Consider the following 57671-nt stretch of genomic DNA (forward strand, 5'->3'; position numbering starts at 1 on the left):
AGGATGCTGCAAGGCTGAAGCTGGCAAAATGGTTTAACGAGGTAGAGAAGTTGGGGGTGGACAACTTCTATACGGTGATAGACACCTTTAAGAACCATTATGATACCATACTCAATTTCTTTGTCAACAGAGCCACAAATGCCAATGCTGAATCCTTCAACGCAAAAGTCAAAGCCTTCAGGGCACAGTTTAGGGGAGTAACGGACATTCCTTTCTTCCTTTACAGGCTTATGAAATTATGTGCCTGAGAGGAGAAGGCTTGCAACTGGGTTTTACGACTGACCCAAAGAAAGCCACATATAAAAGGGCTGAAACCTAAAGAAATGGTCTCAGCCCTTACCTTATTATGGTTAAAAGCTATAATCGTCTTAGCTGAGAGCTATATACCCTCACCATTAAAAGAGAACAGCCTTACTTTAGCAGCTCCACAGCCTTATCTACTGCGGCATCGATGTTAGAGGCATCTTTACCTCCTGCCTGAGCATAATGAGCCTGACCTCCGCCACCGCCCTTAATGAGCTGAGCTGCCTCACGTATAACCTTGCCAGCATTCTTTTTGCCCTCTTTCACCATGTCGTCGCTAAGCATAACGCTAATCTGGGGACGGTTACCACTAACCGAGCCTAACACGCAAATGAGCTTACTATCAAATGCCTCACGCACCTTAAACACTATGTCCTTAGCCGAAGAGCTATCTACCTCAAGCACTGCCTTTACTATATGAACGCCATCTACCTCTTTTGCCGATTCTATCAACGTCTTAGCATGGCGGGCAACACCCTGCTTGCGAAGGCTCTCCATGTCCTTCTTCATAGCTTCATGCTCTTCTATATATTTCTTTAAAGCTACCTTTAAGTCCTTAGGGTTATTAAGCATCTGCTTAAGATCGCGCAAAGTATCTTCCTGAGTGTATATAGCCTCCTCGCTATTAGCACCTGTAAGAGCCTCTATACGACGAACACCTGCAGCTACACTGCTCTCGCCTACTATCTTAAAAAAGCCTATACTACCTGTCGATTTGGCATGAATACCACCACAAAACTCACAGCTTGGACCAAAGCGCACCACTCTTACCTTGTCGCCATACTTCTCGCCAAACAAAGCCACAGCACCCATCTTCTTAGCTTCTTCTATAGGTGTATCACGATGCTCATCACAGCTATAATCTGCACGGATAAGCCCGTTTACTATCCTTTCCACCTTACGTAGCTCCTCTTCGGTAATCTTTTGGAAATGAGACACATCAAAGCGTAGCGTGGTCGGACTCACATACGAACCCTTCTGCTCTGCATGCTCGCCCAAAACCTCCTTTAACGCATAATCGAGCAAATGGGTTGCAGTATGGTTAGCAGCACTTGCCTCACGCTTGTCAGTATCTACACAAGCCATAAAACTTGCCTCTACGTTCTTAGGAAGCTCCTCTATGATATGTATGCTCTGATTGTTCTCGCGCTTGGTATCTAACACATTTACCGTTTCCTGCTCACTTACCAGCACACCCTGATCGCCTACCTGACCTCCCATCTCTCCATAGAAAGGAGTGTTGTCAAGCACCACCTCATAAAAGGAATGCTTCTTCTGGGTTACCTTACGATAACGTAGTATCCTACATTCATACTCTGTATAATCGTAGCCTACAAAGGTCTGCTCGCCTTGCCTAACTATCATCCAGTCGCCATTTTCAGTTACAGCCGCATTTCTGGCACGTGCCTTTTGCTGAGACATCTCCATGTCAAACTGCTTCTCATCTACAGTGTAACCATTCTCACGACAGATAAGCTCAGTTAAATCGAGTGGAAAACCATAGGTATCAAACAGGCGGAAAGCCTCTTTACCATCAAGACAGCTCTGCCCATGAGCCTTTAGCTCGTCCATAGCTCCGTTTAAAAGAGTAATACCCTTTTCCAATGTGCGTAAGAAAGAGTCTTCCTCCTCCTTTATAACACGCCCTATAAGCTCCTCTTGAGCCGATAGCTCGGGGTACGCAGCACCCATCTCGCTCACTAAGGTAGGTAAGAGCTTGTACATAAAAGCCTCGCGCTGATTAAGGAAAGTATAAGCGTAGCGCACACCACGACGCAGAATACGACGAATAACATAACCTGCCTTTGCATTGCTTGGCAGCTGACCATCGGCTATAGAAAAGGCTACTGCACGCAAATGATCGGCTATGACGCGCATAGCAACGTCTATCTTTTCCTGATCTGTTAAGCACTCGCCGTCCTTTCCCGTAGGCGATGTAAAACCATACTTATAATTGCTTAAAGCCTCTATCCTCTTTATGATGGGCTGGAAAATATCTGTATCATAGTTAGAATGCTTGCCTTGCAGCATGCGCACTAAACGCTCAAAACCCATTCCAGTATCTATAACATTCATGGCTAAAGGCTCTAAGCTGCCGTCCGACTTGCGGTTAAACTGCATAAAGACAATGTTCCATATCTCGATAACCTGTGGGTCGTCCTTGTTCACTAAGTCGCGACCTAACACCCCATTACGCTTATCCAAGGGGCGAGAGTCGATATGTATTTCCGTACATGGTCCACAGGGTCCAGTATCGCCCATTTCCCAAAAATTGTCGTGCTTGTTGCCGTCTATGATGTGATCCTTTGGCAAGTGTTTCGACCAATATTTCGCTGCCTCATCATCGCGAGGGATATTCTCGTCCTTGCTGCCTTCAAACACAGTAACATAAATATCCTTCTCTGAAAGGTGAAGAACATCTACCAAATACTCCCAGGCATAGTCTATAGCACCTTCCTTAAAATAATCGCCAAAACTCCAGTTGCCTAACATCTCAAACATGGTGTGGTGATAGGTATCATGGCCTACCTCCTCTAAATCGTTATGCTTACCACTTACACGAAGACACTTCTGCGAATCGGTACGACGGCGAGGCTCGGGCGATTTCGTACCTAAAATAATATCTTTCCACTGGTTCATACCCGCATTGGTAAACATCAGTGTAGGATCGTCCTTAATTACCATCGGTGCTGATGGTACGATAACATGTCCTTTCGACTCAAAAAACTTCTTATACGAGTCGCGGATTTCATTTGCTGTCATCATCTTTTTTATGTTTTAAATCTATATTTTCACTCAAAATAATTGCAAAGATACTGACTTTTGAGTATTTTTGCAAACAAAAAAGAAGCAGAACATATAAAAACATCTACCCTTTATCTATTTTACCTAATGGGTTATATTTATATATATGTTCCACACTTCTATTATAAAATATTCTTAATTAACACTGTCTCATCATGCAAGAAAGCCCTCAAAAGCTATACTATTCCATTAAGGAAGTGGCATCGGAGCTTAACGTTTCAGAAAGTATGCTACGCTATTGGGAGACCGAATTTCCACATCTACGCCCTAAAAAGAAAGGAAACGGAACACGCCAATATAGCTTAAAAGATATAGAACAGATAAAGATAATCTATAACCTTGTAAAGGTACGCGGATTTAAGATAGCTGCTGCACGTAAAATGATAAACGAAAACCGTAGCGGAGCAGAAAAAAGCCAGCAAGTATTAGGCACCCTTATCTCTGTACGCGACCAGCTTAAAGACCTTAAAAAAAGGTTAGACCTCCTTACATAGCCCACACCTCTTTTATCTATCTGAAAAGAGAAAAGTTTACACTGCCATAACTTCTATGCTCTATGAAGCGAGCATGCCCTGAGAAGTCATTACCCTTACCATGCTCAAAGACTAACAAGCCCCCACTTTTAAGCAGATTATTAGACAGGATAAGTTCAGGCACAGCCTCTATATCAGGTAAAGCATAAGGAGGGTCGGCAAAAATAAAGTCGAACTCCCGCTTACAGGTCTTTATAAAACGCAGAGCATCACCCTTTACCAATATGTCGTTATCTGCCTTTACCTTTTCTATACACTGCCCTATAAAGCGAGCATGATCCCTATCTTTCTCTACAGTAACTACCGCCTTACAGCCTCGTGAGAGCAGCTCTAAGGATATGCTACCCGTACCTGCAAAAAGGTCGAGAGCCTCCATATCCTCAAGGTCTATATACCCCCTTATAACGTTAAAGATGTTCTCTTTAGCAAAATCGGTAGTAGGACGTGCCTTAAAGCTATGAGGCACATCAAAGTGTCTTCCTTTATATAAGCCTGTTATTATTCGCATTCTTTCGCTCTTTTTATACGCTATCTCCGGTCTAAATATAACACCTTCTCGTCGTAATGCATAGCTTCCGGCATAGTGCCTCCACGCTTTTCTATCTCTTTTTCAAGCGTGTCTACATAAACACGAGAAAGAAACTTTTCCAGTTCCTCCACTATCCACTTCTCATAAGATACTTTCCCCATTATGTGAAGCTCGTCTTTTTCCACACTCATACCAAGCTCTCGCCACACAAAAAGCAAATAGTAAAGCGCATCATGACCATGACTGCCATCGAAGGTGTTATTATACCTGAAACGAGTCTGCTGAAAGCTCACCACCTCCATGGTATGATCATGAAAATAAGCAAAGAGCTTACGCCTTTTGTTCTGATATGACAGCTTTTGCAAATAAGCCCATACAGGCTGCATAAGAGGCTGTATGCTTACCATGGGGAAGTGGTCGTCTATAACCATCTTCAAGTCTTTATTAATAGCCATGACAGCTTTCACACTAAGGCTCGGTAGCTCTACCTGCACTATCTCCTCATTTCCCTTTAACGAAAATGCCGACTTATATAACACCTCACCATCGTTTTCCTCTGCCTCTTCCATAGGTATAAGCATGGCAGGAACGTCTAAAAGCACCAAAGCACACTTATAACCGCTCTGTAATAATTCCGATACTGAGAAAGCCTCACGCAGATTAGCTGCCACCGAAATGCCCTTATTAGTGTTATAAGGCTCATAAACAGCATACCCCTTCTCTATAGTTGTACACACCGAGAAGCTCAAATCGCTCCGCCCTATACGTATGGTAAGGCGAAGACGTATATCTTTTACATCTGTGTCTGCTGCCATTTTAAAGTTGTTACATTTAATAAGATGCAAACTTACAATATTTTTTCCAATTACCTTTTACCTACTTTGACAAATATCACAAAACTGCGTCTTACATGCAAAATCTTACGCAAAAGTGGCTTTTTATCGATTTTTAGCAGTACCTTTGCCACACAGGATATACAAAACAAACAAATGGCAAGAGCATTTTTTATTATCTTCGGGTGCTTAGGGCTCGGAGAGTTTATCGTATGGGCTACTGGCATAAAGTTGCCCTCAAGTATTATTGGCATGCTGATGCTTACCCTTTTTCTGAAAATAGGCTTGGTAAAGCTCGACTGGATAGAGCGCATGTCAAAGTTTTTAATAGCAAATCTTGGCTTCTTTTTCGTACCGCCCGGAGTAGCTATAATGCTTTATCTCGACATCATAAAAGCACAATGGCTACCCATAACAGTTGCTACCATAGTTAGCACCGTTTTAGTATTGATAGTAACAGGACACATGCACCAGTTTGTCATTAAGTGCGAACGCAAGATAGGGGGTATGGACTTGCTACATCGCCACATAGACGACGATGCCTTTTATGCCAACAGGCACCACCCTAACAAGCCGCAAGAGCTTCAGGAACAAGACTTAGATGAGGCTTCAGAAGAAGAAGACTTACCAAACATTGACGACAAATAAAAACATACAAAAACAATTATGATAGAGATTTTTTCTAATCAATATCTTATCTTAGCACTTACCTTTGGCATTTACTTCTTATGCAGATACATACAAGTGCGCATGGGGTGGCTACTGCTCAACCCTATCTTAATATCTATAGTAACACTTATAATATACCTAAAGTTTACAAATGTGCCTTTCGAGGTATATAAGCACAACTCCGAGCTGATAGACTTTTGGTTAAAACCTGCCGTTGTTGCCCTCGGCGTACCTCTATACCTACAGCTTGATGCTATAAAAAAACTATGGTTCCCCATTGTTATGTCGCAGCTCGTGGGCTGCCTTGTAGGTATAGTAAGCGCAGTGGTAGTAGCTAAAGTGTTAGGCGCACCAGACGCCATTATACTGTCGCTGGCAAGCAAGTCGGTAACAACACCTATAGCAATGGAGGTAACACAGAGCGTGGGAGGTATACCCTCTCTTACTGCTGCCGTAGTAGTAATAACAGGTATCATAGGAGCCTTAATAGGATTTAAAACCCTTACCGTGGGAAGGATAAACAGCCCAATAGCACAAGGCCTGTCTATGGGTACGGCATCACACGCCGTAGGAGCATCTACAGCTATGGGATATGGCACCAAATACGGAGCTTTCGCCTCACTGGGCATAACCCTTAACGGCATCTTTACTGCCTTGCTAACACCCACCATACTACACCTTATAGCTTCAATACTTTAAAAAAATATTTTAAAAAAGATGAAAACGAAAAAGCTGATTTACCTTATTGCACTTTGCATAGCCTTTATAACATGCAAGGCTATAAAAGACCCACAAAAAAGCACTGCTGCCACACCAATACAACAGTATGCTAACATAAAGGAAAAGCCCATATCCGGAAAAGCAAACACTGCCTCTTCTAACACATACGGCTCTTCTTTTAACACATCAGCAACATTCAATTTCTTACCTCGAAACCCTCGCAACCTACCCTCTAAAACATTAAACAGAATGGGGTACACCGTGTCTTATAACCCTGTTACTAAACAACCTAACTGGGTGGCATGGCACCTTACATCATGGCGCACATACGGCGAGGCTACACGCAAGGGTATAGAGTTTCAGGCGGACTATGATGTAGCCAACCCTGTAGACACATACGACTACGTAAGGTCTGGCTTCGACCGTGGGCACATGTGTCCTGCTGCAGATAACAAATGGAGCCAAAAGGCTATGATACAGAGCTTTCTCATGACTAACGTCTGCCCACAGACCCACGCCCTGAACGCTGGGCTATGGAACAGCCTTGAGACACAATGCCGCAACTGGGCACGCAAATACGGCTCGGTGTACGTCGTTTCAGGCCCCATCTTCACACGCGGCTCACACCAATACATAGGTAGCCACCATGTTATGGTGCCAGAGGCATTTTTTAAAGTGGTGCTATGCCTCGAAGGAAAGCCACGGGCTATAGGCTGGATAGTTAGAAACACTGACGAGAAAGGACGCAAAAAGACACACTTCATTAACACCATAGACCAAGTGGAACGCATCACTGGCTTCGACTTCTTCCCCGCCCTACCCGATAAGATAGAAAACAAAATAGAGGCAGAAGCTAACTTTACACAGTTCTGACAAAACACATATAATGCTAAAAGATCAGCTCCTTTATCTTCTTAAAAGCAACTTTCCACTACCGCCTACAAAAGACCAGGAACAGGCATTAGACACCTTTGCCGAGTTTGTCTTCTCACACAACGAGCTGTCTATAATGCTCCTTAGAGGAAGTGCCGGGACAGGAAAAACACTTACGGCATCTATCATTGTAAAAACAATGCTACAGATGCACTATAACATCACCCTGCTTGCACCCACAGGAAGGGCATCTAAAGTGCTTTCAACATACGCCAATTACCCCGCATCTACCATTCATCGCTTCATATACAGAGAACGTGCCTTCACAGGCACTGACGGCGAATTTAATCTTAACAACAATCTATACCACGACCGCTTCTTCCTTGTAGACGAAGCATCTATGATAAACTATACCTCATACAACAGCTCCTTCGGTAGTGGAAGCCTATTACAAGACCTTATACAGTATGTTTATAATGGCAACAACTGCAGGCTCATTCTCGTAGGAGACAATGCACAGCTACCACCAGTAGGAGAAGAAAGTAGTGCTGCTTTAAGAAGTGACGTCCTACAGAGCATGAACCTCCAAGTGTTCCATACCGATATAGAAGAAGTGCTAAGGCAAAGCCTCAACTCCGGAATACTATACAATGCCAACAGCATACGCTACATGATAGACAGTGGCACACAAGGCACACTACCACAAATAGCCACAAAAGGATTCCCTGACATCACCATAGTGCCACAAGACGAGATTATAGACACCATAGCCTCATCATACTCGCTCCAAGGCATAGACGAAACCATCATCATAACACGATCTAACAAAAGAGCTAACGTCTTTAACCAAGGCATTCGCAACATGATACTCGATAGAGAAGAAGAGCTATCTACAGGCGACATGCTCATGATAGTACGAAACAAATATCTATCACAAGAGAAAAAACAACAACAAAACAGCTCTGGACGAAAACTAAACTTCATTGCAAACGGCGACAGAGCCATAGTAAGACGTGTTAGAAACTATAGAGAGCTATACGGATTTAGATTTGCTGATGTTACACTACGCTTCCCAGACTTTGACGACACCGAACTTAACACCACCGTACTGCTCGATGTTCTAAACTCCGAAGCACCAAGCCTTACAAGCCAACAAAGCAAAGACCTCTTCAATAACATCATGGAAGATTATGCCGATATACCACAAAAAGCCGAACGCATGAAGCTGCTTAAGCAAGACACCTACCTTAACGCACTACAGGTAAAGTTTGGATATGCCATAACCTGCCACAAAGCACAGGGAGGACAATGGCAACACGTCTTCATAGACCAAGGCTACATCACTGAGCAAACACTATCTCCACAATACTACCACTGGCTATACACTGCCTTTACAAGAGCCACCAAACACCTGTATCTCATCAACTGGCCTAAGCAGCAAGTAAAGCAAACCTAACACCTCACACTGACTCCATAACCACCTTTTCCTATAAATAATCTTACACCAATCTGCCCTAAACACCACTTCTTAGAAAAGAAAACAACAACTGTTAGAAGAAAAAATAAATTATTTTTCCTACATTTTTAATTTATTTTTGTTATAAAAATAACCTAAAAATGCTTTCCGCCCTTATCTTCTTGCTCTTTCATCAGATGTTTTTTGCTTTAAGCAATCTAATGATTTTCCTTCTAAATTATAGTGTGTAGTATCATGTATGGAAAACTTATTCTGAAAGAATAATTTTGCGCTCTAAAGGGTTTTCATTATATTTGCATTACCAAAGTAAATATATATAAGTGAGGTTATTTTTTTTATATGATAGATAGGCAGACAGTAGACAAGATTACCGATGCTGTAAACATTGTCGATGTTGTAAGCGATTTTATTTCCTTACGTAAGGCAGGCACCAGCTATAAGGGCTTGTGTCCTTTCCACGACGATACTACCCCCTCCTTTTCGGTTAGTCCGGTAAAGGGGGTATATAAGTGTTTTGCCTGTGGTGCAGCAGGCAATGCTGTAAAATTTGTTATGCAATATGAGCAGATGACTTATTGGGAGGCTCTCAGATGGCTTGCCAAGAAGTATAACATCGAGGTAAAAGAGCGTCAGATGACAAGTCAGGAAAAGCAGCAAGCCAGCATGCGCGAATCGATGTTTATCATAAACGAATGGGCAAGCAGGTATTTTCAGGACGTCCTCCATTCTTCTACCGATGGTAAAGCCATAGGGTTACAGTATTTTCGCAGTCGTGGTTTTCGCGATGACATCATAAAAAAGTTTATGTTAGGCTATAGTCTTCCCCGCCGTGATAGCCTTGCTTTGTCAGCCTTAGAGGCAGGTTATAAAAAGGAGTTTTTGCTAAATACGGGTCTATGCTTTGAGCGTCAGACAGGCGAGCTTACAGACAGGTTTAGCGGCAGGGTGATATTTCCGTGGCTAAGCCTCAGCGGTAAGGTAACGGGCTTTGGTGGCAGGCTCTTAGACTCACGCACAAAGGGTGTGATGCAGAAGTACGTCAATTCTCCCGACAGCGAGATATTCCACAAAGAGCGTGAGCTATATGGTATCTTCTGGGCTAAGAAAGCCATAGCCAAACACGACCTTGTGTACATGGTAGAGGGCTATACCGATGTCCTTTCCCTGCACCAATGTGGCATAGAAAACGTTGTGGCTAACAGCGGCACTGCCCTTTCTATATTTCAGATAAGAATGCTCCACCGCTTCACCTCTAACATCGTCTTGCTGTACGATGGCGATGCTGCTGGGCAGCATGCTGCCCTTAGAGGTACTGATATGCTGCTCTCTGAGGGCATGAACGTAAAAGTTTTGCTCCTGCCCGATGGTAAAGACCCTGACGAGTTTGCAAAGATGTATAGCTCGGAAGAGCTTGTGAGGTATATAGAAGAGCACCAGACCGACTTTATAGTGTTTAAGATATCTCTACTCCTAAAGGGCGTTACTGACCCTATAAAGCGTTCGGAGGCTATCAACTCCATCGTAGAGAGCATATCCGTAATAAAAGATCCTGTCCTCCGCGATACCTACCTACACGAATGTATGGCACGCACAGGGGTGGCAGAGCAAACTCTCATCTCGCAGATGAACCGCTTTATATATAATAACAAGGAGCGCGAGCGCAAAGACTCCACACCAAGGGCTGAGATAAAAGCAGAGCCGGCTGCAACCTCAAAGAGCTTTCCCACAGCTATAACTGCCCAAGCCGAAGATGTAGAGACATGGCTCATACAGCAGGTGATAAGATACGGAGAGCAGATAATTATAAAAGACGTAAAAGACGAGTCGTCAGGCAACCTTATATCGCTCAACGTGGCGCAATATATATCTTACGACTTAGGATTAGACAGCCTCAGCTTTACCTTTCCTCTATACAACAAGATACTCCAAGAGGCTATAGAACACTCCTCAGACGAAGGCTTTGTGGCAGAAAACTATTTCATACAACACCCCGACATTAACATTTCTGAAATAGCCACAGAGCTTAGTGTAGAGAAATTTAAGCTATCTGAAAGCCTACAACCTAAACAAGACGAGGCTGCACTGCTTGAGAACGTAAAACATCTCATATTAGACTTTCGTCGCAACTATGTAGAACGCCGTTACAACGAGCTAAAAGAGCAGATAAAGCAAACCCACACCAACGAGGGTAAGATAAAGGCTTTGGCAGAGCTACAGAAGATGCAACAGTTAAGAAACATAATAGCCAAAAAGTTAGGCAACAACATTATAATATAAAAAAAGCTAAACTTATGCAATACGCCTACTGGATAATCCTCACCATTTACACCCTTATAACCCTTGCCACCATCGTTCGCATTCTCTTAGAACACAGGCAGCCGGCTATAACGATGGCATGGGTTATGGTGCTGGCGTTCCTGCCTGTAATGGGTATAATACTCTTTTTCTTCTTCGGACAGAAAACACGCAAAGAACGAAAGATATGGCAGCGCACACTTAACAAGCTCACCAAGCGGTCTATGTTAGAGTTTGTAGAGCAGAAAAATCTTTTCATAGAAGAGCGTTATCGCACTATAATAAACCTCTTCATGAATCAAAACCTTTCCCTACCCTTTAAAAACAACAACGTAGAAATATATACCCATGGCAGCAACTTCTTCCTTGCTCTGCTTAAAGAGATAGGTAAGGCTACTAAACACATACACATAGATGCCTTCATCTTCAGCGACGACGCCTTAGGTAGGCTCATTGCCGACGCCTTGATAGATAAGGCTAAGGAGGGTGTAGAGGTGCGCATAGTGTACGATGACGTAGGCTCGTGGCGAGCAAAGAACTCCTTTTTCCTCCGTATGAAGAAGGCTGGCATAGAGATATATCCCTTTATGCCCGTGCGTTATCCCTTCTTAACAAGTAAGGTAAACTATCGTAACCATCGCAAGATGTACATCTTCGACGGCAAGGTGGGCTTCATAGGCGGAATGAACATAGCTTTGCGTTACATCAAAGGCACACGCAAGCAAGCCTGGCGCGATACCCAAGTGCGCATAGAAGGTGCCTCAGTGTATGGGTTACAACGTGCTTTCTTTGTAGACTGGTTTTTTGTTTGCCACACCCTGATGACCAATCACAAATATTACCCCACTATATCTATACCCGAAAACGACACCTTAGTGCAGATAGTTACAAGCAATCCTACCAGTCAGTGGCCAGAGATAGAGCAGGGCTATGTGCGCATTCTTCTCGATGCAGAGCAATATGTTTACATGGAAACCCCCTACTTTCTTCCTACCGAGCCTATACTCTTTGCCATGCGCACAGCAGCCGTTTCAGGGGTGGACGTGCGGCTTATGATACCCTTCGACACTGAAACAAAGATAGTGGAATGGGCTTCACGGTCGTATGTAGTAGATACGATAAGGGCAGGGGTGAAGGTGTTTTTCTATAAAGCAGGCTTTAACCACTCCAAGCTGCTTGTTACCGACGACTGTCTTGCCACGATAGGTTCTACAAATATCGACTTTAGGAGTTTTGAAAACAATTTCGAATCGAATGCTTTCTTCTACAATAAAGCCATAGCACGACAAATAAAAGACATCTTTTTACAAGATCAGGCTCAAAGCTCAAGCATCGACGACCTTCGTAACCGCTTCCGTCTTCCCTTCGTACAACGGTTGTGGGAGTCGGTGGTAAGGCTACTTAGTCCGCTCATGTAACTAAAAAAAAAAGAATAAGCCCCATGCTTTTTACTTGCTTTTCTGAATTATATTCCCTACTTTTGCATAAAAATTAAGTCTATGACGAGCGATAGTATAGTAATCATTCCTACTTATAACGAAAAGGAAAACATTGAGAAAATCATAAGAGCAGTGTTTGCCCTTGAAAAGTCCTTTAACATTCTTATTATAGATGATGGTAGTCCTGACGGTACAGCACAGATCGTTCATGGCTTAATGGATAAAGAGTTTTCTTCTAAGCTCTTCATCATAGAACGCTCAGGGAAGTTAGGTTTAGGCACGGCTTATATCACAGGTTTTAAATGGGCCATAGAGAAAGGTTACGAATATATCTTCGAGATGGACGCCGACTTTAGCCACGACCCAAAGGATCTTCCCCGCCTTTATCACGCAACAAGCTCTCAGGGCTACGACATGGCTGTGGGTTCGCGTTATGTTAGTGGTGTGAATGTGGTAAACTGGCCTATAGGTAGGGTGCTGATGAGCTTCTTTGCCAGTAAGTATGTGCAAGCCGTTACAGGCGTTAAAATCCACGATTTTACTGCAGGCTTTGTATGCTATCGCCGTAAGACACTATCTACCATACCCTTAGAGAAGATACGTTTTAAGGGATATGCTTTCCAAATAGAGATGAAATATACTGCTCATCGCATAGGATTTAAGATTAAAGAAGTGCCAGTAGTGTTTGTTAATCGTCGTGAAGGGGTTAGCAAGATGAGCGGAGGTATCTTCTCGGAAGCATTCTTTGGTGTGATGCGCCTACGCTGGGACGGCTGGTTTAGAAAATATCCAAAGATAAAAGGCTAATGGTTTTAACAACTAAAACGCACTGACACTACCCTTGCTGCAAGACATATAATGACAATACAAGAAGCAACACATATATATTCCTCTCTGCCGCAGGTAAAGGCTTTAGAGCTCTTCATAAAGGAGGAAAGACACAAAAACATTCTTTTAAAAGGCTTAACAGCGTCGGCTCCTGCCATGCTCTTTGCCGCATTAGCCCATAAAGTGGCATCTACATTCCTTTTCGTAATGAACGATAACGACGAGGCAGGCTACTTTTATAACGACCTAAAGACCATGCTCTCCCATAGCAGCCAGTATGATTCTGCTTACGAAGTGCTATTCTTTCCCTCATCTTTTCGCCGTGCTATAAAGTTTGGACAGCGCGATGCAGCAAACCAGATACTACGCACAGAAGTGCTTACAAGGCTCTCGGCAGCTAAAAGCAGTAACGACACAAGCCACCCAAAACCACCACTTCTTATCGTTACAGAGCCTTCTGCCATTAGCGAGCTTGTCATTTCACAACAACAGTTAGACTCTAAACGCCTCACCCTAAGCGTAGGAAAGCATATAAACATTACTAAAGTGGGTAAGACCTTACGAGAGTTTGGCTTTAAAGAAGTACTCTATGTATACGAGCCGGGAGAGTTTGCCATACGAGGAAGCATAATAGATGTATATTCTTTCTCGGGAGAAACTCCTTACCGCATCGACTTTTTTGGCGACGACATAGATACCATTCGCACCTTTGAGATAGAGAGCCAACTCTCTATAGAGAAGAAAACGAGTATAGACATAGTACCAGAGCTTGCCAAAGTGGCTCACGAAAAGGTATCTTTTCTTAAGTTTTTACCACAAGAGACAACCATAGTATTTAAAAATTTCCTTTTTGTACGCGACTCTATCGACAAGATATATAAAGACGGATTTAGCCACCAAGCTCTTACAGAGCAGCTCGAAGGAAAGACCGAAATGGAGCAAGACGAGATAAAACAACGCTATATAAAAGAGACGCAGCTGCTTTCTCCAGCTGCTTTCACCACTGACGCCACAGCCTTTAAGCGTATAGAGATAATAAGCACAGACCACTCTCTATCGCCCCTAAGCTCCACATATAAACAGCAAGAAATCATATCCTTTAACACTACACCACAGCCCCTGTTCCATAAAAATTTCGATCTGCTCATCACCTCCCTAAGAGATTATATGCTCAAAGGCTACCATATATACATCTTTGCAGATAGCAAAAAGCAAACAGAACGCCTCAAAGACATCTTCGATAGCAAAGCAGAACAAGCCTTACAGGAGAAACCCTCTTACAGCGATAAGGCTCAAAGCAATGGCAGACACATAGCTTTCACACCTGTAGAAAACACCTTACATGAGGGCTTCGTGGACGATGACAAGAAGATATGCTTCTTTACCGATCATCAGATATTCGACCGTTTTCATAAATATAGCCTCTCTTCGGACAAAGCACGACGAGGAAAAGCGGCTCTTACCATGAAGGAACTACAGGAAATGGAGCCCGGCGATTACCTTGTACACATAGACCTCGGTATAGGAAAATTTGCCGGATTAGTGCGTGTACCTGTAAAAAACTCCTATCAAGAGATGATACGCCTTGTGTTCCAAAACAATGTTATAGTGGATATTTCCATACACTCGCTATATAAAATAAGCAAATATAAACGTGCCGATACTGACGAGCCTCCACGCCTTTCGGTATTAGGGTCAGGAGCATGGGAACGCTTAAAAGAAAAAGCTAAGAAGCGTATTAAGGACATTGCACGAGACCTCATAAAGCTATATGCCAAACGCCGGCACGAGAAAGGATTTGCCTTTTCTCCAGACTCCTTTATGCAGCACGAGCTCGAAGCATCGTTCCTATACGAAGACACACCCGATCAGCTTAAAGCTACACAAGACCTAAAGCAAGACATGGAAAGCTCTCAGCCTATGGACAGACTCATTTGCGGAGACGTAGGCTTTGGAAAAACTGAAGTAGCCATAAGGGCTGCATTTAAAGCAGCTGCAGATAACAAGCAGGTGGCAGTACTCGTACCTACTACGGTGCTGGCCCTTCAGCATTATAAATCGTTCCAAAACCGACTAAAAGATATGCCCGTAACAATAGACTACCTATCACGGGCACGCACAACAAAGCAAACAAAACAAATACTTTCTAACCTTGCTACAGGCAAAATAGACATTCTCATAGGTACACACAAGCTGCTTGGCAAGACCGTAAAATGGCACGATCTTGGACTGCTCATCATAGACGAAGAACAAAAATTTGGTGTATCTACCAAAGAAAAGCTAAGACAGATAAAAACAAATGTAGATACACTTACCATGACCGCTACACCTATACCACGCACACTACAGTTCTCCTTAATGGGAGCAAGAGACATGAGCATAATGAAAACACCACCTCCTAACCGCTATCCTATACAGACGGAGATAATAGAATTCGACCCTGAGACAATAGCAGAAGCAATAAACTTTGAGATGAGCCGCAACGGTCAGGTGTTTTTCGTAAACGATCGCATAGGAAAACTACAAGACCTCGCTGCCATAATACGCAAGAATGTGCCCGACTGCAGAATAGCTATAGGACACGGACAGATGAAGCCCGAAGAGCTGGAAGAGATTATTATCGGATTTATGAATTACGATTACGACCTTCTGCTATCCACTACCATAGTAGAAAACGGTATAGACATATCTAACGCCAATACCATTATAATAAATGATGCACACCACTTCGGACTGAGCGACCTACACCAAATGCGCGGAAGAGTGGGCAGATCGAACAAAAAAGCCTTCTGCTATCTCATAACACCGCCTATGGCTCTACTTAACACTGAAGCCCGACGACGCATAGAAGCCTTAGAAACCTTCTCCGACTTAGGGAGCGGATTTAACCTCGCCATGCAAGATCTCGACATAAGAGGAGCAGGAAACCTCTTAGGAGCTGAACAGAGCGGATTCATGGAAGACCTTGGATACGAAACCTATCAGAAGATTCTCTCACAAGCAGTAACAGAACTTAGAAACGATGAGTTTCATGATCTTTACACACAACAACAACAAAACGGCATACCTGTCGCTAACAGCGACTTTGTAGACGACTGCACCATAGAAAGCGACTTGGAGATGTATTTCCCTGACAACTACATACCGGGAGCCTCTGAACGCATGCTTCTATATCGCGAGCTCGACAACATTAATGAGGAAAAAAATCTCGATGAGTATCGTAAACGCCTCGAAGACAGATTCGGACCAGTACCACAACAGGGCGAAGAACTTATGCACGTGGTGGCTCTAAGACGCATAGGGAAACGCTTAGGGTGTGAAAAGATAATACTAAAACAGGGCAATATGCACCTGCAGTTTGTATCTAATCCTAAAAGCTACTTCTACCAAAGCGATGCCTTTAACAGCATACTCTCATACATAGCCACATACCCCAAACGGTGCAACCTTAAAGAGAAAAAAGGCAAAAGACTAATGGTTATAAGCAACGTAACATCGAGCAAAGACGCCATAGAGATATTACGAAAAATAGAAAGTAAGCATACCACTACGCTTAAAACCACTTAAAGACCTTTCCGTTATACACAAAAAACCTCCCCGTATAAATATATAACGAGGAGGAAAATATTACTTTTTGACTTATTCTATCTAATATCACTTAGCAAGCAATCGCGCTCCTAACTTCTCAAGCATATCTTTTGTCATACGCTCCAAGTCGTATTCAGGCTTCCAGCCCCACTCCTTACGAGCACAACTGTCATCGAGCGAGTCTGGCCAGCTGCTTGCTATGCTCTGCTTTAATGGGTCTACAGCATACACCATCTCAAAGCCTGGCTTATGTTTAAGGATAGCTTTATAAATAGCATCTGGGTCGAAACTCATCGAAGCTATATTAAAACCATTACGATGCACCAAGAGCGAAGGGTCTGCCTCCATAAGATTAATAGCACCATTAAGAGCATCTGGCATATACATCATGTCCATACGAGTGCCCTTAGCTATAGGACACACAAACTTTTCGCCACGCACAGCACTGTAATATATGTCTACAGCATAGTCCGTAGTGCCACCTCCGGGAGGAGTAACATACGATATCAAGCCCGGAAAACGTACCGAACGAGTATCTACACCATACTTATTAAAATAATAATCGCTCAAAAGCTCTGTAGTAACCTTAGAGATACCATAAATGGTCTTAGGCCGCTGAATAGTATCCTGTGGGGTATTCTCCTTAGGAGTGCCAGTACCGAAAGAGCCTATAGAGCTTGGTGTAAACACTGCACATTTGTTTTCACGTGCTACCTCTAAAATGTTCCACAAGCCCTCTATACCTATCTTCCATGCCAAACGTGGCTTACCCTCAGCTACTATAGAAAGAAGAGCTGCAAGGTTATAGATGGCATCGATACGATACTGCCTCACTACAGCAGCTATCTGCTCAGGATTAGTAACATCGGCAATGGCACATGGACCTCCCTGACGTAGCTCTTCCGTAGGCTCTGCCCCAACGATATAGCCTGCCACTACATTGCTACTTCCATAATGTGCCCTTAGTTTGCAAGTTAGCTCTGAACCTATTTGTCCAGTAGAACCAATAACTAATATTCGTTTCATTACTTATATTTAGATTTTATGCAACAAAGTAAATCTTTTTTTATGAGGTATCAAATAAAGAAATGCTAATTATTTTTAAAATACCAAATATAAAGAATACTACAACCACTCATACATGAAAAAACTAACCATAAAATATCCTTTAAAAGAAAATAGTAGTGGAAAAGGACTTAATTTATCAAAAAAACTTTGTATTTTTGCTATTATTATTGTCGTATATGCTATATTTCTTTATCAACGCTGAGATAAACGATTCTTTAAAAGAAGTTATATCCTTATTTAAGAAGAAGCTAAAACATAAAAACAAATAACAACATAATATGAAAACAGAAGACATCAAAATAGCCGTAATAGGTTTAGGCTATGTAGGACTTCCTTTAGCACGGCTCTTTTCTACAAAATACAAAACTATAGGCTTTGATATGAATCATAGTCGTGTGGAAGATTTGATGAAAGGACATGATAGTACCTTAGAAGTATCTGATGATTTGCTACAAGAGGCTATAAAGAAAAACGGCTTCGTCTGTACTACCGACCTTAATAAAATAAAAGACTGCACATTATATATTGTTGCTGTTCCTACACCTGTAGACTATAACAATCGCCCCGACTTAAAACCTTTAATAGGAGCAAGTACCACCGTGGGAAAGGTTATCTCTAAAGGTAACATCGTAGTATATGAATCTACCGTCTACCCCGGAGTAACAGAAGAAGAGTGTTTACCTATAGTGGAAAAAGTGTCTGGCTTAACATTTAATCGCGATTTTTATGCAGGATATTCACCAGAACGTATTAACCCCGGAGATAAAGAGCATACAGTAGAAAAAATTAAGAAGGTTACCTCTGGCTCTACACCTGAAGTAGCCGACATAGTAGACAGAGTTTACAACTCTGTCTTAGTGAATGGCACACACAAAGCACCATCTATAAAAGTGGCAGAGGCATCTAAAATAATAGAAAACTCTCAGCGAGATGTAAACATTGCTTTCATGAACGAACTGGCAAAAATCTTTAATGCCATGGGCATAGATACCCATGATGCCATAGAAGCAGCATCTTCTAAATGGAACTTTATCAAGCTTAATCCAGGTCTTGTTGGTGGACACTGCATAAGTGTAGACCCTTATTACCTAATACAAAAGGCACAGGTATATGGTGTTCTGCCACGTATCATGTCGGCAGCACGAAGGCTTAACGATGGCATGGGCGACTATGTGGCTAACCAAACCATAAAGCTGATGAACAAAAAGGGCGTTATCGTGAAAGATGCTGATATACTTATACTTGGCTTTACATTTAAGGAAAACTGTCCAGACATACGCAACACAAAGGTAATAGATATCTATTCTACTTTAAGAGAATATACCCCTAACATTACCGTCTTTGACCCTTGGGCCAACAAGGAGCATGTGAAAAGAGAATATAACGTAGACATTACCTCTACGCTCGATAAAGACAAACGCTATGAAGCTATAATACTCGCCGTAGCACATAAAGAGTTCTTAAAGATCAACTTGACGTCTTTACTAAAAACAAACGGAGTAATATACGACGTTAAAGGCTGTCTCGACAAGAATATAATTACAGGAAGGCTATAAAACATAGTACTAACAACAATACGTCTGACAAGTTTGCCTTTTACCAAGGTCATGATCTTTATTTTAATTGGTATCCCGGCAAGATATTAGATTATAAACACCTCTTAGGATTAAAACGCTTTTTAGACGACTTTAACTATATATCCTTTTTAAACACATAACATGGAAAGTAAGTGTAAAATAAGTATCATCATACCAATGTACAACGCCGAAAAGTATATTGATAATTGCTTAGGCTCTATCACCTCTTCAGACCTACAACAAGGCGAGTACGAAATAATAGTAGTCGATGACGGATCGATAGACAACGGTGCTAAGATAGTGGAAAAGTACGTCTGCAAACACCCTTTCATACACTATCTAAAACAAGAAAACCAAGGGCAGAGCACAGCACGAAACTATGGCATCAGGGTTGCAAATGGAGAATATATATGGTGTGTTGATGCCGATGACAGTATAGAAAAAGCTGCTAACAACATATTATTAACTCTAAAGAAACACCCTGAAATAGATATTTTAGCAATACAGCTCAAAAAGGTTTCAGAGCAAGGCGAAGACCTCGGAAAGGAGTGTGTGCAGCCTTTAGTAACTCATCAAAAGATAATATCAGGTAAAGAAGCTATGATAGAGGGATACCTACCCTCATCGGTATGTGCACTGATAATAAAGAAAACACTTTTCTTCGATAACAATATCTTCTTTACCCCTGGCATTACTCACCAAGATGTAGAGCTTACTTACCGCCTTATGCCCTTTGCTTCTAAAGTACTCTTTAGTGATGATACACCATATAGATATATTCATCATGACAACTCTACGAGCAAATCGTTAAAGCCAGAGAAGAAAATAAAGTATATGCTCGATGAGATTGTCATAGTAAAGTCGTTTATCGCATCGGCAAAAAAATACTCTTCTACAGACCCTCTACTATCTAAAACCATAAATAAAAGAGTATACGACGTACTCTTCGGGTTAGTTCTTTCGCTATTTAGGAACAGAAAACTATATAATAAGATAGGTGTAAACAAGATTGTTATAGATAAATTAACCCAAGAGGGGCTATATCCTTTAAAAGGAAGCAACTACTCTTTCAAGAAAAAAATACTGATACATGGTATATTAAACTTTAGATTTCTCTTAACAAGGAAATACTGAGAACAAAGAAAAAAAAGTGGAAGATAAGCATAAAAAGTTATACATATTATTGCCTTATTTCAAATTTATTGATTTCCTTTGTAATATAAAAACTTAAATAAAAGCCTTATGTACGGAAAAATGAAAGACTTTCTCAGCTCTACACTCGCTGAGATTCGTAATGCAGGCCTATACAAAGAGGAACGTCTCATTGAGAGTCCTCAGCAGGCTGTTATTAATGTGAAAGGGCAAGAAGTGATTAACTTCTGTGCTAACAACTATCTTGGCTTGTCCAATAACCCTCGCTTAATAGAGGCATCTAAGAAGATGATGGATAAGCGCGGTTATGGTATGTCGTCTGTGCGCTTTATATGTGGCACACAAGATATACACAAAGAACTGGAAGATGCCATAAGCGATTATTTCAAAACTGAGGATACTATCCTCTATGCTGCATGTTTCGATGCTAACGGGGGTGTCTTTGAGCCTCTCTTTACAGAAGAAGATGCCATCATTAGCGACTCGCTTAACCACGCGTCCATCATAGATGGTGTACGCCTTTGTAAAGCAAAGCGTTACCGTTATCAAAACGCTGACATGGCAGACCTTGAGCGTGCCTTAAAAGAAGCTCAGGCACAACGCTTCCGCATCATTGTTACCGATGGTGTGTTCTCTATGGACGGCAACGTGGCTCCTGTGGATAAGATATGCGATCTGGCAGAAAAGTACGATGCGTTGGTAATGGTAGACGAGTCGCACTCGGCAGGTGTAGTAGGCGCTACTGGTCATGGTGTAAGCGAGCTGTGCCATACCTATGGCAGGGTGGACATCTATACGGGTACGCTGGGTAAAGCCTTTGGCGGTGCTTTAGGTGGTTTCACTACCGGTAGAAAGGAGATTATAGACATGCTTCGTCAGCGTAGCCGCCCTTATCTGTTCTCTAACTCGTTAGCTCCTGCCATTATTGGGGCTTCTATAGAGGTGTTTAAAATGCTTAAAGAGAGCAATGCTTTACACGATAAGCTTATAGATAACGTGGCTTACTTCCGCGATAACATGCTTGCTGCTGGCTTCGACATTAAGCCTACACAAAGTGCTATATGTGCGGTAATGCTCTATGATGCTAAGCTATCACAAGTTTTTGCCAGCAAGATGCAGCAAGAAGGCATTTATGTTACTGGCTTCTATTATCCCGTAGTGCCTAAGGAGCAAGCTCGTATACGTGTGCAGCTCTCTGCAGGACATGAGCGCGAGCACCTCGACAGGTGTATTGCTGCCTTTATAAAAGTGGGCAAAGAGCTTGGTGTTTTGAAATAAACTATAACAAAACCATAAAAGGTGTACTTACGATATATGCGTATATGTAAGTACACCTTTTATTATGCTTATTACAATAGGAAAGATTTTACCACCTTACCCTTATATGTATTTACGGTGATATATAAAGAGTCGCCAGAGTGATAGTTATAAATAGGAATACTGACATACCCCTTTACGCTATAATATTCTGGCTGCCCTGCCTGATAATGTGTAAGGAGGAAGTGGTAGGCTTTACCCTTTTCATGCTTTGTAACAGCTTCCTTTACCACTCCTATCTTTTGTGCTGAATGTGAAAAGGTGTTGCTTCCCTTTTTAATTATTAAGGAAAGGTTTATATACCGCTTATTCTTGCTTATCCAGATGCTCTCCAATCCAAGCGGATCGGTGTGCCACTCTTTTTCCTCATCTTTAGTTTTAGGCTTTAGCAACAAGACGCTTTGTAGCGATATAGGTTTGGTAACCCCGTTTTCCACCTTATCATAATATAGCATAGCACGATAAACAGCCCTTGCTTTAGGCTTCCAGTCTACATTAAGAGCAGGCGACAATGTTAAAGAAACACCATCATCAGTTACAGCAGAGGTAAAAGCTCCTACCCCGTTGGTAGAGGCTTCTACAAAGTCGGCACGCAGATAAGATAGCTCCGAATCGCCCGTTTCATATAAGCCATACTTACATGATACCATAGCTACTAATAGGAATACTATTACAAAGAGCTTCTTCATCTACTATAATAGGCTAACTTTCTTAAAACTGGTTTTCTACAATATCTGTAAGAACGTCCTTCATCTCAAGCCCTGCAGCACGCACCTGTTGTGGAATAAAGCTCGTAGGTGTCATTCCCGGTGTGGTGTTTATCTCAAGCAGATTAATAACATCGTTGCCCTGTTCGTCTTTAGATATGATGTAATCTATGCGAATTATGCCGTTAGCATGTAGTATGTTATACACCTTATCTGTTAGTGCTGATACCTTTTGGGCTGTCTCTGGGCTCATTCTGGCAGGTGTTATCTCCTGCACCTCACCATTATATTTTGCGTTATAATCGAAGAACTCGTTCTTTGTAACTACCTCTGTAGCAGGAAACACTACCGTTCCGCTCGCCTTTGTCTTATAAGCACCTTGCGAAATCTCCATTCCCTGAAGATACCTCTCTATCATTACCTCATTACTTTCCATAAAAGCCACACGAAGGGCAGGTGCTAACTGGTCTGCATTCTTTACCTTAGACACACCAAAGCTACTACCGTCTGCAGCAGGCTTAACAAAGCAAGGCATTCCTAAACGAGCCTCTACAAGCTTCTCATCTATAGATTCGCCACGACGCACCAAGATGCTATCAGCCACGTTAATACCAAAACCACGCAGGTAATTGTTAAGGACATATTTATCGAAGGTAAGAGCCTCTACAAGCACACCACTGGTAGAGTAAGGCAAGTGGATAAGCTCAAAGTAGCCTTGCATCATGCCGTTCTCTCCCGGCTGTCCATGAATGGTAATATAAGCATAGTCGAAAAACACAGCCTTACCATCTACTACAAACGAAAAATCGTTCTTATCTATAGCAGCAATATCACCATTAGGCAGATCGACGTGCCAGTCGGTACCCTTCACATCTACTATATATATGTTATAACGGTCTTTATCGAAAAAGGAATATATACCTTGAGCAGAGCGCATAGATACATCATGCTCTGACGAATCGCCGCCACATACAATGGCTATAGTTCTCTTTAAATCTTTCATCTCTTTGTCTATATTACTGTAATATATATATGTTTTTATAAATGTTATTCTGTCTTTATCCTTCCATCACTGCCTTTTATAAAACCTCTCCACTTATCTATGAGAGCCGATAAGTCGTCTGGCAAAGGGCTTGTAAAGTCCATCTGCTCGCCTGTTACGGGGTGTACAAAGCCCAATGTCTTAGCGTGCAGGGCCTGTCGCGGACATATCTTAAAACCATTCTGCACAAAAGCCTTATATGAGCTCGACCGTTGCCCTCTAAGAATCTCACGCCCTCCATAACGCTCGTCGCCAAAAAGCGGATGACCTATGTGCTTCATGTGGGCACGTATCTGATGAGTGCGCCCCGTTTCTAACACACACTCTATGAGGGTAGTATATCCAAAACGCTCTATTACCTTATAATGGGTTACGGCAGGCTTACCTATATCGCTTTCAGGTGGAAACACCGTCATGCGAAGTCTGTCCTTAGGGTCGCGAGAGATGTTGCCTTCTATACGCCCCTGCTCATCTACTATGTTACCCCACACCAAGGCTATATAGCTGCGATGAGTGGTTTTATAAAAAAACTGCTTACCTAAAGAGCTTTTTGCTTCTGGAGTTTTAGCAATGAGCAGCAGCCCGCTTGTGTCTTTATCTATACGATGCACCAGCCCCACCTCAGGGTCGTTAGCATCGAAAGACGCCAATCCTCTCAGATGCCATGCTATAGCATTTATAAGCGTACCATGAAAGTTGCCTGCGCCGGGGTGCACCACAAGGCCTGCGGGCTTCATAACCACCATTAAGCTGTCATCTTCATACACCACATCTAAAGGAATATCCTCTGCCTCAATAGTGTTATCGTGCTTAGGACGATCGAGCATTAAGGTAATAACATCTTCTGGACGCACCTTATAATTGCTCTTCACCGGACTGCCATTTACATGTATAAAACCAGCCTGAGCAGCCTTTTGTATGCGGTTCCTACTGGAATGCTGCATACGCTCAAAGAGATACTTGTCTATACGCTCCGCTTTCTGCCCCTTGTCCACCTCTATCTTAAAGTGTTCATACAGCTCTAAGCCTTCCGGGCTATCTTCTTCAGGCTCTAAAAGCAGCTCCTCATCGTCGTCGTCTATATATTCCATAATGATTTATCATTTATCTACACCCCTATCCTTAGGCTGCGACTCTTTCTTTACAGTAGGCACTGAAGGCACCGTAAGCGGTCTGTTCGTAGGTATCTCGTTGCCGTTCTCGTCTACAGGCACTTCCACATATTCATATACCTCATCATACTTAGGCACCTTCTTTTCTACCTGCACCTCTTCATATTGTGGCTCATCAAGACTGTCTCCGGGAAGTATCTCACGCGTACCATCGCCCACCTGAAGAATAATCTTTGCGTCTATAGGCACACGGTCGCCAGCCTGCACATGCTTACCGTTTACTATGATGCCATAGATCCAGTCTTTCTCGCCCGGTATATACTCTGGCTCGCCCACATTAAAGCCCTGAGAGAGCAGCTGCGCCGTCGCCTCTCGCAAGGAGTTGTTGTCTATAATGTCTGGAATTACAAGCGTAGGTGCTGTGGCAGCATTTATGGTAACATATATCGTACGGGTAGACTTCACACGATTACCGCTGCGAGGCGTCTGCTCTAAAATACAGTCAGGAGGAAGCTCCTTTACATAGCCCGTATCAGAAACCTCTATAGTAAGACCCGCCTTATCCATTATACGCTCAGCCTCATCATACTGCTTATGTATAACATTAGGCACTACAATAGACTCACCATGACAGGTATAATAATCTATGCCATATTTAATACCTATCCCAAGGAGTAACATAATGATAACCATTGCCAGTATATTACCCCATATATATGTACAGCTTAGCTTTTTAAAGACGTTTTGCGAACTCATTCCTCTTGACGTATTTCTACATATAATAACGAAACAAAGGTATATAAAAAAACGGAAAGAAGCAAAGTTTGCCCCTCACTTCTTTCCGTTTTGCATTAAAATCCCATAAGGGAAAACTACTTGTTACTTGCCGTGATGCTCGTCAGAAACACTTAACTTCTTACGACCTTTTGCACGACGAGACGCCAAAACACGACGTCCATTCTTTGTAGCCATTCTCTCACGAAAGCCATGCTTGTTCACACGGCGACGGTTATGGGGCTGAAATGTTCTTTTCATTTTATTGTTTTTTTATTTGTTATTGTGCTATTTATACTATAGAGGCATAATAAAACACCGCTTTTTAGGTCTGCAAAATTAATTAATCTTTTTGGATTAACCAAGAATTAAGCGATTTTTACATCAATAATTTATGTTTTTTGTATAAAATAAGTAACTTTGCAGCGCATAAGAAAAAACTGCAAAGAATATAAAATAATATATCAGATAAATAATAAATTATGATTAATTCACAGGAAATCAAAATCGGAACATGTATCCGTCTTGATGGTAAGATTTGGACTTGTATAGACTTTCAGCACCGTAAGCCCGGAAAAGGTAACACCGTTATGATAACAAAGCTAAAGAATGTAGCTGACGGGCGTGTTATTGACCGCACATTCCAAGTAGGGTTCAAACTGGAAGATGTACGCGTAGAGCGTCGCCCTTTCCAATATCTTTATCAGGACCCTACGGGGTTTATATTTATGAACCAAGAGAATTTCGAGCAGATTCCTATCTCTGAACATCAGATAGCTGGGTTTCAATATATGAAAGAAGGCGACATTGTAGAGGTAGTTACTGATACCAGCGACGGCACTATCCTTTCTGCTGAGATGCCTGCTAAGACCACTTTAAAGATAACACACAGCGAGCCAGGCGTTAAAGGCAACACTGCTACCAACGCTACAAAGCCTGCTACGTTAGAGACAGGAGCCGTTGTGCGTGTACCTTTGTTTATTAACGAAGGGGAAACAATACAGATAGACACACGCGATGGTAGCTATCTGGGGCGTGTAAATGCATAAAACATTAATATAAAGCAAATATAAGAGGGTAAGAAAGAGTGCGGTTTCTTAGGGAGAATATCCTATTGAAAGCTCCTTTTTCTTACCCTTTTCTTATAACTTCTTACTGCTCTTTACGTATAACATACCTCTTTCTTTTTTACTTACTATAACCATAAAGTCATGAAATATAGCGTCATAGTGCCTGTTTATAACCGCCCTGATGAGGTAAAAGAGCTTTTAGAAAGCCTATCGGGGCAGGAGTATACCAATTTTGAAGTAATAATAGTGGAAGATGGCTCCAGTGTGCCATGCAAGGATATATGCCTACAGTTTGCTGACAAGCTACAAATACACTATTTTTTCAAGCCTAACTCCGGACCATCGCAGAGCCGTAACTATGGTGCAAACCATGCTAAGGGCGATTATCTCATCATACTCGATTCTGATGTCGTAGTGCCAAAAGGATATTTTAAGGCTATTAACGAAGAGCTTGACAAGCAGTATGCCGACGCCTTTGGAGGTCCTGACCGTGCCGATGACTCCTTTACCAACACACAGAAAGCCATATCCTACGCCATGACCTCTTTCTTTACCACAGGAGGTATTCGTGGTGGTAAGAAAAAGCTCGACAAGTTTTATCCACGATCTTTTAACATGGGTGTGAAAAGAGAAGTATATGCCGAGTTGGGAGGATTCTCTAAGATGCGCTTCGGTGAGGATATAGACTTCTCTATACGCATCTTTAAGGCAGACAAACAATGCCGACTATTCCCTAAGGCATGGGTATATCATAAACGACGCACAGACTTTAGAAAGTTTTGGCGGCAGGTGTTCAATTCTGGCATTGCCCGCATCAACCTATATAAGAAATATCCCGAAAGCCTAAAGCTGGTACATCTCCTACCAATGGTGTTTACTTTAGGCGTAGGAGCATGCTTGCTTATAACCCTTATCGGACTGTTCTGCTACCTTCTTCAGTGCTGCCACTATTTCCCAACGGCAGGAAATAACACACAAGAGCTCTTACACTTTAGCTCTTCAGCACTTATCTTGCTTGGCTTAACCCCACTCGTGCTTTACTCGATGTTAATATTTGTTTGCTCCACACGTGAGAGTAAGAGCCTCTCTGTGGGCTTGCTCTCTATCATAGCTGCCTTTGTACAGCTAACAAGCTACGGATGCGGATTCTTAAAAGCTTGGTGGAAAAGATGCGTAAAAGGGCAAGGCGAATTTAAAGCATATCAAAAGAACTTCTACAAATAATCATAACCATACGCCAAGAGCCTCGCTCGCCTCTCTAATCATTTATCATTCAGCACGTTACAAAACATCACCTTTTACCCTACAAAAGATGATGTTTTATGCTGCAAAAGATGATGTTTTTAAACGAGAAAGATGACCTTTTACTTCGTAAAAAGCCATCTTCCGATAATTAAATTTGCTTAGCGTGTACCACTGTACACTAACTTTTAAACCTTAAAAATTTAAATTTTGAAAAAATTACAACGGGTCTTCACAGATTACCTTTTTTCGTTTTATTTTGTTTCACTACATTTTTTATTTTCCTTGCAGCATTGCTTATTTTCTTTACCGCACTTCTTATCCATCTTGCAACACTGCTTCTTACCTTTCTTACAGCACTGCTTCTTATCTTTCTTACAGCACTGCTTTTTCTCTACGCTGCACTGCTTCATCTCCTTGCGGTATTGCTTCATCTCCTTGCGGCATTGCTTCATCTTCTTGCGGCATTGCTTCATCTCCTTGCGGCATTGCTTCATCTTCTTGCTGCACTGCTTTTTCTCCTCTGCGCACTGCTTCATCTCCTCTGCGCACTGCTTCTTCTCTTCTGCGCACTGCTTTTTCTCCTTGCAGCACTGCTTCTTTTCTATTACAGGCTTATCGCTTTGAGTAATTGTATTTGCAGAAACTGATGTTGCCATCATGCCCATTGCCATAAGGGCTAAAACTAATTTATTCATAATCTTACGTTTTAAAAATTAATACATTAATGTTATCCTTCACCCTTAGAGAAACTTCTCTTGGAGTGTTTATATTTTCTTTGAGCCAAAGATACATAAAAATAATAATACCTTCTGCACAAAAAGCCATTATTTACCTTTTTTTTATAAATAATTTATTACATTAATAAAAAGGCTAACAGAAGCAAAAGAACACTTCTTTTTTATTACTTTATGGTGAAATATTATTATAATCTCGCCTCTTACCACTACCTAAAGCTACATATCCTTTAGCTAAGAGGCATGGCTTACCTCTCCACCTTTATGTTACACTCTTCGTGTACTAAGCGTCCCTGTGAGGTTACTCCCTCCACAGTAATGTGATAATTGCCCGTAAAGGGTAGGGCATCAAACTCTATATAAGGTTTTATTATAACAGGATTCCACCATACCGTTCGGCTGTTTTGTGAAAGACGCGAAAAGTCGGTACCCACTTCATAGCCTAAAGGCATTACCTTCTTCTGACTGGTAGAGGCTATAGGCTCATCGGTATCGCACCCTCTTTTAGTGGTTATGGATATTACTCCGCTGCCTCCTCGTGCTCCCCAGATAACGGTGGTGCCACTTTTATATACATCTATGCGAGCTATGTCCGACATGTTTATCTGGTCTAAGTCGTAACCCTCTTCTGCAAACACTCCGTCTACGACAATAGCCGCAGGACGCTGCTTGCCATATACTGTGGTTACAGCTCTGACATAACACTGCTCCTTTCGTATGAAAAGTCCGGGAACACGGCGTAGAAGTTCGTGTATGCACGTGGCATTGATATCGTTAATCTCTTTTGCACCAAAAGAATATTCTGATGTACGCGAATAAGCATCGCTCTTACTGGAAGAATAGCTCTTCTTTGTTACCACATTAACATTATCGAGCAATATTCCTCCAAAGCTTTTTTCATCTACCTGCTCATAATTGTCAGTGCCGTTCACATTAAAAGTAGCACCAGCCTGTAAGACCTGCTCTTTGGTAGGCAGTGCAGGGTAATCGGTTTCATGCATAACCAGTTCTAAGCGCTCACTACCATTTTGCTTGTTAGCCTTAACGAGGCATTCCGTTCGTGCAGGTATATCTATGCCGTTAAAGGCAAATCCTCCCAGGCTATCTGTCTGGGTGTTACTGGCAAAGCCTAAGGCAGGTATTATGAGGCTTACCTTTGCACCAGCTATGGGTAAGCGTCGAAGTAGTGTGCGCACATTTCCCGTTAAGGCAACCGACTCTTCTGCGGTGGCTAAAGGTGCAGAATACTTACCTTTTATAACCTCAGCCATATTATACCTTGTCCACGAAAAGGAAGATAAAAGTTCATCAGCAAGGTGCGGATTATTATAAAAAGTGGCAGCATCAGGTAGCAATGTGTTTACATCGCTTGCTAAAAAGAGCTGTGAAAGGATATTTGTGCGATCGCTATTAAGGGGTGCTTCCTCTCTTCTTACAGATACTGACAGGTCGGCACGCTCTGCTTCATGCAGCATCGACTTGTCGAAAGGTATCCTTATATGCTCTCCTTGCTTATATGTCAGCTTACTGGGCAATAGCGGCAGCGAGAGCCTTTCTTGGTCGTTAGCCGAGAGAAAGAGCCTTGTGCTAAGCACGTTAGCATGCTTATCTAAGAGCAAAAGCTGTATTACCCCTTGTGGTAAGGAGTCGTTATCTATCGCTATGGGTTGAGTATTGGTAATAGGTTTACACAAAAACGGATAGGCACGGCAATGAGCTAAGAGAAAGTGTTCGCCTTCGAGGGTAGTGGAAACGATGAGTTTTCCGTCTTTATGCGTAAAACTTAATAATGAAGGTCTTGCTGCAAGTATACCAAGAGGGGTAGAAGAGGTGGGCTTTTGCTTTATAGTAGTTTTGTCGTTAATAATGTCGAGGTACTGCACGTCTTCATAACCCTCTACCGCTGCCGAAAGCAATGTATATCCCCTTAGCAGGTAACGCCCCTGTCTAAGGTGTGCAGGTATGTCCATATATCCATAGTAAGCCCCGTTTTTCTCTTGTATCTTTATGCGATCAGCCAGTCCTCCGTCAGCCGCTATAAGCTCTACGTAAGCATATCTGCTCTTGTTAATGGGCTCGTGGCTAAGAGCATCTACCACATACACCTTCAGCCAGATACGTTCGCCTGCAAGATAGGTAGAGGCATCGGTATGTATATAGGTCTTTTCCTGTGGAAAACACTTTACCTGCTTAAGTATTCTGTCGAAGACGTTACTCTTTTCCTGTGCCTTTATCATAGAAACATTTAGCATAAACACCGAAAGAAAGATAAGTGTTATCCTTAAAATGATATTTTTTCTTGCCTGCATACTTGTTTTCTCCTTAACAAAAAGTGCGTTCTTATAACCATAGGCAAAGCCTGCTGTCTACATACAGCCTCCGCCTTCATATCTTTATAACATAGTGGTATAGCCTTTATCCTTGAGCCATACCACTACACCTTAATATATACATCTCTTATGATGCTTACCTAAAGAAAAAGCATCAAACCACTCTGTGAGAGCCTTCACTGATCAAAGCCGGATAGACCTCTACACGATGACCGTATTTAGCTGCAAAAAGCTCTGTGGCTTGCTTTATAAAATGGTCGTAAACAGTGTCCTTAACAAGGTTTATAGTGCAGCCTCCAAAGCCTCCACCCATAAGGCGAGCACCTGTAACGCCGCTCTTCTTAGCTATATAGACAAGGTAATCGAGCTCTTCACAGCTCACCTCATACTCTTTGCTAAGACCCTCATGGGTAGCATACATCATCGCTCCCACCATTTCATAATCGCCTTTCTGTAAAGAATCGCACACTTTAAGCACACGTTCCTTCTCGCCTAAAACAAAATGAGCACGACTATAATCCTCCTTACTTACCTGCTCGCGCACTGCCTCAAGCTCTTCTAAAGAAGCATCACGAAGAGTTTCATACTTTTTGTCGGCGAAATGCTTGCCCAACACCTTTACTACCTCTTCGCAAGACTTGCGCCTATCGTTATAAGGACTACCCACAAGCTCGTGGCGTACCTTAGAATTTATCAATACCAGCTTATAACCCTCAGGGTGGAAAGGAAAATATTCAAACTCTCTGCTACGACAATCAAGGCGCATGAGCTTACCCTGCTTACCAAAAACACTGGCAAACTGGTCCATAATGCCACAGTTTACACCTATATACTTATGCTCTGTGGCTTGACCAGCAAGGACTATATCCCACTTAGACACCTTGTTATCGGCAAAAAGATCGTTAAGAGCACAGCCGAAACAGCTCTCCATAGCTGCCGAAGAAGACATGCCGGCACCCAAAGGAACATCGCCCGCAAAGGCTATATTAAAGCCCTTTACCTCTACACCCAAAGCCTGAAACTCGCGCACCATGCCATATATAAACCTTGCCCATGTGGCACGAGGACCATCAGGATCGGTTACTTTAAACTCTACACGGTCTTTAAGGTCGATAGAATAACACATTACCGTATCAGTACCATTAGGCCGAACCTCTGCCATAATGCCCTTGTCTATAGCTCCGGGGAAGACAAAACCACCATTATAATCGGTATGCTCGCCTATAAGATTTATACGACCAGGAGAGAAATAAACATTACCCGTCTTGCCATCGAAATGTTTTACAAAACGTGAACGTACAAAGTTAATATCCATAATTTGTTTATTAGTTATATTTATAAAAGCCCCCTTCCCTAATATAACTAAGAGAAGAGGGCGATAATAGAAACCTTTTATTAATCTATCTTTATATCTTTATTCACATTCTTACTACCTACAAGAGTATAGAAACATATATAGGCTATACCCAAGAGAGGCACTAAGTAAGAGAAAAGATAGGTAGTATAGTCAGCCAGAACATTTTGAAGCAAAGGCAAAATGCCTCCACCTACTACCATCATCATAAAGATGCCGGAAGCAGCTGCGGTATATTTACCCAGACCTTCAGTAGCAAGATTGAATATAGAAGGCCACATCACAGAGGTGCAAAGACCACAAAGCACTATCAAAAGAGCTGCCACAGGCACACTAACTATCTCAAAAGACTTTCCTGTAAATACCGGCATTGTTACCGTACTCGACTTGCCAAGCACCATTGCCACCACGATAAGCACCATTGCCACTACCGTAACACAGCTCATAAGAACCTTAGAAGACACCTTATGGGCTATAAAACCACCTACAAAACGGCCTATAAGCATGCAAAACCAATATGTAGCCACTACAGCACCAGCTATCTGTGTTGCCACCAACGCATTAAGACCTCCACCATTAGAACTTACATCTGAAAGGTAAAACATCAACGTACCGGGCAAGCCCACTTCCACTCCTACATATATAAATATAGCTATTGCACCTAAAACAAAATGGCGGAAAGCCCACGGACTTACCTCAAAGACGGTCTGCTTATCCGTTTTGCCTATCTCAGGGTCGCTAATAGGTATGAAAGTAAGCACTATGAAAGCTACCAAAAACACACACATAGCAATGTAAAGCACAGGGTTGACGTCCTTAATGGCTGTGTTTTTACTTACCTGACCTATCAAAGCACCTACAAACAAAGGCGTAAGCGTACCTGCAAGAGAATTGAGCGTGCCACCTATCATATTGAGCTGGTTGCCCCTGTTGCCACCTCCACCAAGAAGGTTTAGCATCGGATTAACCACAGTGTTAAGCGTACAAACACTGAAACCTGCAGTGAAAGCACCTAAAAGGTACACCGAAAAACCCGTTACAGCACCACACTCACCACAGAAACCTGAAAGGTATTGCACTAAAACGCCCAAGAAACCTATGCCTATACCGAAAAGAGCCGTCTTCTTATAGCCCACCTTTGTAAGCAATTTTCCTGCCGGAATACCCATGAAAAGGTAAGCCAAAAAGTTTGCCATGTTACCCAGCATGCCCACTGTGTTTGCACTCGAACCAGTGAAAGTGCTCTTCCATATTACACCAATAGGTGCAGCCAAGTTAGTTACGAACGAAATCATTGCATACAAAAACATCATTGTGATGATCGCAATAATACTACCATTTTGTTTTGTGTTACTCATCTTTGTTTTTATTTATTTTATTTTTGTTACGTGCAAATAAGCTAATAGTGAGCCAAAATGTTTATATTCAAGCTCCCACTGCGCTAATCTTTTCTTGATGATTATTAGCCCTTTAAGCGCCTCTCTCTTAGCCTTCAGACGCCTCACTATTAGCCTTTAGACGCCTCACTATTAGCCTTTAGACGCCTCACTATTAGCCCGTTAAGCCCTTTAGCTTAGCCTTCAAAGCCCATAAAGAGCCCTTTTAAAGAGCAATATTACTAATTTTATCTCTCTACACCAAATTTATACACAGTTTTTTGCTTATATTCCTCGCCCGGAGATAGCACCACCGAGGGGAAGTAAGGCCTGTTAGGAGAGTCGGGGAAGTGCTGCGCCTCAAAGCAAACAGCACTGCGTCGTGGGAAGGTAGCTCCATGCTGACCCTTATAACCGTCAGCCCAGTTGTCGGTATATAGCTGCATTCCGGGTTCGGTAGTCCATACCTCCATCGTTCTACCGGTAACAGGCTCTTTGACGCGTGCGGCAAATGAAAGCTCGCCCTCTTCCTTTTTGTTAAGCACAAAGCAATGGTCGTAGCCCGCACCGTGCTTTATCTGCTCGTCGTCGGCATCAATATCCCTGCCCAAAGGCTTAGGACGTCTAAAGTCGAAAGGCGTACCTGACACCTTTAAAATTTCACCCGTAGGGATAGAAGTGGAATCGATGGGCAAAAAGAAGTCGGCATTTATCTCACACTCCAAGCCCTCTATACTATCAGTAGGGTTGCCTATGCCTGCCAAAGAGAAAAAGCCATGACTGGTAAGATTGATTATCGTCTTCTTATTTGTCTTAGCCGAATATTTTATTACCAGCTCATTATCCTCCGTAAGCGAATAAGCTACCCACACGGTAAGCTCCCCTCTGTATCCTTCTTCACCGTAAGGAGATGTATATTTTAATACTATTGCGTGGCTACTTATCATCGTAGCGTCCCAAACCTTGGCATTAAAACCCTTCTTTCCTCCGTGAAGAGAGTTAGGACCGTTATTAACAGCTAAGCTATACTCCTTACCATTGAGCTGAAAACGCCCTTTTGCTATGCGGTTAGCATATCTGCCCACTAAGGTAGAGAGGTAAGGCTCTGGCGAATGTATTACGTCTTCTATGTTGTCATGACCCTGAATGATATTAGCCATATTACCATCTCTGTCGGGCATCATGATGGCTACAATAGCTCCACCATAGTTAGTTACAGCTACCTCACAGCCCTGCGTATTACGCAATATGTATAAATCGGTCTGCTTACCATCTACCTTAGAGAGGAATTTCTCTTTAGACAAGCCACATAAGGGTGTCTTACTGTTTTCACTTTCCATATTTTTGGTTTTAGTTATTATCTTTCAAATTATCTGCAAAGTAAATAAAATTAAGATAAATCTGCAAACTTTTTATCACTAAAACTTTTAAAAATATCCTTCAGCACACGCCCTTTTCTTATTTTTTATATACACTTCTACGGGATTTTATATATACTTCGATGGTTTTTATATCCACCTCTATAAAGCTTCTTACATGCCTTTATATTGTTTTTATACCTTCCCTTACAATGTCCTTTCGCCCCATCGCAACTCAAAAACGCCCTCTCTCTTACACACTTAACACACAACAAAGCCCCCTTAACACAGACATATACATATAAAAGGTGCACAAACTCTTGAGCTATACCGCTCAGAAATCTGTGCACCCTTTCGTTGTCCGAAGACAAACTCTTAATGTGTTAATCCTGGTTTACAATCTAAATCCCTTTAATAACTAAAAACCTATTTAATCTAAAACAATCAATCAAACTACCTGTAATAACTAAAACCCTAAATATATATATGTTATAAAACTATGAACTCTTTTGTTTTGACAGTGCAAAGGTAAGTGTGTGCGTACACATACGCAAACTTTTCATGGAAAAAGTTTCATTTCGTAACCTTTTTTTTGACTTACATCAACCCGCCTTAGTTCTCTTCCCCTTTTTCTGCCCCATGTCTTCCTAAGCTCAACCTGCGCCAAAGCACTCTTGGAACACACCTCATAGCCAGTGCCACCACATGCCAAAAGCCATCTATATAAGCTACGTGCTTACGCTTATATATAGCCTTTAAGATGTCTTTGGCAGCTTTATCTACTGGCAGAAGATGAGGGTAACTGTTGCCTTTAAGTAGCGGTGTAGCTACAAAACCAGGACGAATATCGGTAATGAGTATGCTCTTTTTGCTATTGCGGGCTTTCTGTTCTAAGGCTTCAAGGTAAACGTTTTGAAAGGCTTTCGAGGCAGAATAAGAGGGAGAAGCCCCAAGACCACGCACTCCGGCAATAGAGCTTACCACAGCAATATGCCCCTTTCCCTGCTCAAGAAAATAGCGAAAAGCCTCGCCCACCATTCTTGTAAAGCCCAAAGCGTTAGTCTGCACCGTGGGAAGCTCTATCTCGGGCAGCAGTATAGGACTTTGCTCACCTATGCCCGAAGCATAGAAAAAGAGGTCTACACCCCCTAACGCCGTTATAAGAGTACGCAAAAGGTGAGGCGACTGCTGCATGGTAACATCTATAACTGCCCACTCCACCTGCTCTTCCCACTCCTTTTTAAGAGCCTCGAGCGGAGCTTTTCGCCGTGCCGCAACACCTACTTTCCACCCATCACGAAGCAATAACCGAGCCACGGCAAGACCTATTCCTGAAGAAGCACCTATCACTATGGCTCGCTTTGGCAAGCCTTCCCAATACCTTTTAACCATAAAAACCTGTTTATATTATTCCTCCGAGCAAAGATAATAATATTTTCACTTTTTGCAAAGGCATACTATAAAATAACTAAAGCTAAAGAGCTTTATATCATTAATATACTCATTATTAGGTATTGTCCGTATTTTCAAGAACGAGTATCTTTGCAATAATAATTTTTTTTTGTAGAATTTTAAACAGTAATAAAAGAAATGAAAACTATCAATTTACAAAAAGTAGCCGTAGGATTGCTATGCTGCTCCTTCGTCTTCTTTACTTCTTGTAGCAAAGACGATACCTTGGATAAGCTACAGCAAGAGGTAGAAACTATGAAAAAGAAGCAAGACGAAGAGGCTAAAAAGAGAAAGCTAAAAGAAGAAGCCGACAAGAAAAAGCAGCAAGAAGAGGCTGAGCAGAAGAAGAAACAAGACGAAGAAAACAAGCAAAAGCAAGAGGAGGAAAAGAAAAAGCAAGAGGAGGAAAAGCAAAAGCAAGAAGAAAAGGAAAAACAAAGAGAGGCTGAAGAGCAGAAAAGGCAAGAGGCTGAAAAGCAAAGACAAGAGGCTGAACAGAAAAGGCAAGAGGCTGAAAGGCAAAGACAAGAGGCTGAGCAAAAGAGAAAAGAAGCAGAACAGAAAAGAGAGCAAGCCGGCAAAAAGCCAGAAAAGGCTCAAGGCTTAACCTTTAGTCCTGCATCGCCAGCTAAAGTACCTCCTTACCAAAGTAAAGCAATAGATATAAAAGGTGGTAAAGCACCTTATACTGTAGTAGCTAAAACTAAAAATTTAGTTAAGATTACTCAATATGATAATGAAAATTACTTTTCTGTACAAGGCATGGCTTGGGGCGAAACAGAAATAGAAGTAACCGATAGCACTGGTAAAACAGGCATTCTCAAGCTAACAGTAGGCTACTAACAAAGCAGTACCATTAATATTTAGTCATAAAGGAAGCCCCCTTTAGAGATGAGCCACTACACAACACTTTAGAGGCTACAACATCTCCTAAAGGGGGTTATTATAAGGAAAAGGGGCAGAAAGTATTCCTTTTAGCTAATAAAAAGCAAGCTACCAAAATTTTTTCTCTCTTCCCTGCGCATGTTACAGCCGTTTTATGTAACTTTGCTTTATAACATATTATAATTTCTCTGTTTATTAACTAACAAACTATAAATTATGAAAAAGATTTTATCTCTTGCATTTTTACTAATGCTCTCTTTATCTGTTTTTGCACAAAGGCAGGTTACCAAGTTTTTAGGAATACCCGTAGACGGCAGTCGCACAGACATGATAGAAGAGCTAAAGGACAAGGGCTTTACAGAAGAAAAATATGGTGATGGGCTTGAAGGGCAGTTTAATGGGAAAGATGTTACGATTTATGTGCAAACTAATAATAACAAGGTTTGGCGAATTGCAGTAAAATACGGATGTTGTTTTGACAAAGGGGATATTAAAATACAATACAACCGCCTTATTAAGCAGTTTTCTAACAACTCAAGATATAAGGTCGGTAATGCAGAAGGGCTTACCGATGAAGACGACATAGACTATGAGGTAGGCGTTAATAAAAAGCAATACCAATCCACTTTTTATCAGCTCCCTGACGATGAAAACATAAAGAACCGAGTTGTATGGTTTACTTTTTCAGAAAATCCATTTAAATCCCAAATATATGATATTGTAATTTTTTACGAAAATAAGTATAACGAAGCCAACGGCGACGACCTTTAAAAGGGGCATAACCCCTAAAGGCGCAACGAAGAAAGCCCCTTTGCTTTCCTTCGTAAGGAGAAAAACGAAGCCGAAAGAGGGTGAGAAGTGGCAGCAGAAAACATCACCTTTTACCCTCTAAAACATCACCTTTTAATGAGCAAAACATCACCTTTTACTCATGAAAAGGTGATGTTTTTTCTTCACTAACGGCATAAAAAAAAGCACTAACAGCCCTTACAGCCGTTAGTGCCTTTATATATTGTCTACACCCTTGCCCGCTAAAGAGCCTTACTCTTAAAGCCCTTACCTTCAGAAGCCCCATGTAAGAGCCTCTAAAGGGCGAGGGGTGGGAGGGTTAGAGCTGCTCGCTCCAGTCTTCCTTAGTCTTACGTACGTAGCTTTGATAACGTAGCTTAGCCATATCTTCACAAGCCTTAAAGAGCTCATCAGCCTCAGCAGGATATGCTTTCTTTACTGATAAGAAGCGCACCTCGCTTGCAAGATAGTCCTGGAACTTCTCCCATTGAGGAGCCTTAGAATCGAGAGAGAATGGGTTTTTGCCCTCTTCAGCCAACATAGGGTTATAACGCCATAGGTGCCAGTAACCAGCTTCTACGGCACGACCCTCCTGTGCTTGTGAGCGTCCCATACCGCCCTTAATCTTCAAGCCGTGGTTAATACATGGCGAGTAAGCTATGATGAGCGATGGTCCATGATAAGCCTCAGCCTCTTTTATAGCTTTAAGGGTTTGAGCATTGTCAGCTCCCATAGCTACCTGTGCTACATATACATAGCCGTATGTAGTGGCCATAAGCCCAAGGTCTTTCTTACGTACACGCTTACCCTTAGCGGCAAACTGTGCGATAGCGCCAAGCGGAGTAGCCTTAGAGCTTTGTCCACCAGTGTTAGAATATACCTCAGTATCAAGCACAAGGATATTAACATCTTCACCCGATGCAATGACGTGGTCTAAACCACCATAACCTATATCGTAAGAAGCACCATCACCTCCTATTATCCACTGTGAGCGTTTTACCAAATAGTGGTCTAATACTTTAAGCTCTTTACATACAGGGCAGCCAGCCTTAGCACCTTCTTCTATGAAAGGCTTTAGCTTATCACTTGCCTTCTTAGATGCTTCAGCATCGTCCATGCTTTCTATCCACTCCTTAGCAGCTTCCTTAAACTCGGCAGGCACATGTTCGTCGCTTGCCTGCTGTGTTAATAAGAACTTGATACGTCCGCGCATCTTCTTATTACCCAAAGCCATACCAAGCCCAAACTCGCAGAAGTCCTCAAACAAAGAGTTGTTAAAGGTAGGACCCTGACCACGCTCGTTAGTGGTATAAGGTGTAGAAGGCACAGAGGCAGAATAGATAGACGAACACCCAGTGGCATTGGATATCATCTCACGGTCGCCAAAGAGCTGTGAAACGAGCTTGACATAAGGAGTCTCACCACAACCTGCACATGCTCCAGAAAATTCGAACAGTGGCTGTGCAAACTGTGAGTTTTTAACGTTCATCTGTATATTAACCAAGTCTTGCTTGCTCTTAACCTGCTTGGTAAGATATTGCCACTGTGCTGCGTTGTGCTTGGTTTCTTCGCTTGCAGCGTTAAAAGGCTTTAAGGCAAGTGCTTTCTCGCCTCGCTTACCCGGACATACGTCTACACAGTTGTTACAGCCTGTACAGTCGAGGTCTGATACCTGAATGCGGAACTGCATGCCTTTAAGCTCTTTAGGCGCCATAACGTTTATGGTAACATCGTCGAAACCAGCCTTCTCCTGCTCGTTAAGCACGAAAGGACGTATAACAGCGTGAGGGCAAACATACGAGCATTTGTTACACTGTATGCAGTTTTCCGAGTTCCATACTGGCACGAAAGCTGCCACACCACGCTTCTCATAAGCTGCCGTACCTGTCTGCCATGTACCATCGGCAGTGCCGTGATTAACAAAGTCTGATACCTTTAGAAGGTCGCCAGCCTGTGCGTTCATAGGGCGGCAAAGCTCTTTAACGAAAGCAGGAGCATCGTCGTTTTCCTTCTCATCGTCAGGGAGATTAGCCCAAGAAGGGTCTACCTCTAAGATGTTATACTCACCTCCACGGTCTACAGCGGCATAGTTAAGATCTACCACGTCCTGACCTTTTCTGCCATAACTCTTAACGATAAATTCCTTCATCTGCTCTATAGCAAGATCTAAAGGAATAACCTTTGTTATGCGGAAGAAAGCCGATTGTAAGATGGTGTTGGTACGTTTGCCCAGCCCTATCTCCTGTGCTATCTTAGTGGCGTTGATGTAATAAACGGTGATATTGTTTTTAGCAAAATAGCGTTTTACCTTGTTAGGAATAAACTTTACGAGCTCCTCACCCTCAAAGATAGTGTTTAGCAAGAAAGTACCGTTCTTACGCAGACCGCGTGTAACATCATACATGTTAAGATAAGCCTGCACATGACATGCTACAAAGTTAGGAGTCTTAACCTGATAGGTAGAGCGTATGCGCTCATCGCCAAAGCGAAGGTGTGAACAGGTGAAACCTCCCGACTTCTTAGAGTCGTACGAGAAATAAGCCTGACAATACTTATCAGTGTTATCACCTATAATCTTTACAGAGTTTTTGTTAGCACCTACCGTACCATCAGCTCCAAGACCATAGAACTTAGCCTCAAAGGTGTTTTCACCACCAAGTGGTATTTCCTCCACCTCAGGTAAAGAGGTAAAGGTAACATCGTCTACAATACCCACAGTGAAATGGTTCTTTGGCTCTGGGAGCTCTAAGTTGTTATATACAGAGATGATGTGTGAAGGTGTGATATCTGCCGACCCTAAGCCGTAACGTCCACCCACTATCAAAGGCTTGATGTCAGCATCGTAGAAAGCCGACTTGATGTCTAAGTATAAAGGTTCGCCCTCTGCACCCGGCTCTTTAGTACGGTCGAGCACCGAAATGCGCTTAACAGTCTTAGGAACAGCTGCAAAAAGATGCTTCTTAGAGAAAGGACGGAACAAGTGTACCGCAACCATTCCCACCTTCTTGCCCTGCTTTAAAAGGTAGTCTATAGCCTCTTTAGCAGCCTCAGTGGCAGAGCCCATGAGGATAATAATGTTTTCGGCGTCCTCAGCTCCATAGTAATCGAAGAGATGATGCTCACGACCTGTTATCTTAGAAATCTCGCCCAAGAAATGTTCTACTATCTCTGGAACGCTGTTATAATACTTATTGCTTGCCTCACGGTGAGTGAAGAAGGTCTCAGGGTTTTCTGCTGTACCACGTGTTACTGGGCGTTCTGGGCTCATAGCACGGTCGCGGAAACGCTTAACATCGTTCATATCGAGTAGTGGACGTATCTCTTCCTGATCCATAAGCTCCACCTTCTGATATTCATGAGATGTGCGGAAACCATCAAAGAAATTGATGAAAGGCACCGAAGACCTCAATGCCGACAAATAGCTTACTGCAGAAAGATCCATTACCTCCTGCACAGAGCCAGAACAGAACATGGCAAAACCTGTCTGACGACATGCCATAACGTCCTGATGATCGCCAAAAATACTAAGAGCGTGGCTGGCAAGTGTACGCGCTGTAACGTTGAAAACGCAAGGTAAAAGCTCACCAGCTATCTTATACATGTTAGGAATCATCAACAGAAGACCCTGCGAAGCGGTAAACGTTGTAGTCAAAGCACCAGACTGAAGAGAACCATGCACAGCACCTGCTGCACCGCCTTCAGACTGCATTTCCTGAACACTTACCTCCTGACCCCACAAATTCTTACGTCCCTTAGCCGACCAATCGTCTACATGCTCCGCCATAGGTGAAGAAGGAGTAATAGGATAAATAGCTGCTACCTCTGAGAACATATAGCTCACATGAGCAGCTGCTTCGTTACCATCACAAGTGATAAACTTTTTTACTTTAGCCATTTCTTTTTAATTAAAATGTTTTTTATAATGTTTTTGTTGTTTTATATATTATGGTTTGGCAAAACTTTCTTCGGATTCCCTTAATAAAGGAAACCGAAAAGCCATAAAGGCACATTATTGTCTGAACCAATTTCTTCGTTATATTGAGCATAATAAGTCTGGGCATTCATACGCACATTAGCCGTCTTAGCATCGCAAACCCTTATGCTCTTATCGCCGTCTACAATGTAAGTACCCGCCTTCTTACTGTCGTTAATAATATGGCTGGGCCACAGGTTGTTTACCAAAAATATCTCCATAAGCTCCTGAACGTCGCACTGAATGGGATAAATGGCATGCACAAGGTTAGTATTATGAAGCATCAGCTTTGCCGGCTTCTTAGGAAAAGACTGCCCCTGAGGGTAAATGATGTTTATTAAACGGGCATCAGCCAAGTTCTTAATATAATTCATCACAGTAGCCCTACTTGTGTTAATGCTACTTGCCAAACTGCTTATATTGGGTGCTTTAGGGCCTCCTAAAGCCAAAAGGTAAAAAAGATCTTTTATCTTTGTGAGATATTTTAGCTCTATCTGCTTTATTAATAAAATATCCACCTCTATCATCATGTTCATCGTCTTGAGCAAATTCTCTGAGAAATTACGATGCTCTAAGAAAAAAGGATAAAAGCCATGATGTAGATAATCTCGAAAATAAATCAAAGGATTCACCTTTGATAACACCTCTCTTGCTATCGACTCGTGATGAGATAATATCTCTTCTAACGAATAGCTCTTCAATCTTAAGCCAGCCTTTAGGTTAAGATACTCACGGAAAGAAAAACCTAACAAATTATAACTCTTCACTATACCGTTAAGCTCCGGATTCTCTTCCTTTAAGCGCATAACACTGGAACCTGTGAAAACTATCCGCAAAGAAGGATAGCTATCGTAACATTTCCTTAGCTCGGCGCTCCACGAAGGCTGCTTAAAAACCTGATCGATGAGCAACGTCTTACCACCATTACGATAAAACTCACCAGCAAAATCGGCTATGCCCCTACCCTGAAAATAAAAGTTGTTCATATTAATGTAAAGACATTGACGATCTAAAGCTCCGTATCTCTCCTTAGCATACTGCAGTAAGAACGTTGTCTTACCCACACCGCGCGTACCTTTGATGCCTATTAGACGGTCGTTCCAGTCGATCTCGTCCATAAGAGCTCGGCGCACAGGGGCATTCACATGTTCTACCAAATAGGTATGTGTACGAAAGAAAGTATCCATTGCTTACCTTTGCTTTATAATTTGCATTGCAAAGGTAATATTATTTTCTATTATTTGCAAACTCTACTTTACAAAAAATATTATTTTTAATCTTTTATTTTTGCGCAAGACATTACTTTCTATTACCTTTGCAAACCCCAAAGAAAAAAATTAAAATATGATTTTACACATTTTTAATCCAGAGCACGACGCTGCTCTTGCTAACAACGATAAACACTTTGTAGCATCGCACGCTGCACGGCTATTACGTACGGACCTCGACTTCTTGCCCGCTCTCTATGCTAAACCTAACGACTTGGTTTTAGTAAGCGACTATCTTTCGGCTAAGAAGCATCTGAAACAATTGGAAAAGTTTGCCCAGACATATCATCTTGTTACCTTAGACACCCTGCAAAACATAAAAAGCGACATAACAGAGATAAGACCTTGGGCTTGGGACAAGGCTATAAAAAACAGTTTAGATAACGTAGGTATAAGCAAAAAACTTATGCCCACAGACCAAGAGCTAAGCATGATAAGGGACGTTAGCAACAGACAGTTTTCGGCATCTGTGTTAAAAGCACTAAAACGCTCGCTTAACCTTCCTAACATAGTGGGAGAAGCCGTATATGTAAACAACATGAAAGAGCTTACACTATATGTGAAATACTATAAAAAAGCCATCTTAAAAGCCCCTTGGAGCTGTAGCGGGCGAGGCATAAGATACATTGACTCTTTACAAGACGCATACACCACTAACTGGGCACACAACATTATAAGAAAGCAAGGAGGAGTGATGATAGAGCCTTTCTATAGCAGGGTGAAAGACTTTGGTATGGAGTTTTATGCCTATATGAGCACGGTAGACTTTCAGGGAATATCGCTCTTTAACACCACAAACGGTGCTTACTCGGGCAATCTTATACAAAGCGAGGACTACAAGCTATCTGTGCTTGCTAAATATGTTAACCCCGATGAGATAATACTTATAAAAAACAAGCTCGAAATGCTCCTAAGACAATACATAGCCAAACGCTACACAGGACCTTTAGGGGTGGATATGATGATAGTAGCTGACGAAAAACACAAAAAAGCCAAGAAGCCCTCGTTCTTTATACACCCTATGGTGGAAATAAACATGAGGTACACCATGGGACACGTTGCTCTAAAACTATCTAAAACGCCTGAAGCTATAGGAAAGATAATGCTCACTGAGTATGACGGGTCGCACTATCATCTGCGCCTAAGCCAGCATAACACCGAGCTTTTCTCTTTATAACACCAAACTATACAACGCTAAAGGCTAAAGGGAAAGCCGCTAAGGCTACAGCCTTTATGTTATTAAAGGCTAAAGGAAAAACAGCTAAGAGATAAAAGGGAAACTCTCTTTTTACCTTATAAAAATATAACTCCTAAAACTACTAAGATAGCCATTATGATAAGGATCATTAACAAGCCACGCTTAAAAAGCAGCCTACGCTTTCTTCTCTCAGAATGTATCTTACTACTAAACTCTGTGTACTGGTTATGCTTTGCCATACATGCAGTTTGTTTTTAGTTAAAGCATTATAACATAATGCCTATTTATATTATTAAAGAACCTAAAAAGAATAACTATTGCAAAAGTACGAAATATTATAAAAAAGACGAGGAAGCATTTACCTTTTTTTTACACTATCGTGTATTACCCCCCCCCAGTTTTTTAATTATTTTAACCTATAAAATCAGCCACACCCCTACCCTTTCTTTGGGTAAGCGTGTGGCTTTATAGCTTATAAAGACATGCTCTTCTATAGCCATGGCTTGCTTTAAGCCATGCTATGCGGCAGCAAAAATCCATTCGTATATGCCACTGCACACACCAAAGAGCAAGATACCTACCATGCAAACGGCTAAAGCCATCTTGGTATTGTTATCGCTCTTAAAGGTTGGCAATGGGCTATCTGTACGAACAATGTACATAGCCTTAACAATCTTAAGATAATAGTAAAGCGAGATAACCGTGTTTAGCAAGGCTATGAACACCACTGCGTATGCCCATGCACCCATAGTAGTTTGCACAGAAGCCCCCTTAACGCCTGCCATAAAGACAAAAAACTTAGAGAACATACCTGCAAAAGGCGGAATACCAGCTAAAGAGAACATAGCCAAAGTCATTAGTAACGACAGGCGTGGATTAGTTTTATAGAAGCCATTATAGTCGTCTATCTCTGTTTTGCCTCCGTTATTCTGTTCTACTACAGACACTATGGTAAAGACAGCCATGTTAGCAGCAACATATATAAGCACATAGTAAGTAAGCGCACTTATAGAGCTTGCCCAGTCAGTGCCTATAGCTGCAAGGATAATATACCCTGCCTGCGAGATAGAACTAAATGCCATAAAGCGTTTTAGCTCGCTCTGTCTCACTGCAAAGAGGTTAGCCACCGTGATAGAAAGCACTATGACAATCATTAAAAGCACATGCCAGTAAGTCATCATGCTACCAAAGACATGGAACAAGATGCTTAGCAAGGTAAAGGCAGCTGCGCCTTTAGAGATAACACTGAGGTATCCCGTTACGGTAGTAGGCGCTCCCTGATAGGTATCGGCAGTCCAAAAGTGGAAAGGCACTAAAGATATTTTAAAGCCAAGCCCACTGAAGAAGAACACCAGTCCTGCCACTGTTAAGAAGTTAGGAGTTATCTTTGCAGCAACATCGCCAAAGTATAACGTGCCATAAGCAGCGTAAAGCATACTTATACCATACAGCATCACACCGCTTGAGAAGGTAGCCGTAAGGATAAACTTTGCTGCACCTTCAGCCGAATTGTTACGTTTCTCATCGAAAGCCACCATGCAAGCCAAAGGCACTGATGCCATTTCTAAACCTAAGAAGAACATAAGGAAATGGCCCGCACTCATCATTACAAACATTCCCAACAAGGTAGAAGTGGTGATAAGGTAAAACTCGCCTTCCTTACCGCTCTTCTTAGCCCACTGAGAGCTTTGCAAAAACACTATAAACGTGCCCAGTGAAAGTATTGCCTTCATAACGTTTACAGCACCCGATGTAGTGTACATTCCCCCGAAAGCCATCGTAGGCTCTAAAGGCAGCAGGCATACTATAGTGTTAAGCAACAACAGTACACAGGCAAGCGGGTTGAGCCACTTACGCTCTTGCGACTTAGCCGACACAAAATCGGCAACAAACAAAATCACCAAGACAGCTACAAGGCTTGCCTCTGGTATCATCTTATAAAATTCTGTATAATTCATTTTGCTATAATCTTATAAGTTACCTATTGTTGGAACATACTCTATGATATGGCTAAAGATAGGTGCTACACCGCTGATGATTATCTTTTCGAAGATGATAGGGAACATTCCCAGCCCGGCTACGCAAAAGATAAGTCCGCCAATGGCTAAACGTTCGTCCCAAGAGGCATCGTGTAGCTTAAAGAACTTGTCGTTAGCCACTTTCTGAAACAATATCTTACCCACTACACGCAAGATGTAAACGGCAGTAATCACTATCGCCGTACAAGCCACTATGGTAGCTACACGGTGGAACATACCTGCGTTATGGAACGAACCCACAAAGATAGTCATCTCAGCCACAAAGCCCGAGAAGCCCGGAAGACCAAGGTTAGCCAGTCCGGCTATAACATACGACACAGCAAGGAAGGGTATTACCTTCATTAATCCGCCAAGATAGCGCACATCTCGCGTGCCAGCACGGTGGTATATCATACCTATACATGCAAAGAACAGGGCAGTCATAAGTCCGTGAGACAACATCTGAAGAATGGCTCCCGTTATGGAAGTCTGGGTAGTCATGACAAGCGCAAAGAGCACCATACCACAGTGAGAAACAGAGGAATAGGCGTTGATATACTTTAAGTCGGTCTGCACACAAGCCGAAAGCGCACCATATACTATAGATATAGTGGTAAGGACTAAGAACACCGGAGCCCATACCGTTAAGGCATCAGGCATTAAGAACATAGCTATACGCAAGCAGCCATACCCTCCGAGCTTCATCAAAACACCTGCATGGAGCATAGACACTGCCGTAGGGGCAGAGGCATGACCATCTGGCGACCATGTATGGAAGGGGAATAAAGCACCAAGCACACCAAAACCTATAAAGACAAATGGGAAAAAGATGTTCTGCATCTTCACCGGCATGGCGTGCATCTTAGCAAGCTCAAGGACATTCATCGTAGAAGAGCCACTAAAATAGTAAATACCCAGAATACCTAATATTATAAGAGCAGAACCTCCCATAAGCATAAGGGTAAGTTTCATAGCAGAATACTCCTTAGCTCCAGTACCCCAAACACCTATTAACAAATACATAGGTATCAAAGCTACCTCATAAAACATAAACATGGTAAACATATCTATAGATATAAAGAAGCCAAACACACCTATAGAAAGGAGTACGAACCAAAGGAAATATTCCTTTTTCATAGGTTCCTGCTGCCAAGAGGCAAAGGTACCTGTGAAAACTATCACCGCAGAAAGCAATATCATTACCACTGAAATGCCATCTACACCAACGGCAAAAGCTATGTTGAGAGGTTTAAACCACATAGCAGAAGCAGAAAGCAACATACTACCTGTATTACCTGCCTCACGCTGTTGTATGAAATAAACGGTAAGCCATATAGCTCCCACTAATAACAGTGAAGAACCAGCTACCATAACGCCACGCACCTGATTGTCGTTCTTGGCAACCCAAAGCCCCAAAAGCATCAAGACGGGGATTATTACGAATAATGTTAATATCCAACTCATTTTTTTATATCAAGCAAAGTAATACTAATGTTAAAGCGATAGTACCTGTTAAGAACCATATTACATATTGGCGCACATCGCCACTCTGCCAAGAGCGTATAGACTCTCCTGCCTCGTTAGCACCCCAAGCCATAAAATTGAATGTGCCATCTATAACACGACGATCGAACCAAGCAATAGGAATAGAGAAGAAACGGAATACTATCTTATGTGTGAAAAACTGCCATGCACTGTCTATATAAAACCTGTTTAACGCCGCTCTATGAAGACTTGGCATAGCACGCTGCAACGCATCGGCAACGGGCTGCTTCTTACCCATATACATAAAGGTAGCTAAAGCAATGCCGATAACAGCTGCTACGATACTTGTGGTGGCTATACCTGCATCGATATGTATATCGTAGCGCAAGCCATTAGCACTTACGAAACGCCCAAAGGGTATCAAGCCTGCCACACAAGAGATGATAGCCAAGAACACAAGCGGACCCCACATAACAAAAGGCACCTCCTGAGGACGACGACGATGCTCCGGATCTAACTCATAATAAGACTGACCCCAGAAGATAACATAATAAAGACGGAACATATAAAACGCCGTCATACCTGCTACAAGCGTCATTATCCACTTCAATGCCTGACCCTCTGCACCGGGGAGAGCATTACAAGCCGATATTATCTCGTCCTTTGAGAAGAAACCTGCAAAGGGAGGAATACCAGATATGGCAAGGCAGCCTATCAGGAAGCAAATGTTTGTAATGGGCATATACTTATGCAGACCGCCCATGTACTCCTTAAAGTTGCTACCTATAATAACTATTATTGCTCCAGAGCATAAGAAGAGCAACGCCTTAAACATAGCGTGGGTAAACAAATGGAACATTGCTGCCATATAGCCTAACCCTCCATGATGTAAAAACTCTGCCGAAGAGAAGCTGCCCTGCTTACTATCGTAGAAGCAAACCCCTAAGGCTACAAGCATATAAGCTATCTGAGAGATAGTAGAAAAAGCCAAGCCTCGCTTAATATCTTTCTGCGCACAAGCCACGGCAGCTGCATAGAAAGCTGTAAAAGCAGCTATCCATGCTATCCAGTGAAGCTGCTCTTGAGCACCAAACTGTAAGTAGATGGGCAGCAAAGACGCTACCTGAAACACACCAGCTACAACCATCGTTGCCGCATGGATTAAAGCCGAAACAGGGGTAGGACCCTCCATAGCATCGGGAAGCCATATATGTAATGGGAACATAGCCGACTTACCTGCACCACCGATAAACATCAGAAACAACGCCGTAGGTATTGCCCATGATGTAGAAGGGTTAGTAGCTAAAGAAGCGAGCTTACCTACAAGGTGAGGATTTACCGATAAGTCGTAATTGAAAGTACCTACATAGAAACTGAAAAACAATATTCCTATAAGGAAAAACAAATCGGCAAAACGCGTTACTATAAACGCCTTCTTACTGGCATGTACCGCTGTATGCTTTGGATAATAAAAGCCTATCAACAGATAAGAGCACACACCCACAAGCTCCCAGAAGAGATACATCTGGAAGATGTTAGTAGCTACCACCAAGCCTAACATAGAACAGGTAAACATAGACAGGTAAGCATAGAAACGCTGGAAACCATGCTCATACTCCTCAAACTCATATTTCTCGCCTCGCTCTGCCATATAGCCAAACGAATAGATATGTACCATGAAGCTAACCGTGGTGATAACAACAAGCATCATCACGCTGATAGGGCTCAAGCGGAAACCTATATTAAAGGTTAGAAGATCTGTAAACTTTAGCCAGGTGAGGTTAAACACCGTTATTGTAGGGTAAGCACCCTGACCACCGTCAAGCCTACCATTAACAACCTTAAAGACCTCGCCCATGGCTGTAAACTCTCCCGTATAGAAGAAGTAACGATAAGCTGTATAAAGACTCAAGGCAAACAACACACCCAGCATGCAAGTGCCTGCAATACCTGCCACTTTCTTAGGCATCTTCATTCCTGTTAGTCCTAATACTAAAAAGCTTAGGAAGGGAAGAAGGAGTATTAAAAATGCGTAATCGAACATAATCTTTTTTTATAATTTCATGTTTTCAATACTGTTCACCTGATCGTTATGGAAATGGCGGTAAACATTAATAATTATAGCAAGTGCCACGGCTGTTTCGGCAGCACTGACACCTATGGAAAACAGTGTGAAGAACATGCCCTCAAAACCACTGGGATAAAGCAAACGGTTAAAAGCAGCAAAGTTGATATCAACACTATTTAATACTAACTCGATAGAGATAAGCATCGCAACAAGGTTACGACGGGTAACAAAACCAAATACCCCAATAAAAAACAGTATTCCGCTAAGTAGGAAAAAATATTGTACTGGTATCATTCTAAGCCTCCTTTTTGTTTTTTTTATTTAATATAACCAGCCCGCCTATGATACAAGCCAGTAAGAAGAGCGATATAAACTCGAAGGGCAACACATACCCATACTTATCCGCACTCATAAGCGTTGTGCCTATCTTCTGCATTGGCACCTCGCCTTTTACCGATGAAGACACTACAGCATTTAGTAGCTCGTTCTTTAAAAACACAGCTGCCACTACCACAAAGCCTACCACGGCAAGCCCAGCGGCTAAGAACGTACGCTTACCGAGCCAACGCTCTGACAAGCCACGAAGGGTCTGCTTATTAACAAGGTGAATGGCAAAAACATATACCATGGTAATGCCACCGGCATAAATGCTTATCTGCACAGTACCAAGGAAGGTATAGTCGAGCAAAAAATACATTCCTGCCACACCAAACAACACAAACAACAACGCCGTTGCTGCACGCATAATCCTACTGGTTAGCACCGAGAAAAAGGCTGCTGCCAATATTACTACGGCTAAAACCGCAAACATAATAATCTGTGCCATAGGGCTTATTTCTTTTTGGTATTAAAGGTTCCTACTTCCCAGTCGGCTCCGCCATCAATGATGTTAGGCAAAGACCCTCCGGTATAAACTTCTTTATCAAGATGAAGAACGAGCTTAGAACGGTCGAAAACAGCATTCTCAAAGTCGTTTGTAAACTCGATAGCACCGAAGCCGCAAGCATTTGTACACAGCTCACAAAACATGCAATCGCCCAAATCGTACTGATAATCGACAAGCTGCTTCTTCTTCCTGCCCTCCTCGTTGGTAACCATCTGCGACAAGATGCGGATAGTTCCGTTAGGGCAAGCTTTCTCACACATGGTACAAGCAGTACACTTATAGTTGCCTTCCTCATCGCGGATAAACGTCAAACGCCCACGATGGCGTGCAGCAACGTGTAAGGTTGTTTTACGATTCTCTGGATACTGCTCTGTCGACTTTGGTGTGAAATATTCTTTCATCGTAACCTTTAAGCCGGTAGCCAGTGTCTTTAGAGCACTCCCAACCTCACCGAAATATGATTCTTTCTTTTCTTCCATATCTCTTCTTAAGCATTAATAGTAAACGTCCAGCCGAAGGCTACACACACCGTCATTAAGACTAAGATGACCAGCGACAGGGGCATTAAATATTTCCATTCGAGCTTTAAGATCTGGTCTACACGCAGACGAGGGAAAGTCCAGCGCACCCACATAAGCAGGAACACCACTACAAACGTCTTACCCAAGAACCAGACAATGCCCGGAATAAAGTTCATTACACTGTCGAAGCCCTCGATACCTATATTTAAAGGTGCCCAGCCTCCTAAGAAAACTGTAGTGGCAATACCCGAGACTACAAACAGATTAAGATATTCTGCTAAGTAATAAAAGCCAAAACCCATACCAGAATATTCTGTATGGTAACCTGCGGTAAGCTCGCTCTCGGCTTCTGCCAAATCGAAAGGACCACGGTTAGCCTCTGCATTACCTGCTATGCAAAACACCAAGAATGCCAGCAAGGCAGGTATATGTCCCTGTACGATGAGCCACTGCCAAGGACCCGTCTGTGCTTCCACAATACCAGATACCTGCATCGTGCCCGTAAGGATAACGGCAGAGATAAGACACAAGCCCAAAGAGAGCTCGTAAGAAATCATCTGCACTGCCCCACGCATAGCCGAAAGCACAGAATACTTGTTATTACTACCCCAACCAGCAAGGAACACCCCTACTACACCTATCGAACTAATAGCTGTAACGAGGAATATACCTACGTTAAAATCGAGAATGTTAGCACCTTTGTTCCAGGGAAGGAACGAGAATGTACCCACCGAGGCTATAATAACCAAGAAAGGCGCTATAAAATATATCAGCTTATCAGCCTTATCTACTGAGAAGATCTCTTTAATGAGCATCTTCAATACATCGGCAAACACCTGCAATGTGCCCCACCAGCCCACACGCACCGGACCTATACGACACTGGAAGTAAGCACATACCTTACGCTCCATGAAGATAAGCACAATAGCAAGCACAGCATAAGCCGTAAGGATTATCAGCCCCACTACAATACACTCTATCAGGGTAGAGGAAAAATTGCCTAAGCCCAGCGTTACTCTTAGCAAGGCATCAAACCATTTTGTTATAATACTAAAATCGAACATTATATGATTTTATGCTTAATTATTTACTTTTTTTTATACCTCTTCCTTAACGGTCGATGTCTGGAATAACAAAGTCTAAAGCGGCTACGTTGGTAATCAGGTCGGCTACCTTTTCGCCTCTCAACATCTTATCCAAAGCACCCACCAAGGTAAGACCCATAGGGCGGAACTTAACACGATACGGACTCTTATCTCCACGTGAGTCGAGATAACATCCAAACTCGCCACTGGCTCCCTCCACAGAGAAGAACCACTGCCCTTGAGGCACCTTTATTATAGGTCGCTGCTTAATATAGAAATCGCCTTCAGGGATATTATCTATTAGCTGCTCTATGATGTTAAGGCTCTCATAAATCTCTTTTATATGGCAATAGTAACGATCCATAGAGTCGCCATGGGTCAAAACTACCTCTTTAAAGTCCACCTTATCATACATATCGTATGGGTGATGCTTACGAACATCGTTTCTCCAGCCTGCTGCACGACCTGCCGGACCCGTTACAGCGTAGCTTATAGAGTCTTCTCGGCTCATATATCCCACCTTCTCCAAACGCTTATGAGTAATGACGTTATCGCCAAAGACGTCGAGATATTCCTGCACCATAGGGCGAAGATACTTGCAGAGCTTCTTCACATTATCTACAAAGTGAGCATCGATGTCTGCCTGCAAACCACCTATACGATAGTAGTTTTGTATCAAACGTCCACCGGTAGTCTCCTCCATTACGTTAAGCACATGCTCACGGTCGCGCATACCATAAAGGAAAGCGGTAAGCGCACCAAGGTCTTGAGCCACACATGAGGTATAGAGCAAGTGGTTATCTATACGCTGAAGCTCGTCCATAATGGTTCTGACATACTTTATACGGTCCGAAAGCTCCACACCAAGCCCTTCCTCTATTACACCCACTAAAGCGTGGCGGTGCATCATAGCCGAAAGATAGTTCATACGGTCAGTAAGAGCCAGTGTCTGTGGATAAGAAAACTCCTCACAAAGCTTCTCTATACCACGATGTATATACCCAAGATGGGGATAGATGCGCTTAACGGTCTCACCGTCTAAGACTGTCTGCAAACGTAGCACACCATGCATGGCAGGGTGCTGCGGACCAAAGTTTACCACATAATCGTCATCGGTAAAGAGCGAATGCTTTGTAGAAACAAGATTGCCACTACCATCTAACGACCACTCCAAAGTGGTATCCACCTCTACATCGTCGGTTAAGGTATAAAGGTTTTTTGTAGGATCTTTATCGAAATCCTTACGCAAAGGGTAACCATTACTATAGTCGTTACGCAAAAACAGACGACGCATATCAGGGTGCCCTAAAAACTTAATACCAAAAAAGTCGTACACCTCGCGCTCCAGCAGCTCGGCATCTGCCCATAGCTTGATGACAGAAGGAACGACATAATCCTCATCTATCTGCTTAGCTATCTGCTTTACCGATATACGCTCATGCGAAAGAGTGTTCTCAAGAATGTAAATACAGCCTAAGCCCTCTTCCTGACCAAAGTCTTCACCAACAATAGTTACAAGGTAATCGAAATGATTCTCGTTCTTTAATCTTGCCATCTCAAGGGCAAAACTATCAAAGCCAAATTCTTTATTTTCTAATTTCATCTTCCTTATATACCTTATTTATTATTAGTATCCGATGGCTTACTTACAGAGTTAAGCTCATCTATCTCCTTACCAAGCGATTCTACCTGCTGCTTAGTTACAGGCTTATCCACCACAATAGTATCTTTCTTTATAGGCTTAGCCTCTGGAGCCGCAGCCTTTGCTGCTACTGGCTTTCTTACAGGCTTAGCCTTAGAGCCGTTCTCCTCTAACCAAGCTGCCTCACGCTTTTGCTTTATCTCAAGAGGGTCTATGCCCAGCTTATCCTTAAAAATAAGCGTAGCATTACTTACACCAAGCTCACGCTCTGAAGAGGTCTGCTTATGGTTGACACCTCCAAAAAACTTCTCTATCTTTACCTTACGCTGAAGCTGCATCATACCATAGATAATAGCCTCAGGACGAGGAGGACAGCCCGGTATATAAACATCTACAGGGATAATCTCGTCTATACCACGCATAACATGATAACTATTCTTAAACGGACCTCCAGAAATGGCACAGCCACCCACTGCAATAACATACTTAGGCTCTGCCATCTCATCATACAAACGCTTAAGAGCCGGAGCCATCTTATTAGTAATAGTACCGGCACACATTATAAGATCTGCCTGACGAGGAGAATTACGAGTTACCTCAAAGCCAAAACGGGAAAAGTCGTAACGGGCACAGCCCACAGACATAAACTCGATACCACAACAAGATGTAGCAAAGGTAAGAGACCACAACGAATTACTACGACCCCAGTTTATCAACTGATCCAAATTGCCCAAAACAAGGTTAGTACCACCATCGTTAAGGTCGGCAGCCATCTTGTCAAGAGTTTCGTTGTCCTTCCATTCTTCATAAGGAAGCGATTTTATCCTGGGCTTTCTTATTTCCATTCTAACGCTCCTTTCCGCCAAGCATAAGCAAGGCCAAATACTAATACCAACATAAAGAACCCTATCGTAAATAACGCTAAAGGCCCAAATGACTTAACAACAACCGCCCAAGGATACAGAAACACCGTCTCTACATCGAACATAAGAAAAAGAATGGCAAAGAGGTAATAACCTATATGCACAGGCAGCCAAGACTGACCATACGTAGGAATACCACACTCGAAAGGCTCACCCTTTATCGGACTGTAAGACCGCGGACCTATCAGCTTGGCAATGACATAAGCAGCCACTACCAAAAAAGCAGCAGTTATCAATACGGTAACAAATAGTGTGAAATACATAAATTTATATAGCTATAATTTTTATTTAATAAATTAACCTTGTCTCGATTTCATAACCACCGCAAAGGTAATAATAAATTCTCTAAAGAATAAAAAAATATAGTAAAAATGTAATATTCACTTTGCAAAGATGATTTCTAAAATACAACTAATTGGAAATAAAGAAGTTACCTTGTTTGTTAAACTGAATAGGTAACGATTTGGAAACGAGCGAACTACTTGGTGTTGCTGTTTTCTGCCTAACAAAGAACGCTTGTTATTCTGTCTGCAAAGATAATACTTTGTTACCGAATAACAAGCGTTTATGCTAAGAAATTCTTTGTTTTGCGTTTTTTTGTAAACTCGTATGGCTTATAGTTTTCTCCCTCGTTTCTTTCTGTTCGCTTGGTATCTGAGCTTGCGCTGCCATGCTGCTTCGGCATAATCATCGCCCTGTGCGGATGGTGTAATCAAATCGCCTAACCCTTCCACAACTTCATCGGCTGCACTAACAATGGTGTCTGCCACTGTACTAATAGAATTCTGCACTTGTGGTGTGTCATTGTCTCGTGAGATAGAGGAACAGCTTTTGGATACGAGTTGATAGCCTGTATCAGGCTGTTCGTTCTTTTCTGTCGGTTCTTGTATTGTGTGGTGTGGTTTCTTAAATTCTTCTTTGTTTGTTGGTTCAAAGTTTCTTTGCAAGGAGTGGTAGCCGAATTCCCTGCCGATTTCCGATGCCTTGAAAGATTGTCCTGTGTATGAGAATTTCAAGCCATAGACCTTGCCCTGCTTGTTCTTCATGCGCTCTATGGTTATTCCCTGCCTGTTCAGCTCGTAGAGGAACATGGAGTGTCCCGTGATACCTGTGCCTTTGTATTTTTCAAGTAGGGCATAGCAAATCTTCTGAACCTGCTGCTTGGTCTGTTCCCTCGTGGGATTTACTTTCGCCTTCTGATGCTTCCTTTCTGCTTTGACTTCCTTTGCAATAGTCAAGCCTTTCTCCCTGCTGATTTCCTCTGTAATCCTTGCAGCCTTGTTGCTTACAAAGGTAGTGTCATAGACTTCTCCGTATAGGCTGATGCGGTTGGCGATAATGTGGATATGTCTATTGTCGGTATCCTTGTGCGTTACTGCCACCCATTGGTGGTTGTCAAGCCCCATTTTCTTGGCAAACAGATGGGCTATTTGGGCAAGTTCAGAAACTGATAGTTTCTTCTCGTCCTTTGGCGCAATGCCGATTTCGATGCGCAGGAACTTGTTTCTGCATCTGGTATTGTAATCGCTGACCAACTTCATTTCCTCGTAAATAGCCTTTGATTCTCTGCAACAAAGGTTATGGAAGGCAAGCCGATTGCCCAGCTTGCCTTCTCTAAAGATATAGTCCAATGCAGTACTTCCGTGTGCTATCGCCTTACACTTTCCTATCATACCTCGGCAGATTTAAGACCTTATATATATCGTCACCAATGCGAAAGTGAGGGTCGAAAAAACGCTTAAATGCTTCTTTGGCACATATCGAAAGGTTCTTGGTTATCGACACCCATGACTCGTCCTTTATCCTGATGAGGTTGGAAACCTGTGCATAGTACATTCCCGTTCGGTGGAGTACGGCAATGGCTTCCTTTTCATTATCGGTCATCTTGGGAACGGCTACCACTTCACCATTCAAAAGTATCTCACGGCAGTACTCGGAGAACTTCCGCCCTGTGCTTTCTGCCTTTGCCTTGATGCGCTGCTTCTCCTCCAAAGTACACCTAACCTTGATGAACTCCGTCTTGTTCATCTGTTTTTCTTCATTGTCCTGCTGCTGCCATTGGGTAGCTTTTCTTCTGTATTTTTTCATATAAGTTTCTCTGAAAGTTAATCATTATGGATGATTCATTGCTGCTTAATTCCTGAACGCTGACCGATGAGAACGGAGTGATTATGGTCTAATCTCCCCGATAATTTAACAAGGGGAGCAAGAGCAGTTTGTGGGTACAAACTGACGTCTTGCAATGTCAGTGAAAAAGCCGATAACGCCCGAAGCGTTTCTTTACTTGAAATCGAATGCACGACATTCCATGTTTAACTGCGTTCGTGGCATTCCCACCGTTCAATTATTGGGTCAAGAATATGGTATTCA

At 42.4% G+C, this 57671-nt stretch carries 48 protein-coding genes; 18 read left to right on the top strand and 30 right to left on the bottom strand.

From position 1 onward, the window contains the following. Window positions 1-248 (top strand): transposase (locus tag F596_RS10790; RefSeq protein WP_019035884.1); only part of this gene is annotated, 248 nt, incomplete at its 5' end. A gap of 163 nt (window positions 249-411) precedes the next feature. Here F596_RS10790 and alaS read toward each other — a convergent pair. Beyond that, a complete protein-coding gene (gene alaS, locus F596_RS0103620; RefSeq protein WP_024992653.1) occupies window positions 412-3069 on the bottom strand; it encodes an alanine--tRNA ligase in 2658 nt (885 codons plus the stop codon). Between the two features lie 194 nt (window positions 3070-3263). Between alaS and F596_RS0103625 the strand changes: the two genes are divergently transcribed. Continuing rightward, a complete protein-coding gene (locus F596_RS0103625; RefSeq protein ID WP_019035886.1) occupies window positions 3264-3602 on the top strand; it encodes a MerR family transcriptional regulator in 339 nt (112 codons plus the stop codon). 16 nt (window positions 3603-3618) lie between these two features. On the opposite strand, the gene rsmD is transcribed toward F596_RS0103625, so the two are convergent. Continuing rightward, complete coding sequence (rsmD, locus tag F596_RS0103630) at window positions 3619-4173, bottom strand: 16S rRNA (guanine(966)-N(2))-methyltransferase RsmD (protein WP_262499133.1); 555 nt, start codon at window positions 4171-4173, stop codon at window positions 3619-3621. Then, complete coding sequence (locus F596_RS0103635; protein WP_019035888.1) at window positions 4170-4985, bottom strand: DUF3822 family protein; 816 nt, start codon at window positions 4983-4985, stop codon at window positions 4170-4172. The genes rsmD and F596_RS0103635 overlap by 4 nt, the downstream gene beginning before the upstream one ends. Before the next feature lie 174 nt (window positions 4986-5159). Here F596_RS0103635 and F596_RS0103640 point away from each other — a divergent pair, with 174 nt between their 5' ends. From F596_RS0103640 to mfd, 8 genes are all read left to right on the top strand, one after another. Further along, window positions 5160-5651: a CidA/LrgA family protein gene (locus tag F596_RS0103640; protein ID WP_008446705.1), complete on the top strand. Its 492-nt coding sequence runs from the start codon at window positions 5160-5162 to the stop codon at window positions 5649-5651. An 18-nt stretch (window positions 5652-5669) separates the two neighbouring features. Then, window positions 5670-6371: an LrgB family protein gene (locus F596_RS0103645; protein ID WP_019035890.1), complete on the top strand. Its 702-nt coding sequence runs from the start codon at window positions 5670-5672 to the stop codon at window positions 6369-6371. An 18-nt stretch (window positions 6372-6389) separates the two neighbouring features. Continuing rightward, window positions 6390-7265, top strand: a complete 876-nt coding sequence (locus F596_RS0103650) for a DNA/RNA non-specific endonuclease (protein ID WP_019035891.1) — start codon at window positions 6390-6392, stop codon at window positions 7263-7265. A 13-nt stretch (window positions 7266-7278) separates the two neighbouring features. Beyond that, window positions 7279-8721 carry an ATP-dependent DNA helicase gene (locus tag F596_RS0103655; RefSeq protein WP_019035892.1) on the top strand — a complete coding sequence of 481 codons (1443 nt, stop codon included), beginning with the start codon at window positions 7279-7281 and terminating at the stop codon, window positions 8719-8721. Window positions 8722-9081: 360 nt separating this feature from the next. Beyond that, the gene (gene dnaG / locus F596_RS0103660; RefSeq protein ID WP_019035893.1) at window positions 9082-11019 is read left to right on the top strand and encodes a DNA primase; all 1938 of its coding nucleotides are present in this window, start codon (window positions 9082-9084) and stop codon (window positions 11017-11019) included. A gap of 14 nt (window positions 11020-11033) precedes the next feature. Further along, window positions 11034-12455, top strand: a complete 1422-nt coding sequence (cls, locus tag F596_RS0103665; protein WP_026302360.1) for a cardiolipin synthase — start codon at window positions 11034-11036, stop codon at window positions 12453-12455. An 81-nt stretch (window positions 12456-12536) separates the two neighbouring features. Continuing rightward, window positions 12537-13283 (top strand): polyprenol monophosphomannose synthase, encoded by a 747-nt coding sequence (locus tag F596_RS0103670; protein ID WP_019035895.1) that lies wholly within the window; start codon window positions 12537-12539, stop codon window positions 13281-13283. 51 nt (window positions 13284-13334) lie between these two features. Next, window positions 13335-16871 carry a transcription-repair coupling factor gene (gene mfd / locus F596_RS0103675; protein ID WP_019035896.1) on the top strand — a complete coding sequence of 1179 codons (3537 nt, stop codon included), beginning with the start codon at window positions 13335-13337 and terminating at the stop codon, window positions 16869-16871. An 87-nt stretch (window positions 16872-16958) separates the two neighbouring features. Here mfd and F596_RS0103680 read toward each other — a convergent pair whose 3' ends face one another. Next, complete coding sequence (locus F596_RS0103680) at window positions 16959-17918, bottom strand: NAD-dependent epimerase/dehydratase family protein (RefSeq protein WP_019035897.1); 960 nt, start codon at window positions 17916-17918, stop codon at window positions 16959-16961. Window positions 17919-18238: 320 nt separating this feature from the next. Here F596_RS0103680 and F596_RS0103690 point away from each other — a divergent pair, with 320 nt between their 5' ends. The 3 genes from F596_RS0103690 to kbl all read left to right on the top strand — a co-directional run bounded on the left by F596_RS0103690 (window position 18239) and on the right by kbl (window position 21967). Continuing rightward, window positions 18239-19516 carry a nucleotide sugar dehydrogenase gene (locus F596_RS0103690; RefSeq protein WP_019035898.1) on the top strand — a complete coding sequence of 426 codons (1278 nt, stop codon included), beginning with the start codon at window positions 18239-18241 and terminating at the stop codon, window positions 19514-19516. Between the two features lie 162 nt (window positions 19517-19678). Beyond that, a complete protein-coding gene (locus F596_RS0103695; protein ID WP_019035899.1) occupies window positions 19679-20671 on the top strand; it encodes a glycosyltransferase in 993 nt (330 codons plus the stop codon). A gap of 108 nt (window positions 20672-20779) precedes the next feature. Continuing rightward, window positions 20780-21967: a glycine C-acetyltransferase gene (gene kbl, locus F596_RS0103700; protein ID WP_019035900.1), complete on the top strand. Its 1188-nt coding sequence runs from the start codon at window positions 20780-20782 to the stop codon at window positions 21965-21967. 71 nt (window positions 21968-22038) lie between these two features. Here kbl and F596_RS0103705 read toward each other — a convergent pair whose 3' ends face one another. From F596_RS0103705 to rpmH, 5 genes are all read right to left on the bottom strand, one after another. Then, window positions 22039-22695, bottom strand: a complete 657-nt coding sequence (locus F596_RS0103705) for a NigD1/NigD2 family lipoprotein (RefSeq protein ID WP_019035901.1) — start codon at window positions 22693-22695, stop codon at window positions 22039-22041. Between the two features lie 22 nt (window positions 22696-22717). After that, complete coding sequence (locus tag F596_RS0103710) at window positions 22718-23716, bottom strand: D-alanine--D-alanine ligase (RefSeq protein ID WP_019035902.1); 999 nt, start codon at window positions 23714-23716, stop codon at window positions 22718-22720. 44 nt (window positions 23717-23760) lie between these two features. Beyond that, the gene (locus tag F596_RS0103715) at window positions 23761-24846 is read right to left on the bottom strand and encodes an RluA family pseudouridine synthase (RefSeq protein WP_008446439.1); all 1086 of its coding nucleotides are present in this window, start codon (window positions 24844-24846) and stop codon (window positions 23761-23763) included. Between the two features lie 9 nt (window positions 24847-24855). Then, on the bottom strand, window positions 24856-25623 hold the full coding sequence (locus tag F596_RS0103720; protein ID WP_008446447.1) for a PASTA domain-containing protein: 768 nt from the start codon (window positions 25621-25623) through the stop codon (window positions 24856-24858). A 123-nt stretch (window positions 25624-25746) separates the two neighbouring features. Next, a complete protein-coding gene (gene rpmH, locus F596_RS0103725; RefSeq protein WP_008446714.1) occupies window positions 25747-25902 on the bottom strand; it encodes a 50S ribosomal protein L34 in 156 nt (51 codons plus the stop codon). 221 nt (window positions 25903-26123) lie between these two features. Here rpmH and efp point away from each other — a divergent pair, with 221 nt between their 5' ends. After that, window positions 26124-26690 carry an elongation factor P gene (gene efp / locus F596_RS0103730; RefSeq protein ID WP_008446726.1) on the top strand — a complete coding sequence of 189 codons (567 nt, stop codon included), beginning with the start codon at window positions 26124-26126 and terminating at the stop codon, window positions 26688-26690. 162 nt (window positions 26691-26852) lie between these two features. Next, entirely contained in the window at window positions 26853-27935 is a 1083-nt protein-coding gene (locus F596_RS0103735; RefSeq protein WP_019035903.1) for a glycosyltransferase family 2 protein, read from the top strand. 272 nt (window positions 27936-28207) lie between these two features. Here F596_RS0103735 and F596_RS11430 read toward each other — a convergent pair whose 3' ends face one another. The 6 genes from F596_RS11430 to F596_RS0103770 all read right to left on the bottom strand — a co-directional run bounded on the left by F596_RS11430 (window position 28208) and on the right by F596_RS0103770 (window position 36500). Then, window positions 28208-28651 (bottom strand): hypothetical protein, encoded by a 444-nt coding sequence (locus F596_RS11430; protein ID WP_019035904.1) that lies wholly within the window; start codon window positions 28649-28651, stop codon window positions 28208-28210. Window positions 28652-28938: 287 nt separating this feature from the next. Beyond that, entirely contained in the window at window positions 28939-30999 is a 2061-nt protein-coding gene (locus F596_RS0103750) for a carboxypeptidase-like regulatory domain-containing protein (protein ID WP_019035906.1), read from the bottom strand. 175 nt (window positions 31000-31174) lie between these two features. After that, window positions 31175-32335 (bottom strand): galactokinase, encoded by a 1161-nt coding sequence (gene galK / locus F596_RS0103755; RefSeq protein WP_019035907.1) that lies wholly within the window; start codon window positions 32333-32335, stop codon window positions 31175-31177. Between the two features lie 80 nt (window positions 32336-32415). Next, on the bottom strand, window positions 32416-33732 hold the full coding sequence (locus F596_RS0103760) for an MFS transporter (protein WP_008446445.1): 1317 nt from the start codon (window positions 33730-33732) through the stop codon (window positions 32416-32418). A 266-nt stretch (window positions 33733-33998) separates the two neighbouring features. After that, complete coding sequence (locus F596_RS0103765; protein ID WP_019035908.1) at window positions 33999-35090, bottom strand: aldose epimerase family protein; 1092 nt, start codon at window positions 35088-35090, stop codon at window positions 33999-34001. Window positions 35091-35720: 630 nt separating this feature from the next. Continuing rightward, entirely contained in the window at window positions 35721-36500 is a 780-nt protein-coding gene (locus tag F596_RS0103770) for an SDR family NAD(P)-dependent oxidoreductase (protein WP_019035909.1), read from the bottom strand. 198 nt (window positions 36501-36698) lie between these two features. On the opposite strand from F596_RS0103770, the gene F596_RS0103775 reads away from it, so the two are divergent. After that, window positions 36699-37403 carry a hypothetical protein gene (locus F596_RS0103775; protein ID WP_019035910.1) on the top strand — a complete coding sequence of 235 codons (705 nt, stop codon included), beginning with the start codon at window positions 36699-36701 and terminating at the stop codon, window positions 37401-37403. A 258-nt stretch (window positions 37404-37661) separates the two neighbouring features. Next, window positions 37662-38216, top strand: a complete 555-nt coding sequence (locus F596_RS0103780; RefSeq protein ID WP_019035911.1) for a hypothetical protein — start codon at window positions 37662-37664, stop codon at window positions 38214-38216. Window positions 38217-38553: 337 nt separating this feature from the next. Here F596_RS0103780 and nifJ read toward each other — a convergent pair whose 3' ends face one another. Beyond that, window positions 38554-42129: a pyruvate:ferredoxin (flavodoxin) oxidoreductase gene (gene nifJ / locus F596_RS0103785; protein ID WP_019035912.1), complete on the bottom strand. Its 3576-nt coding sequence runs from the start codon at window positions 42127-42129 to the stop codon at window positions 38554-38556. Between the two features lie 80 nt (window positions 42130-42209). Further along, window positions 42210-43394: an ATP-binding protein gene (locus F596_RS0103790; RefSeq protein ID WP_019035913.1), complete on the bottom strand. Its 1185-nt coding sequence runs from the start codon at window positions 43392-43394 to the stop codon at window positions 42210-42212. A 157-nt stretch (window positions 43395-43551) separates the two neighbouring features. On the opposite strand from F596_RS0103790, the gene F596_RS0103795 reads away from it, so the two are divergent. Next, complete coding sequence (locus F596_RS0103795; protein WP_019035914.1) at window positions 43552-44652, top strand: hypothetical protein; 1101 nt, start codon at window positions 43552-43554, stop codon at window positions 44650-44652. Window positions 44653-44768: 116 nt separating this feature from the next. Here F596_RS0103795 and F596_RS11990 read toward each other — a convergent pair whose 3' ends face one another. The 13 genes from F596_RS11990 to F596_RS0103865 all read right to left on the bottom strand — a co-directional run bounded on the left by F596_RS11990 (window position 44769) and on the right by F596_RS0103865 (window position 57389). Then, window positions 44769-44912 carry a hypothetical protein gene (locus F596_RS11990; RefSeq protein WP_019035915.1) on the bottom strand — a complete coding sequence of 48 codons (144 nt, stop codon included), beginning with the start codon at window positions 44910-44912 and terminating at the stop codon, window positions 44769-44771. Window positions 44913-45191: 279 nt separating this feature from the next. Then, a complete protein-coding gene (locus tag F596_RS0103810; RefSeq protein ID WP_019035917.1) occupies window positions 45192-46631 on the bottom strand; it encodes an NADH-quinone oxidoreductase subunit N in 1440 nt (479 codons plus the stop codon). A gap of 12 nt (window positions 46632-46643) precedes the next feature. Further along, window positions 46644-48155, bottom strand: a complete 1512-nt coding sequence (locus F596_RS0103815; protein ID WP_024992654.1) for a complex I subunit 4 family protein — start codon at window positions 48153-48155, stop codon at window positions 46644-46646. 4 nt (window positions 48156-48159) lie between these two features. Continuing rightward, window positions 48160-50220, bottom strand: coding sequence for an NADH-quinone oxidoreductase subunit 5 family protein (locus F596_RS0103820; RefSeq protein WP_024992655.1), 2061 nt, complete (start codon window positions 50218-50220; stop codon window positions 48160-48162). Window positions 50221-50229: 9 nt separating this feature from the next. Next, complete coding sequence (gene nuoK, locus F596_RS0103825) at window positions 50230-50538, bottom strand: NADH-quinone oxidoreductase subunit NuoK (protein WP_008450431.1); 309 nt, start codon at window positions 50536-50538, stop codon at window positions 50230-50232. 1 nt (window position 50539) lies between these two features. Beyond that, the gene (locus F596_RS0103830) at window positions 50540-51070 is read right to left on the bottom strand and encodes an NADH-quinone oxidoreductase subunit J family protein (RefSeq protein WP_008450305.1); all 531 of its coding nucleotides are present in this window, start codon (window positions 51068-51070) and stop codon (window positions 50540-50542) included. 5 nt (window positions 51071-51075) lie between these two features. Then, window positions 51076-51609: a 4Fe-4S dicluster domain-containing protein gene (locus F596_RS0103835; RefSeq protein WP_008450277.1), complete on the bottom strand. Its 534-nt coding sequence runs from the start codon at window positions 51607-51609 to the stop codon at window positions 51076-51078. 8 nt (window positions 51610-51617) lie between these two features. Further along, on the bottom strand, window positions 51618-52715 hold the full coding sequence (gene nuoH / locus F596_RS0103840; RefSeq protein WP_008450485.1) for an NADH-quinone oxidoreductase subunit NuoH: 1098 nt from the start codon (window positions 52713-52715) through the stop codon (window positions 51618-51620). A 46-nt stretch (window positions 52716-52761) separates the two neighbouring features. Next, complete coding sequence (locus tag F596_RS0103845) at window positions 52762-54339, bottom strand: NADH-quinone oxidoreductase subunit D (protein ID WP_019035920.1); 1578 nt, start codon at window positions 54337-54339, stop codon at window positions 52762-52764. 14 nt (window positions 54340-54353) lie between these two features. Further along, window positions 54354-55223: an NADH-quinone oxidoreductase subunit B gene (locus F596_RS0103850; protein WP_019035921.1), complete on the bottom strand. Its 870-nt coding sequence runs from the start codon at window positions 55221-55223 to the stop codon at window positions 54354-54356. Continuing rightward, complete coding sequence (locus F596_RS0103855) at window positions 55214-55564, bottom strand: NADH-quinone oxidoreductase subunit A (RefSeq protein ID WP_019035922.1); 351 nt, start codon at window positions 55562-55564, stop codon at window positions 55214-55216. Before F596_RS0103855 ends, F596_RS0103850 begins: the two co-directional genes overlap by 10 nt. 351 nt (window positions 55565-55915) lie before the next feature. Next, window positions 55916-56974: a relaxase/mobilization nuclease domain-containing protein gene (locus F596_RS0103860; protein ID WP_019035923.1), complete on the bottom strand. Its 1059-nt coding sequence runs from the start codon at window positions 56972-56974 to the stop codon at window positions 55916-55918. Further along, entirely contained in the window at window positions 56958-57389 is a 432-nt protein-coding gene (locus F596_RS0103865) for a plasmid mobilization protein (RefSeq protein WP_019035924.1), read from the bottom strand. Before F596_RS0103865 ends, F596_RS0103860 begins: the two co-directional genes overlap by 17 nt. Between the last annotated feature and the right edge of the window lie 282 nt (window positions 57390-57671).

It is taken from the genome of Prevotella amnii DSM 23384 = JCM 14753 (assembly GCF_000378745.1).
GTDB lineage: Bacteria > Bacteroidota > Bacteroidia > Bacteroidales > Bacteroidaceae > Prevotella > Prevotella amnii.

Bases quoted from the DNA above. Each gene is read 5' to 3' on its own strand.
- alaS (WP_024992653.1), bottom strand. From the start codon at position 3,069: ATGATGACAGCAAATGAAATCCGCGACTCGTATAAGAAGTTTTTTGAG.
- F596_RS0103625 (WP_019035886.1), top strand. From the start codon at position 3,264: ATGCAAGAAAGCCCTCAAAAGCTATACTATTCCATTAAGGAAGTGGCA.
- F596_RS0103635 (WP_019035888.1), bottom strand. From the start codon at position 4,985: ATGGCAGCAGACACAGATGTAAAAGATATACGTCTTCGCCTTACCATA.
- F596_RS0103640 (WP_008446705.1), top strand. From the start codon at position 5,160: ATGGCAAGAGCATTTTTTATTATCTTCGGGTGCTTAGGGCTCGGAGAG.
- F596_RS0103645 (WP_019035890.1), top strand. From the start codon at position 5,670: ATGATAGAGATTTTTTCTAATCAATATCTTATCTTAGCACTTACCTTT.
- F596_RS0103650 (WP_019035891.1), top strand. From the start codon at position 6,390: ATGAAAACGAAAAAGCTGATTTACCTTATTGCACTTTGCATAGCCTTT.
- F596_RS0103655 (WP_019035892.1), top strand. From the start codon at position 7,279: ATGCTAAAAGATCAGCTCCTTTATCTTCTTAAAAGCAACTTTCCACTA.
- dnaG (WP_019035893.1), top strand. From the start codon at position 9,082: ATGATAGATAGGCAGACAGTAGACAAGATTACCGATGCTGTAAACATT.
- cls (WP_026302360.1), top strand. From the start codon at position 11,034: ATGCAATACGCCTACTGGATAATCCTCACCATTTACACCCTTATAACC.
- F596_RS0103670 (WP_019035895.1), top strand. From the start codon at position 12,537: ATGACGAGCGATAGTATAGTAATCATTCCTACTTATAACGAAAAGGAA.
- mfd (WP_019035896.1), top strand. From the start codon at position 13,335: ATGACAATACAAGAAGCAACACATATATATTCCTCTCTGCCGCAGGTA.
- F596_RS0103680 (WP_019035897.1), bottom strand. From the start codon at position 17,918: ATGAAACGAATATTAGTTATTGGTTCTACTGGACAAATAGGTTCAGAG.
- F596_RS0103690 (WP_019035898.1), top strand. From the start codon at position 18,239: ATGAAAACAGAAGACATCAAAATAGCCGTAATAGGTTTAGGCTATGTA.
- F596_RS0103695 (WP_019035899.1), top strand. From the start codon at position 19,679: ATGGAAAGTAAGTGTAAAATAAGTATCATCATACCAATGTACAACGCC.
- kbl (WP_019035900.1), top strand. From the start codon at position 20,780: ATGTACGGAAAAATGAAAGACTTTCTCAGCTCTACACTCGCTGAGATT.
- F596_RS0103705 (WP_019035901.1), bottom strand. From the start codon at position 22,695: ATGAAGAAGCTCTTTGTAATAGTATTCCTATTAGTAGCTATGGTATCA.
- F596_RS0103710 (WP_019035902.1), bottom strand. From the start codon at position 23,716: ATGAAAGATTTAAAGAGAACTATAGCCATTGTATGTGGCGGCGATTCG.
- F596_RS0103715 (WP_008446439.1), bottom strand. From the start codon at position 24,846: ATGGAATATATAGACGACGACGATGAGGAGCTGCTTTTAGAGCCTGAA.
- F596_RS0103720 (WP_008446447.1), bottom strand. From the start codon at position 25,623: ATGAGTTCGCAAAACGTCTTTAAAAAGCTAAGCTGTACATATATATGG.
- rpmH (WP_008446714.1), bottom strand. From the start codon at position 25,902: ATGAAAAGAACATTTCAGCCCCATAACCGTCGCCGTGTGAACAAGCAT.
- efp (WP_008446726.1), top strand. From the start codon at position 26,124: ATGATTAATTCACAGGAAATCAAAATCGGAACATGTATCCGTCTTGAT.
- F596_RS0103735 (WP_019035903.1), top strand. From the start codon at position 26,853: ATGAAATATAGCGTCATAGTGCCTGTTTATAACCGCCCTGATGAGGTA.
- F596_RS11430 (WP_019035904.1), bottom strand. From the start codon at position 28,651: ATGAATAAATTAGTTTTAGCCCTTATGGCAATGGGCATGATGGCAACA.
- F596_RS0103750 (WP_019035906.1), bottom strand. From the start codon at position 30,999: ATGCAGGCAAGAAAAAATATCATTTTAAGGATAACACTTATCTTTCTT.
- galK (WP_019035907.1), bottom strand. From the start codon at position 32,335: ATGGATATTAACTTTGTACGTTCACGTTTTGTAAAACATTTCGATGGC.
- F596_RS0103760 (WP_008446445.1), bottom strand. From the start codon at position 33,732: ATGAGTAACACAAAACAAAATGGTAGTATTATTGCGATCATCACAATG.
- F596_RS0103765 (WP_019035908.1), bottom strand. From the start codon at position 35,090: ATGGAAAGTGAAAACAGTAAGACACCCTTATGTGGCTTGTCTAAAGAG.
- F596_RS0103770 (WP_019035909.1), bottom strand. From the start codon at position 36,500: ATGGTTAAAAGGTATTGGGAAGGCTTGCCAAAGCGAGCCATAGTGATA.
- F596_RS0103775 (WP_019035910.1), top strand. From the start codon at position 36,699: ATGAAAACTATCAATTTACAAAAAGTAGCCGTAGGATTGCTATGCTGC.
- F596_RS0103780 (WP_019035911.1), top strand. From the start codon at position 37,662: ATGAAAAAGATTTTATCTCTTGCATTTTTACTAATGCTCTCTTTATCT.
- nifJ (WP_019035912.1), bottom strand. From the start codon at position 42,129: ATGGCTAAAGTAAAAAAGTTTATCACTTGTGATGGTAACGAAGCAGCT.
- F596_RS0103790 (WP_019035913.1), bottom strand. From the start codon at position 43,394: ATGGATACTTTCTTTCGTACACATACCTATTTGGTAGAACATGTGAAT.
- F596_RS0103795 (WP_019035914.1), top strand. From the start codon at position 43,552: ATGATTTTACACATTTTTAATCCAGAGCACGACGCTGCTCTTGCTAAC.
- F596_RS11990 (WP_019035915.1), bottom strand. From the start codon at position 44,912: ATGGCAAAGCATAACCAGTACACAGAGTTTAGTAGTAAGATACATTCT.
- F596_RS0103810 (WP_019035917.1), bottom strand. From the start codon at position 46,631: ATGAATTATACAGAATTTTATAAGATGATACCAGAGGCAAGCCTTGTA.
- F596_RS0103815 (WP_024992654.1), bottom strand. From the start codon at position 48,155: ATGAGTTGGATATTAACATTATTCGTAATAATCCCCGTCTTGATGCTT.
- F596_RS0103820 (WP_024992655.1), bottom strand. From the start codon at position 50,220: ATGTTCGATTACGCATTTTTAATACTCCTTCTTCCCTTCCTAAGCTTT.
- nuoK (WP_008450431.1), bottom strand. From the start codon at position 50,538: ATGATACCAGTACAATATTTTTTCCTACTTAGCGGAATACTGTTTTTT.
- F596_RS0103830 (WP_008450305.1), bottom strand. From the start codon at position 51,070: ATGGCACAGATTATTATGTTTGCGGTTTTAGCCGTAGTAATATTGGCA.
- F596_RS0103835 (WP_008450277.1), bottom strand. From the start codon at position 51,609: ATGGAAGAAAAGAAAGAATCATATTTCGGTGAGGTTGGGAGTGCTCTA.
- nuoH (WP_008450485.1), bottom strand. From the start codon at position 52,715: ATGTTCGATTTTAGTATTATAACAAAATGGTTTGATGCCTTGCTAAGA.
- F596_RS0103845 (WP_019035920.1), bottom strand. From the start codon at position 54,339: ATGAAATTAGAAAATAAAGAATTTGGCTTTGATAGTTTTGCCCTTGAG.
- F596_RS0103850 (WP_019035921.1), bottom strand. From the start codon at position 55,223: ATGGAAATAAGAAAGCCCAGGATAAAATCGCTTCCTTATGAAGAATGG.
- F596_RS0103855 (WP_019035922.1), bottom strand. From the start codon at position 55,564: ATGTATTTCACACTATTTGTTACCGTATTGATAACTGCTGCTTTTTTG.
- F596_RS0103860 (WP_019035923.1), bottom strand. From the start codon at position 56,974: ATGATAGGAAAGTGTAAGGCGATAGCACACGGAAGTACTGCATTGGAC.
- F596_RS0103865 (WP_019035924.1), bottom strand. From the start codon at position 57,389: ATGAAAAAATACAGAAGAAAAGCTACCCAATGGCAGCAGCAGGACAAT.